This window comes from Peribacillus sp. NPDC076916, from assembly GCF_050269675.1.
GTDB classification, from domain to species: Bacteria; Bacillota; Bacilli; order Bacillales; family DSM-1321; genus Peribacillus; species Peribacillus aracenensis.
Map to the genome: position 1 here is coordinate 331,287 of NZ_JBNNIU010000003.1, position 57,671 is coordinate 388,957.

Here is a 57,671-nt window from a genome sequence, read left to right on the forward strand (position 1 = left end):
GCATTCCATGCATTCCGTTTCAGTACAGTGTCGGACGCAGAAAAATAAGTAAGATCCTAAATCCATAATGGTGATTCAAAGAGAGTGTTAGCTTTTAAAAAACTAGCACTCTCTTTGGATAAATTAAAGGAGAATTTCTTTAGATGGAAAATTCAGATGCTATGATAGTTTTTCCTCCTCTAACTGAAGCCAGGCTCTTTCCATATCTAAGTTTACCTATGATTACTAGTTTTTTGAGGAACAAGGGAATGAGTGTAAGTCAAATTGATTTAAATATTGAATTATGCCATACCCTCTTTAGTGAAGATTGTTTAGGTGAATATGTGAGCATCAATGAAAACGGAAGTAAAGACTTAAAATTGATATATAAAGTCGAAATGGCTAAATACTTATTCAAAGAACAAAAGCAACTTTACAATAATGTATTTATTGAGAAAAGATCTTCTGATTCATTGAAGTATGACGTTCGGTTGGTGAGACAAGGCATAGAACTATTACTAGTGAATTCGTTTTTAAAGCTTGAGATTACCTCATTGGAGGAAATCCTTGAATTGGTAAGGAATTTTAGTTGGAAAAAAAGTGATATTGCAACAAAGGTTTTATACGAAAATATCAAAGAAAAAATTCTTAACGATAAGCCCAAAATCTTCGCGATTTCTATTGCCTATTATAGCCAAATATTACCTTCCCTTTTAATATGCAAGTGGATTAGAGAACTTTCCCCTAATACTCACATTATTCTTGGTGGACAACAAATCATGATTCGTCAATCATCTTTCTTAAGCCTAAATGGATTAAATCAATTTGTGGATTCATTAGGAATATCAGCAGGTGAAGAAACATTATTCATGTTAGACAGGTATTTGAAAAACGATTGCCAAATCGGGATGGTGCCGGATATTGTTTGGCTTAATGAGAAGAATGTTGAAAATATCCCATCTAAGTCTGCATATAGGATCACCGACGCCTTACCACCTGACTTTTCTGATTTACCGTACAAAAACTATTTAGATGAAGAAGTGCATATGTCTTTGATTACATGTGTGGGGTGTTACTGGGGACGATGTACTTTTTGTTCATATGGTAATAGATCCAGAAAAGAAAAAAGTTATCAGCAGAAAACGGCAAGGCAAGTAGCAAACGAGTGCGAGGATATCATTAACAATTACGGGGTTAATAGAATTAATTTCATAGATGAGAATACTAATTTGAGGCTTGTCGTCAATGCAGTCAAGATCCTTAAATCCAGAGGATATGAAATTAAATTCAGTACACGAAACCGTCTTGAGAATGTGTTGTTAGACGCTGAATTTTGTTTTGAGCTAAGTAATTTAGGCTGTATTTTAATGTCTGTTGGCTATGAAACCAATTCTCAAAGGATTTTGGATTCCTTGGATAAGGGAGTGCAATCTAGTAATTATCAACAGATAATAGATAATTTACATAATGCCAACATTACGCTGCGAATGTCTATAATTGGTGGCTTACCTGGTGAAACCGAGGATGAAATTAAATGTTCTGAGGAATTTTTACTTAAAAATCAAGATAAGATTGGCATCGACGTCATGCAAATGCTCGTTTTAGAACCAGGTACCTATATTTATGAAGATACAAATAATCCTGATATCCATATTCAATCAAGCAAGAATCTAAGAGGAAACAAATTACTCAATTATGGGATGGGTAGAATGGGAGCTACATTTCAATACTCTGACGGAAAAACGTTTGAAGAAAAGCTGAATAGATTCTTGCAATTGCACAAAAATGTCAACCCCCAAAAGAATGATGAGCTACCTCCTGATAAATACAAAACGGTAGGACAGGATATCACTTCAAATACCTTATTGATAAACCCATGGACAAAAATCATTAAGCTAGATAGGACGTATATCATGGATTTTGTATGGCAAAGAATTTTCTTAGTGCCAGAATCCATAGAAGTATTCGGAAACACACTGATAATTAGCAAGGCTGACGATAAAAAGTACCTTGAGTATTTTGTCGAAAAAGGTGTGATTAACCTTAAATAAAATAACTTATGGGAGGAATGACAAATGAGCACAGTCTATCAGAAAATAAAATTTCCGAATGTAAAGGAAAAACTGGGGCTTGGTTTAGGCATGGATTTACCTTGGGGGGAAGATATAGGTTTTTCCAGCAAAGGGGACCATGACGACATCACGCCTAAGATGAAAGGTTTTTTTCAGAATTATAAAGACGAGTTTAATTATATTTTCTTTGCTTTTCAACCGAAAAATAGAAGTGTGTTAAAAGCCGAGGACTACTTTGAAGCCTATGATAGATTATTTGAAGCCAATCCACATCTAAAGGCGAGAGCATTCCATCAAACGATTTTAAATATGGGGGCTACCGAATATTACAAAAAAACAGAAATCATAGAATTCACAAATAAGATTATAGAAAGATACGACATAAGATGGATTGTAGAAGATCTTGGCCTGTGGTCAATAAAAGGGAAAACCGTCCCTTTCCCTTTACCACCATATATGACACCAGCAGGATTGGAAGCTTGTATTAAGAACATCAACGAATACCAATCTGAACTGGCTGTTCCAGTTTCAGTTGAATTTCCTGGATTCACTGAAGGTACTAACTTCTTTATTGGGGAAATAAATGGATTTGATTATTTCAGAACATTGGTCGAAGAGACAAACTCCCCTATCACTATAGATATTGGTCATATCCTTAGTTATCAATGGTTGTTAGGGAATACAAATGAAAAGATGTTCAATGGTTTAGAAAAATTGCCTTTTGAGAACTGTTTTGAATTGCATCTTTCAGGTTGCCAAATTATTAAAGGGAAATTCAGAGATTTGCATCATGGAGTTTTAATGGATGAACAAATTCAGCTTTTAGATTACTTGCTTCCTTTATGCCCTAATTTAAAAGCCATTACATATGAAGACCCTAAATATACAGATGAAGGAATATTAATTCCGAAGTCACAGAAAAATTATCAAAGAATGAAGGAGGCAGTTGAAAAATGGCAAATGATTTAAAACCAAAGAATTATTCACTAGACGAGTTACTTTACAATTTATTATATGATTACCAATATAGAAATAACTTTTTAAATGATGAGTTTAATGAACTGAATTTATCAGCTGATAATTTAAATCACATAAAAACAATAGATAAAGAAGAGCTTGTAGCAACGGCTACAACAATTGTAAGAAATTTAATGAGCGGAAATATTGAACATAAAGGTGGTTTAAGAACTTCTTTTCCCGGTGTTTTTCAAGCTTTAGAAACCCTTGAAACCGATATAACGCTGTTAATGCATAAGTTCCTGGCGTCCAAACATTTCGAGTGCTACATGGAATTGCCCTATGCAGGGGAGGGGACTTGTATCGAGGAAGCGTTTTACAATTATTTGTCTGAAAACGAAGAATTTATCCTTGCGGCTGATAATAATCATTTACTATTAAAACACGAATTTTTAAATGCCATTTTATCTATACTAACAGTCAATAAACACCCATTTTTCAGAATAGATAGTGACCTGGTTAAAAATAATGGTCACATTTACTATGCGTACCAAACATACTCCAAAGAAATATCCGAGGCACTAAGTGGAAAAAAAGTAGCTAGTGATTCCGAAAAGGTTATATGGCTATATGCAGCGACCGAAAAAAATTTAATTAGGGGCCCTATTCATCCAAGTGTATTAGAAATGGTAGAAATAGGAGGTTCAAGGGAAATAAACCGCCAACAAAAGTTCAATCAGGACCAGATAGACTGGATTCTAAACTTAGGATTAATCAAGAATGATGGATAAAATATATGTATATGAGGAACATAGTGAAGTATTTTCATATTGGGTCAATGAAATTCCCAGGAATAGTACCTTGGTTTATTTTGATCAACACTTAGATTTAAAGTTCATAGAAAATTCAAAAATGAAAAGAATCAGTCAGTTCATTAAGGACGGTCTGTGTATTGATGAATTGAAAAAAGATATTCCTTGTAGGGAAGATGGAAGATATTCTTATGGGATTGATGACTTTTTGTACGCCGCAATACAAGAGGGCCTTTTTCGGAAAATAATATGGGTATATCCTCGTATGTTAGGAGAAAAAGGGTTTAGTGAATTACTTTGGGAGCTATTATCCCTTGTACCCAACCATGGAAAAGAATTCATATCAAGCTTTAGAAACGGAAAAAATTCTGCTTCTGTACAATTGAATAATATTGAGTTACATGTCACAACGATGGACTATCTAGGAGAATTCATAATTAATGAGCAGGTTATTGTGGATATCGATTTGGATTATTTTTATGATCCCAAGACTAATGATTTATCGAATGATATAGACGAAACCTTACATGTATTGAACAATCTAGGCCTCTTTAATCAAGTGAAAACAATGTCTTATTCTATCAAAAGTGGGTTTCTTCCTGAAAGTTTTAGGTGGATAGGGAAATATATAGCAGGTCAAATGGGGAGGGAGATTGTATATTCCAAGGAAGATAAGCTTTCTCCGAAGGTAACGATGGAGAAAATTTCATCGAATAAAAAATTGAGTCTAGCAGAAATAGACGAATTAAACTTTGAATTGAGACCATTAGGAGCAATAGGTTGGAAATTGAAATCGATTCTCTATACCCAGTCTGGTGAAATTGAACTTGCTAAGAATTGCTATCAAAAAGCTACTAAAAAAGGTGATGATTCATATTGGGCTGCCTATGTTTTAGGCATTCACTTTTTCAAGGATAGGAATTATGAAGAGGCTTTAAATTGGTTTAATAAAACTGGAAATATAGTCGATACCATCGAGGCACATGGCCTAATATTACGTTTAATTTGTTGCCTTCGTTTGGAGCTGTATCAAAAAGGATATGATTTATCAAAAGAGTGCATCGAATTATTACCTATGAGAATAGAGGGTTATATATTGGGTGAAGCATTCGCAGCAAAACTAGGAATGAAATTAATGGATTTTGATGGCAAGATCCATGACGATCCTTCGCAATTAGTAATTAGTCGGGCTGCGAAACATGAACAATGAATATTTAATATCATATGATTCAACCGTTGAAGGGGTTGTTTCACCAAGGTGTGATGATAATGAAAAGAATAAGTTTCTTCAAGAAGAACTAAATCATTGTTTAAAATTCATTGAACGTGATAGCTATGATCACTCAAGATATTGGAAGTCTTTTAAAATTCGTATTGGATTAAGCAGTTATGAATTAAAGTATTCCATCCTTATAAGGATCTTAATAGAGACTTCAACATCTATTATTCCAGTATTATGGCAAACAAGAACTAATAAGTCACCATGTACTGAATTAATGGATCATTTTGATGTTATTTTAGCGGAAGTAGAAGCTGCTTTATATGGTCAGCAACTTGAACGCAAGATTGAAACACAAATTGTGCTTGAACCATGGACTGGATCTCATTATGTACACGAATGTTTTGGGCATACTTTAGAAGCAGATAATTACCTAGAGTATTTAAAGCCAAATGGAATAACGATGGGATACAAATGGTCGGAATATAAAATCAACGTATTCGATGACCCGACCATTCCTGGGCAAAATGGCAGTTATTTATTGGATGCGGAACAGAATGAAACATTTAGGACTCACTTAATAAAGGATGGGATAACCGTAGGTTTGATGCATAACGCAAAAACTTGTAAGCTCCTAGGCTTACAATCTTCATGTAATGCAAGAAGCGTTGGCATATCTTCGCTTGCAATGCCCAGAATGTCAACAACTTATTTGGATTCTGGCAATATGGAAGTACAGGAGATAATTTCAGGAATCGACAACGGTGTATATTGCAGAGGTTCCTGGGGTGGGGGATCACTTGGTTTGAATTTTGTAATCCGGCCATCATATGGTTTGGTCATTAAAAATGGGAAAATAACCAATAAAATACTTAGAAGATTTGATATTAAAGGAAACAAACTTGATTCAGCTAAAGCTATTAGGTCCCTTAGCAATGAACTGCATTTCTTTAATCCGGTTTTCGGCTGTAATAAGAATGGTGAAAATAATCTTAGCGTCACCCAAGGTTCACCTCATATTCATTTTGAAAATCTAACACTTTATCCCGTACTTTGAAAGGATGAGCGAATTGATAGATAAGATACACTATAAACAATTATCACTAACGAATTTTGAAGAAAATTATGCGGGTAAAAAGCCACTGATAATAACAGGATTAGTAGATTTATGGCCTTCTAAGGACTGGGATACAGACTATCTACAGTCTACTTATGGAGAAAGGGAAATCATCATAAGGAAATCAGGATACGATAAAGAAAAAAAATTTTACAAATCAAAACTTGGTAAATTCATCGGTATTTTAAATGATAACCCCGAAAAATTGTATTGTGACTGGCCCTTTTCCATCATGGGAAATGAAGATTTAGAGAGTTATTTTGAAACTCCATCTCTATTCGACCATAATACAATCAGGACCAAAAATAACAAGAAATTAAAATGGATTTTCCTAGGTTCGGTTGGAACAGGAACCCCAATACACCAGGATTTTGAGAAATCACATAATTGGAATGCAGTTGTATTTGGCCAAAAAAAATGGATTTTTTTCAGCCCTGATGATACTGAATATGTGAAAGAATGTAAGCATGATTTATTCGATTTGGATTTAAAGGAGGATCCAAATCTCAAATATTCCAAGCCCTACATTGTGGAACAGTTTTCTGGAGAATTAATGTACACCCCTAAAAATTGGTGGCATGCCGTGCGAAATATCGAAACCTCTTTCTCAGTTAGTGAGAATTTTTGGTATAAAGATGAAAAGGAATAATCCTTTATTCCTTTTAAGTGTACAGGTTAAAAACTCGTATTTACTAAATTTAGCGGCTTACAAACATTCTGTAGATTTTAGTGATGCCGCCGTATCTAATGAAATCGGGAAATCAGCCATAGGGCTGTTTTTCTTTTTACCCTCTGAATCCTTGTTGCCCTTAGTGAGCCTTCGCCAGCTTTTCTTCAAAAAACCTCCATACGAATTTATCAATTCCGTCATTACTTAAGAAAGGACGTTTGCCGGAGAATAGTCAATCTCACTTTGAAAAGATGGATATAAATGATAGAATTAACACTTATTGTTAATTGAAGAGGGTGGTATTTCATGGATCAAGACACAAAAGTGATTCAAGAATTGCAGGAATTGAAGCAAAAAGTCGGTCATCTTGAAGACTTATTAACGCAGCAACAGAATAAAAAGGAAAAAGCAGGACCATTTCGAATCTTTCTGGACGCAGTAGTCTCATTGTTATTTGGATTATTTGTTGTAGGACCGGTTATAGTGATTGTCGTTGGGGTCCTGATGGTGGCGGCATCATGGTTAGGGAGGGAGTTTTAAACGTTTAGGAGAGCCTGCCACGGTTTTTCTTTGATGGGAAAGGGGACCGTATGAAACAAATTTTATTGAACTTATATACGGTTAGGGTATAGTACTTGCATCAACTTTATTCCAATTAGTATTCTACTGATTTCATAGTTCTGGCTCAAGGAGATTTCCCATGATTTGTTTCTTTGAAAATATTATTCTGAGAAAGTTATTGACAAATTTACTTTGAGTCCGTATAGTATTGGATATTATTAAAAATATTCAGATATAATTTAATTTTTGAAACGCAATGATCAGGAGTAGTAAAAGCACATTATTCGGTAAAGAGAGCTGCGGGTTGGTGCAACGCAGTCCAATGATACTTTGAACTTGCCTGGGAGTGGTAAAGTGAAAGAAAGGAATGATTCCATTCTTTTGTTTTAACGATTGACCTTCGTTACAAGGTTTTAAAGCAGGGCTCTAGAAAAGAGCCAATAAGAGTGGTACCGCGGTAAGCTTAAGGCATATCGTCTCTTTCTTCATTTGATTATGAAGGAAGAGACGATATGCTTTTTTTGATTTTTGGGAGGTAAGGATATGGAAACGGACAAACGGAATTTACAGAGGACAATGACTTCAAGGCATATTACGATGATGGCATTAGGCGGTGCCATCGGGGCAGGTTTATTTAAAGGAAGCAGTTCAGCCATTGATATGGCAGGCCCTTCCGTAATCATTGCGTACTTGATAGGTGGCATCATCCTATTATTCATCATGCAAGGTTTAGCTGAAATGGCGGTCCGCAATAGCGGTGCACGAACATTCAGGGATTTGGTCCAATCGATTTTAGGAAAGTATCCTGCCTATTTCCTGGACTGGATCTATTGGAAAATGTGGGTATTGAATATTGCGGCCGAATCAGTGGTTGCGGCGATTTTCCTTCAATATTGGCTGCCTGGATATCCAATCTGGATACTGGCATTAGCTGTTTCGGTTTTAGTAACTGCGGTTAACTTACTGTCGGTAAAGGTTTTTGCTGAAACGGAGTACTGGCTTGCTTTAATTAAAATTACTGTCATCATTGTGTTCATCATGGCTGGATTATTGTTGCTGCTCGTTACTTTTGGTGATCATACAGCCGTCGGTTTTTCTAACTTGACTGAACATGGCGGTTTCTTTCCGAATGGATCGACCGGTTTGATCACGGCGATGCTGGTGGTAATCTATTCATATGGCGGTACGGAAATCATCGGGGTCACATTAGCTGAAACGAAAAATCCTGAAAAAGTGGTACCAAAAGCCGTTCGCAGTACATTAATCAGGATCATTTCCTTCTATATCATTCCCTTTTTCATCATCGTTAGCTTAATTCCTTGGAACGAAGTAAACGGGGTGCAGGAAAGTCCGTTTGTAATGGTCTTTCAAATGATTGGGATTCCTGGTGCCGACCATATTATGAACGCTGTTGTTCTATTAGCGATCATTTCCTCGATGAACTCCGGGTTATATGGTTCATCCCGCGTTCTATATACACAAGCCGTGGATGGTCGCATTCCGAAAATCTTTTCCCGTTTATCCAAGAAGAAAGTACCTGTTCCCGCAATCTTAATGTGTACTTCCGCTTTATATGGCGGTGTACTGATTTCGTTATTTGCTGGAAGCAAGACATTCGAGTTCCTAATGGGTTCGCTAGGATATACCGTATTATTCATCTGGTTGATCATTGCTTTCGCCCATTTGAAATCAAGAAAACAACAGTCCGGAAAAACAAGTGCCTATTCGGTAAAATGGTTCCCGTATACGACTTGGGCTGCGATCATCGCTTTAATAACGATCCTGATCGGAATCATTTTCACGACATCCATAATCGTTACGATCATTACACTTTGCATCTACATCTTCATTTCATTGACGTTTGTATGGAAAAAACGCCATAACAAAATCTAGAGAATGCGGGGATATCGCTTTTGCCTTCTCGCATATAAGTTTCAGTTTCAAGCCATGGTAGCATGCCATGGCTTTCGTTATGTATTCTTGGTCACATCAAAAGTAAGAGATATCCATTTTACTAGTTCATGGGAATCATTAACTTTAGCAATTAAAGAGTTAATCTAGTGAAAAATGTTGTATAATAATCTTTGGAAAAAAACCAATATATTGAAAGCCGGAGCGAGCCATGAAAAACAAATCCATACTATCCTTTCACCCGTTATATTATCTATTACTTTTGGTGATTACTAGTTCCATCTATTCAATCATCAACCAATCTTCAGGTCATGCTGTCGATGTTACGACTATAATAGATGGGGAGATTCCCTTTATTAAAGAATTTGTCGTGCCTTATTTACTTTGGTATCCGTATATTTATGGATTGCTGATTTACTACTGTTTTGTTGACCGAAAGCACTATTTCGTAGGATTAGGCAGTTTAATATCGGGGAAACTTCTCTGTTTTCTTGTATATTGCCTTTGGCAATCGACAGTCCCGCGTCCAGAAGTAGTGGGGAACGATATCTTTGCCCATTTAATGAGAATCGTCTATAGTCATGATCAACCTGTCAACTGTCTTCCCAGCATTCATGTACTGACTACATTCATCATGATGATCGTCGCCCATAAGCGGAAAGAACAGCATAAATGGGAGTATGCCGGTGTCACTGCATTCGGAACACTGATAATCCTCTCCACGCTATTTACGAAACAGCATGCTGTATTGGATGTACTCGCAGGGATACTTCTTGCATGTGGGGTATATGCAGCTGTCCAGTATATGTTCCAAGCCCTATCGGCTTATCAGGCCAATCATTTCGCAGCGAGGCAAATTAAAAAGTGACCACAGGAAATAGCCACTGTAAGAATATTGGCTCCCATGAGCTAATATGTTACAGTGGCTTTTTGTGTATTAAAAATTTGGATATTTATGTTAAATTATATATGATATGATGTTTTTAATCGAATTGAAACAATGGAGGGAGGAAAAGAATGCCTCATTATCTTAATAGAATTACTGAAGACTTGGTTAAAGCGAAGTTGGAAAATTATTGGCCGGGTTTTGAACTTGCTGCTTATGCATTATATGATAAGAAAAATGTTTATCTTTTCAATCATCCCAAATTCAGTAACGATCTACAATGTACATATCATACTTTAAAGTGGGATGTACGGTTTACTGGCGACACAATTATTTTGTATGAAGAATATCCCACTGCAATTGTTAATATGGATTCGTATGAGCATTATGAAGATTTGTATTCAATAGTGGTTCACGAATTATTTCACGGCTATCAATATATTAAAGATGAAAAACGGTTTCCTGATGAAATGATGGGAATCACTTATCCGTTGTCAAAAGAAAATGTGGAATTGCGAAATCGGGAAAGAACAAATCTTTATCATGCGTTGTTGGAAAATAACGTAATGAAGAAGAAACGATACCTTGATGCTTTCATTGCCCTAAGGGAAAAAAGAGCAGCCAGTATTGAAAAGTACCTAATATATGAAAAGTTGATTGAAACCATTGAGGGACCTGCGTGGTATGTCGAATTAAGGGCTTACTCCGAAAAAAGCCCGCTTGATTACCATTCAGTTTTAAAAAAGTATGCACATCCACTAATAAACAAATTTGAATCTACTTCCAGTATTAGAAGAAGTTGTTATAGTTCCGGTTTGTTTATGTGTTTGTTACTTGAGGAGCTTTCACCAGGCTGGATGGAAAGTTTTTTTGATAGAGAAGAAACATTATATGACCTATTAAAACAGCATACCGGTGACTGTATCGAAGATTCAATAGCTGATGTGAAGGTAAGTACTGAAACAGAGGAAGCAGTTAATTTTGCTTTAGAAAAGAGAAAAAATGAATTTGAAGAATTTTATCAACAAGCAGGAATTCATCTATATATTGAAGGGGAAATAACTGCTGAATCCTTTGACCCGATGAATATCATCTCCTTAGAAGATAGACTTTTACATAAAAGCTTTTTAAAAGTAAGAATCAGCAATCAAGACTTTCTTTTTCAACAACCTGTAATTGCCCATGTTGGTAATGGAATTAAATATATAAATAAATTACATCTGATATTAGGCAATAGCCCCATTGAAAACAGTGATTCGCTTACAATTGATGGTGTTGGGGAAATAAAGGGAAAATATAAGAAACAAGAAAATATCAGGCATTTACTTATTGATTAAAATGGACATAAAAAAATAAGTAGCTCTAATAAATCTTCAAAAAAAGAATAAATCCCACTAAAGGGATAATGAGGAATTAAACACTTGCATTACAAGGTAGTGTAAATGTAAAATAAAGTAAATGTTTTTTGAACTAATACCTTGTTATACAAGACAAAGGGGAGGTGATTCAATATCCATGGCATCAACTCAAATGCTTAAAGGGATTTTGGAAGGTTGTCTGTTAGCGATAATTAAAGAGGGGGAGGTTTACGGGTACGAATTAGCCGAAAAGCTTGGGGGATATGGGTTTGATTCTTTAAGTGAAGGTACCATTTATCCATTATTAATACGCATGCAGAAGGAAAAATTAGTAATTACGACTTTAAAGAAATCAACAGCAGGTCCTAGTCGGAAGTATTACTCTTTATCTGAAAAAGGCGAAAGCGAGCTGGAAGTCTTCATTGACCGGTGGAATAAGCTAAGTTCAAATGTAAATAAAATAGTGAAAAACAAAGGGGGAGTTTAAAGGTGCTTGATGTTAACAAAGCGTTATCCAGGGAAAGTCAACTCTTTTTAGAAGACCTCAGATTATACCTTTTTTCAAGTGGAAAGAAAACGGCTGAAATCGAGGATCTCATCGAAGAGTTAGAGGTCCATCTTTTCGAAGCGGAGAGGAATGAAAAAAGTGTAGAGCATATCATAGGCAGAAGTCCAAAAGAGTACATGAAACTTCTTTCTGATGAAATGTCAGTTGATTTTAAGGGATGGCTGAAATATATAGCGATGATTTTAATCGGGGCATTTTCCTATTGGATTATTACAAAAGCTATAAATGGTGGGATTGGATTTTCAATATTGGAAATCATTGGCTATCCTTTGGCGGCAACCCTTTCAATATTCGGTTATATGTTATCTTTTAGGTATATGGCTAGTCATAAATTATCCAAGGTAAAGCAAGGTGCACTCCTATATGGACTAGGCATAATCTCGATTGCATTATTTGCAGGTTTAATTTTGTTTAGTGAGATTTATGGCACAACGTTTATTGAATTTGAAAACACAGGTAATATTATTGCTGTAATTCTAGCCATTTCAATATTCATCCTCATATCCTTATGGAGCAAATCCTGGGTTTCCATCATCATTCCGATCCTCCTTTTTGCACCTGAAGTTTTATTGAAACAGATCCATTACCAAGGGGACGCTAATTTGATACTGAGCAGTTTAATAACGATGCTGGGTATCCTCCTTTATTGTGGATATACGATCAGGAAAACCAAAAGCAGTTGAAGTGTTTTACCTGCAGGTTCCAATGTATAGGCAAATAAAAAAGCATCAGACTTCCCATGACAGGAAGTCCGATGCTTTTTTTATTTTACATTTCAGCTTCTATTTTCAAAGATGATTCTTCGCTGAACTGTTCCTTATCCAGGTCGCCCGTTATTTTACTGGTCAGAATACCGGAAGTCATGCTTCCGCTGACATTCACAGCCGTTCTTCCCATATCGATCAATGGCTCGACGGAAATCAACAGTCCGGCCAAGGCGATTGGCAAGTTCATTGCAGATAATACCAGGATGGCAGCGAAGGTTGCTCCTCCGCCTACACCTGCAACCCCGAAAGAGCTAATGGCCACGATGGCAATCAACATGGCTATAAATGAAGGGTCCAGCGGGTTGATTCCAACCGTTGGAGCGATCATGACCGCTAACATGGCCGGATAGATTCCGGCACAGCCGTTTTGACCGATCGACAAGCCGAAGGATCCGGCAAAGTTGGCAATACCTTCCGACACCCCTAGTTGTTTCTGTGTTTGGATGTTCAAAGGAAGAGCTCCTGCACTTGTTCTAGAAGTGAAGGCAAACGATAATACCGGGAAAGCTTTTCTTAAATATACGATTGGGTTCAATCCTGCAAGCATCAGCAATAGCAGATGGATGAGGAACATGACAATCAGGGCGACATAAGAGGCTCCCACGAATTTCCCCAGTTTCAGGATGGCATCCAAATCACTCGTAGCTACCGTCTTCGTCATGATCGCCAAGATCCCGTAAGGTGTTAATCGCAGGATCAATGTTACGACACGCATGATGATGCTGTGCAATGTATCTACTATTTTAGAAAAAAATTCAGCATGTTCAGGCTGCTTGCGTTTTACTCCTAAATAGGCAATCCCAAGGAATGCAGCAAAAATGACAACGGAAATGGTTGATGTCGGACGTGCTCCCGTTAAATCAAGGAACGGATTGGACGGAATCAATTCAAGGATTTGCTGTGGCATCGTTTTATCCTGAATCGTACCGTAAGTTTCCGAGATTTGATCCCCGCGGCTTAACTCCGCTTCCCCTTGCTCAATTTGCACGGCTTCCAAATTGAATACAGTTGCCGAGGTGATCCCAACAGCTGCTGCAATCGCCGTCGTCCCAAGCAGGATTCCGATGATCAGCACACTGATCTTTCCAATATTGCTAGTCAGTTTCAATCTTGTGAATGCGGATAAGATCGAAATGAAGACAAGCGGCATGACGATCATTTGCAGGAACTTGACATAGCCCGAACCTACGATGTTAAACCAATCGACCGATTTAACGATCGCTTCTGACTGGGGCTCATAGAAATACTGCAAAAGAAGTCCGAATACAATCCCTAAACCAAGTCCAGTAAAGACCCTTTTTGTAAAGGAAACATGCTTCTTATTCATGTAAAATAAAACGCCTAAAAGAACGAGCATTATGGCAAGATTTAAAAACACATAACCAATCATATATATTCCCCCTAATTCCGATTAACCAAATAAGAATAATAAATATCTGATGACTATGATACATCATCCGTTGATTTTTTACCAGAAGAAAATAATTTATTTTTGACTTTTTAACTAATTCATGTATATATCCTTATTCATGGACTGAATAAGAAGTCACAAAAAAGAGGTATACATGAACCTTTCCCAATCTTGGATAAAGGGTTCAGTATACCTCTTGTAGGTGAAATTGTTATTTTTTTAAATCAATCACGATATCATCCAATACCAACTCTTTGGGAGCAATTCCTGGTTTTGTTGGGAAGGATGTTACCTTTTCTTTCCCGTTTTCTGTTATGGTTACTTCCCCATGGTTCTCCGAAGTGAAATTACGTAATGTTAAATGTGGAGTCGCAATCAGATGCGTAGCGTCTGGATCAATTTTTTTGAAGGTTTTACTCCAGCTCATATTATAAGAACCGAAACCCATTCCTCCGTTGCCTTCACCAGCATACACATTTCCTAAGTCATCTTTAATGGTTAACTCAACATAGACATCATCCCACTTGTTTTTAACCAAGTCGGAAACTTCTTGATTGTAATGAACGACAAATGACATCGGTGATATCGCGATTTTTTCAACGGATACCTTAACTCCATATTGATCTACACTTTTATTGATAACCTTCTCGTTACTTTCGGTTGCCTGTAAAGAGAAGGAAAAGTTCCAATTTCCTTTTATCTCTTTATTCATGTCGGTAATACTAATGCTGTTTATATCCCAGTCTATATTTACCTTATCTTCTTTAAGATCTTCTAAGTTACTAGCCGTTAATAAGCCTACATATTTTTTATCAGCTACTTTTGTAATTCCATCTGACCCTGCTTGGGCTTTCATTTCTTTTATATTCGGGCCGGGAATATAGAGTGATCCGTCACCCAAATCTTCTTCGCTTTCAATAGTATAAGTGATGGTTACTGTTTTTCCATCATAAATGGCGTCATTTATCGTGAAAGTAAGGCCATTGCTTTCTTCGGTAAGGCCAATTTCGGTGGAGTAGGCCTTATAATCTCCATAAAGACCCTTTCCACTATTCTTTGTATCTATTTCATCATAGTGACCAGTTTTCCCATTACTTAAGAAGCTAAAAATATCTCCTATCAAAGGTATGCTTTTAGCAGATGCTGTGAACGAGAATCCAATCGTTGCTGTGGATAATCCGAATATAATGGAAGCAGCGAGAACTTTCTTTTGCCAACCTTTCATTTTTTTCTTCTTGCTTATTGATTTCTTGAGAGTTCTTTTGACTTTAGCTTTTTCTAGTTCAGTAACTTCCATTTCCTCAAATTCAGTTTCGTCTATATCTATATCATTTAATATTTCATAAATATCCTTCATACTGCGCTGCCCCCTAACTTAAGATTCGTAGCTTTTTGACTCAGCTTCTTTTTCCCTCTATAAATTCGATTGTCTATCGAAGCTTTGGTCAACCCGAGTTTTATTGATATATCCTCACTTTTTAAACCTAGAAAGTACTTCATGATAAAAATATCCCGATCTACAGGCTCTAAAAGATCGATTAACTGAAGTAGTTCTTTTCTGTCTTCCAAAATAATCAGTTCGTCTTCTGCAGATTTTTCTGAATCTACTTCGGTATAACTTGACGTATGCTCCATTTTCTTCGTAGCTTTTCTGTAGTAATCAATCGATTTAAACTTAGCAATCGCACAAATCCATTTTCTGAAATCCGTTATATCTCCATGGAATTTTTTCGAATGATTCCAGATTGAAAGGAAAATATCATTGATACATTCTTCAATAATTCCGTCGTTCTTAAGGGGGGAGAGAATTTTATATGTGACCCCCTTAATCAATGGCAAATAGTTATCAACTATAAATTCTAATGCTTCTTCTTCTTGTCGCTGCAGGCGTTGTATAAAATTTTCATCAGTAGACTTCATTTAATAATTCCCCTTATTTTTTTGTAAAAGCTTTTACACCTTATACAACGTATGGAAATAGATTTGTTCTCAAATATATTGAGAGTTTTATAGAAAGTTATGAGTAGGAAAGGTCTATGTTTGGAATGATATGGTATTGAGAGTATCAAATTTATTGAGAATGTGACAATGCAGAACGTTACTTTGCTTTTTAGTACCAACATCAGAAATGGATTTCGTACATACAAGTCTATCGCTAATGAAAAAACTGCAAAATGATTAAAATTCAGCAGTTTTTTCGTGTTATTATTGCATCACTATTGTAAAAACGCATCAAAAAATATATAAGAAAGTGTTTTAATAGTGTTTTATCAATAGAAAAAAGTTGGCACGGATTTTGCATTATGTATAATTTTGAAAACGAATAAAGAGGAGGGTGAAAATGAATAAAGGTAAGATAGTTGGGTTTGTTCATAGCGGAATCACTGTAAAAAACTTAGAAAATGCTCTTGATTTTTATGTGGACACATTAGGCTTTGAACTTTTATCAACTCAAGTTGCGAATAGTGACTATATATTTGATATTGTTGAAATTCCTGGATTAAAAGAGATTAAGATTGCTTTCGTTCAAATTCCCGGAGGTCAAGTCATTGAAATTTTAGAATATGTGGGCATTGATACTTATTCAGGCAGTGCACGACCGTGTGATTATGGAACAGGGCATATTTGTTTACGTGTTGAAAATTTGGAAGAGATGTTTGAAGAATTGAAAGCTATAGGGATTAAATTCAAGTCTAAAAAGGTGGCTACAATTACAGCTGGTGCAAACAAAGGCTCAAAGGCTGTTTATATGTTTGATCCAGATAGCTATATCATTGAGTTAATGGAAAAACGCAACTGAGATGTTAGGTCTTATTTGTAAGCGGATACATAAAGGAGGCAAAAGCAATGAAAGAGTTGAACAATAAAAAGGCCATTGTAACGGGCGCAGCACAAGGTTTAGGTTTAGCGATAGCTGAAGGGCTATGTGAATATGGAGGAAAAGTATGTATCTTGGATATTTCACAGAATTTGAATCAAGTGGTAGAAGATTTGAGACAGAAAGGCTATCAAGTAGAAGGGTTACATGTGGATTTATCTAAGCAAAATCAAATTCTTGATGTTTTTAATCAAGCTATTGAAAAGTTAGATGGAGAATTAGATATTTTAGTCAATAATGCCGGTATTCATAAACCAATGCCAGCGACCGACTTATTGGTGGAAGATTTCCAGCGGGTGATGGATGTCAACGTAACGGCTGTCTTCCAACTATGCAAACTGTCAGGTCAGATTATGAAAAAGAAAGGAAAAGGGAAAATCATCAATATAGCATCCGTATTAGCAACACAAGGAGGTTTTAATGCATCTGCTTATTCCACTAGTAAAGGAGCGGTCGCACAAATGACTAAATCCTTATCAAATGAGTGGGCAAAAGAGGGGATTAATGTGAATGCCATTGCACCGGGCTATTACAATACGGAATTAAATAAGTTCATTCTTGAGGATGAAGAAAGACTTGCATCATTAGTAAGTCGTATTCCTGCAGGTAGGTTTGGCAACCCAGAAGAACTTGCAGGAACCGTACAATTTCTTGCTTCAAGTAAATCAGATTATATTAACGGTGTTATCATTCCGGTTGATGGCGGATTTTTAGGTAGATAAAGGAGGTAATTTTGATGAATTTGAAGGTGAAATCAATCTTTCTATCGTTGGTTGCCATTATGTTGATTCTTTCAGGATGTAACGCCCAGGCAGTAGATGGGACAGTCGGTTCTGACGGCGAAAAAGTAGTGATCAGAATGGCGAATTTAGTAGCAGCCGACAATTTTTTGAATATTGGCTATGAAAAATTCAAAGAGGTTGCTGAAGCAGAAAGTAATGGGCAAATTGAAGTTCAAATTTATAACAGTGGCACTTTAACGACTTCAGAAGATATTGAGTATGAAATGCTTCAAACTGGTGTATTGGATATTGTAACAAATGCAGCGTTCGTAGTAGCGAGCAATGCTCAAATACCTGCCTATAATATTTTTGATGTACCATTCTTATTTTCTAATGAAGATGAAATGTATACGTTAGTAGATGGTAAGTATGGGGATATTTTAAAAAGCAGTCTAGAAGAGAATTCAAATGCTTATTATCTGGGTGCTTTTAGTATCGGTTCATTTGCCATTGCAAATGACAATCATAAGGTACGTAAACCTTCAGACTTAAAGGGATTAAAAATCAGAAGTACAACAACGCCACTTCAATCAGGAACGATAGCAGCAATGGGAGCGAACCCTACACCCATTTCATATGGTGAAATCTTCACTTCTTTGCAGCAAGGAACGATTGATGGTGTGCAGACTACCACACCTTTAATTTACGGTGATAAGTTTTATGAAGTGGCGAATCATTTGACCCTAACAAGACATTTCCCATTGCCACATATCATGATGATGAATAAGGAGTTTTACGATGGCTTAACTGATGAAATGAAGGCGGTTGTCAATAAAGCGGCAGAAGAGCAAATTAAATATGCGAGAGAACTGGCTGTGGAAGCTGAAAAGAATGCGATCATCGGGATGCAAGAAGATGGTGTTGAAGTCGTGGAGTTGACGCCAAAAGAGCTGGAAGCATTCAAAGAAGCTGTTCAGCCAGCTATCGATAATAATATTGATAAAGTCGGTATTGAAAACTATGAAATGGCTCGAAATATTTTGGGGAAAAATTAGTTATCAACTATTAGTAGAACTCAATAATAGAAATTTGAGGTGAGATTATGAATGAAGAGAAAGTGGATTATTCGTTAGAGGGATTATTTTGCGTGTTATTACTGGTCATTATGACGGTACTGATGTTTACAGAAGTTGTGGCAAGATACATTTTTGGTTCATCATTTATCTGGATAGAAGAATTAACGAGATATTTATTTATTTGGCTTACATTTATTAGTGCAGCCTATGTAACGGCTACCCAATCTCATATTAAGGTTGAGGTGGCATTATCCATATTTCCTAAAAAGGCACAGCCAACGATTAAAAAAATCGGACTGCTTATTTGGTTAATATTCTCGATTGTGATTACCTATGTAGGTTTTAACTATTCATTTACAATGTTGGATGTTGGTGGAAATTCACCTTCATTGGGATTGGCGAAAGGGATTGTCTATTTAGGTATTCCAATAGGATATTTACTCATGAGCCTAAGGTTAATCATTCAGTTATTTAAAGAGATTACTAATCCAGATGTTCAAGATATTGAACAGTAGAAAGGGGTGGGCTCGATGGGTACAGTAACATTAATGCTATTTGGTATATTGGTGATTCTCGTTTTATTTAATGTGCCAATTGCAATCGCATTAGCGGCTGCAAGTCTTTTGGTCGTATTAATTGAAGGGTCTGTTCCATTATCATTATTTATTCAGACTTCGTTTAGTTCCATGGATTCATTTCCGTTAATCGCCATCCCATTTTTCATTCTAGCGGGTGATATTATGAGCAGGGGAGGCATGGCAAGAAGGTTAGTAGATTTCATTCAAAGTATTGTTGGATCATTAACGGGGAGCTTAGGCATTATTACAATAATCGCTAGTTTTATATTTGCCGCTATTTCTGGATCTGGAGCGGCTACTGTAGCAAGTATTGGTGCCATTCTTATACCTTATATGTTAAAAAGCGGATACGCACCTGGGTATGCAGCATCTATTTCTGCAAGTGCAGGCGCATTGGGACCGATTGTTCCACCTAGTATTGTCTTCATTCTCTATGCAGTCATGTCGAATACCTCAATAAGCGATCTATTTATTTCAGGTATTGTTCCTGGTATTTTAGTTGCGATTGCATTATTAATAGTTAACTATTTTATTTGTAAAAAAGAAGGTTTCGGTTCTTTAAAAGTTGCTTTAGTGGCAAAAGAAAAGGTAGGATTTTGGAAAGCATTAAATGAAGCGAAGTGGGCCCTGCTAGCACCCATTTTAATATTGGGTGGTATTTACGGGGGGATAGTAACGCCTACTGAAGCAGCGGTTGTTGCCGTTGTCTATAGTTTGATTATCTGTATTTTCTTCTATAAAGAAATAAAATTCAATGATTTTATTGGGATATTTTTGAAATCATCTCATACATCGGGTTCCGTTTTAATCTTTGTAAGTGCTGCATCATTTTTTGGCCAAATATTATCGATTGAGAGAATACCGCAATTTTTAGCTGATACATTAGCAAGTTGGACGACGAATCCATTAATCATTTTACTATTAATTAATATTTTCTTACTTATTGTTGGTATGTTTATGGAAACAGTAGCAGCTGTATTAATTTTTGTGCCATTATTACTTCCAATTGTCATTCCTTTAGGTATTGATCCGATTCATTTTGGTATGATTGTATGTTTGAATTTAAGTTTAGGATTAATTACACCACCATTAGGAATTAATTTGTTCATAGGAAGTAATATCGCTAATGTTCCATTTGAAAGAACGTTTAAATATGTAGCACCCATTTTTGGGGCCTTACTCATTGTCTTGCTGATCATTACTTACGTGCCTTCCATTACGTTATTTCTTCCGAATTTATTAGGAGGTTAAAAAAACGAGAATCGTCTTAATGACGATTCTCGTTTTTTTAGGTGCTCAATGAAGAGGGATGCAAACTATTCGGTTTTATCAATCTTATATTTTTGCATTTTTCTTACTAGCGTTGATTGGTCAACTTTCAATGCGGTTGCTGCTTTTCGAATACTTGGGAAACGATTGATGGCGTTTCTAATGATTTCTGTTTCATAGGCTTCTAATCGATCCTTTAATGGCTCCTGATCTTGACTGTCCGAAGTCGACTCAAAAGGTGCAGGATTTACATTGAATTGTAAACCATCATTAAACTGTAATTCTTTTTGTAAATCATCAATAGTTATTTCGGGATTCACACTCATTAAGGCAATTCTCTCGATTAAATTTTGTAATTCACGTACATTTCCTGGCCAGTCATAATTTATGAAGGCATTTAAAGTATCGTTTGAGAATTTGCGGTTTATTCCATACTTATGGTTAATGGTATGTAAGAAATGATAAATTAGTGGAATAATATCTGCTTTTCTTTCTTTCAAAGAAGGTATTTTAATAGGTATAACATTTAACCGATAATATAAATCTTCTCTAAATTGACCATTAGTTATCATTTTGGATAGATCACGATGTGTTGCCGCAATAATTCGAATATCAACAGGGATTGGTTTTGTTCCCCCTACACGTGTGATTTCATGTTCTTGTAAAACTCGTAATAATTTCACCTGTAATAGGAGTGGCATTTCACCTATCTCATCCAAAAAGATAGTTCCGTGATTACCTGCTTCAAATAACCCCGCTTTTCCTTTTTGGTTGGCACCTGTGAAAGAACCAGATTCATAGCCGAACAATTCCGATTCTAATAATGCTTCTGGTAGCGCCCCACAATTAATTTTGATTAGAGGATAATCTTTTCTAAAACTATGGCGATGGATTAATTCAACGACCTTCTCCTTACCTACCCCTGAGGCACCTTGAATAAGAACTCCGGAATCGATATGAGCGACTCTTAATGCTCGATCTAATACATCTTTCATGATATCTGAATGAGCAATAATGGAAAGTTTTGGATCATTTTGTTCTTTTAATAACTCTAATTCTTCGTGAATTTGCTGGTTTTGTTGTTCTAATTGCTGGATTTCAGATTCAAGCGCATTTAGATGGGTTAAGTCTCTTACATTGTTGACGACTTTCTCGATTTCACCTTTATGATTTCGAATCGGCGCCGCCGATACCAGAACGGTGGCTCCTGTACTGATTTTCTGAATAATGGTGGCCTCTTTATCATCTCTTAAAGCTTTTAAAGAAGCAGAAACATCGATGATTCCTTCATCTTCAAGTTCTTTTAAACTTCTACCAATACAATCTTTTGCGGATAAACCTGTAATTTGTTCATAAGAGGGATTTTGATGAATGATGATTCCATCTTTATCGCTTATAACTATCCCATCAAAAGAGGAATTAATAACCTCATTTAATTCATTTCTTAAATCTTGTAAAGATTCTTTTTCCTTTTTTAATCTCACCAACTCATTCATGGGATTAATTAAAACAACCAATTGATTATTGTTTATAAAAGTTGTAATTTCCGCTGGATAATTGATCAAGCAGAAAGATTCAGCACTTTTCAATGTTGATTCGATAATCGTGTCGAAATAGTAGATATATTTTTTTGCTATTGAATTGGAAAATAATATTTCTCCTTGTTTATTTAAAATAAGGACACCAATGATGTTGATTTTAGATAGGATGTTCTCCATAAATCTACCTCCTTGCATCGTTAATAATTTAAATGATGAAATATTGCATCAATTTAATCGATTATACATCATATTTTAATAGAAAAATAGAAATAATAAGAAAAGTAAGCGTTTTAAAAGTTGGCACGTAACTTGCATTAAAAGTAGTGAGAGTACTTTCTTAAAAATCTAGGAGGTAAGTATATGTCTAAATTAATAGAGAAATCTTCTTTTTCACCAGTTAAGTTGAAAACGATGTTATACGACATGATGGTAATAAGAAGTTTTGAAGAAACAGTTGAAAAATTATTTCAACAAGGAAAGATCCATGGAACGATGCATTTATGTATTGGGCAAGAAGCGACAGCGGTGGGTGCATGTGTACCGTTGACAGACGAAGATAAAATCACAAGTACTCACCGTGGTCATGGCCACAGTATTGCAAAAGGAACAAAAGTCAAAGGAATGATGGCTGAATTACTTGGAAAAGAAACAGGCTATTGTAAAGGGAAGGGAGGGTCGATGCACATTGCTGACTTAGATGTAGGTAATTTAGGTGCGAATGGTATTGTTGCAGCAGGTTTACCTTTAGCGACAGGTGCAGCGTTAACCTCAAAAATGAAAGATTTAGGCTATGTGGTCGTGTGTTTTTTTGGAGATGGTTCGACAAATGAAGGAGCGTTCCATGAATCACTTAACCTAGCGTCAATATGGAACCTACCCGTAGTTTTTTTCTGTGAAAACAATTTATACGGGATGTCTGGATCGATTAAAGAAATGACGAATATTGAAAATATTGCAGACCGAGGCACAGCCTATGGAATCCCTAGCGAGACGATTGATGGAAACGATTTATTAGAAGTTGTGAAAGCAACAGAAAAAGCAGTTGAAAGAGCAAGAAAGGGCGAAGGTCCGACGTTAATTGAAGCCCACACTTATAGATGGAGAGGACATTCACGAAGTGATGCAAGGAAATATAGAACAAGGGACGAAGAAAAAGAATGGAAGAAAACAAGAGATCCCATCGCTTTATTTAAAAAGCAGTTAATTGACGAAAAGGTAATGACAGAAGAAGAATTTATCGAGGTGGATAAAAGAGTTCAAGCTGAAATGGATGAAGCGGTTGAATTTGCTGAGAGTAGTAAGGAGCCAGGCTTAGATACGTTAGTAACAGACATTTATGCATAATAGAAAGGTGATGAATAGTGTGAGAGAAATTACTTATTTAGAAGCGATTAGAGAATCAATGAGTCAAGAAATGCGCAAAGATAATGATGTTTTTATTATGGGAGAAGATATCGGGATTTATGGAGGAGCTTTCGGATTGACTAATGGTATGATCGAGGAATTTGGTCCGGAACGGGTAAGAAATACCCCTATTTCTGAGGCTGCCATTAGTGGATGTGCGGTTGGTGCAGCTATGACAGGAATGAGGCCTATTTTAGAACTTCAGTTTTCCGATTTCATTATGATAGCTACTGATAATATTGTTAACCAAGCTGCGAAAACGCGATATATGTTTGGGGGAAAAGCCAAAGTTCCTGTGGTTATTAGGCTCCCAGGGGGCTCTGGTGCGGGATTTGCTGCACAACATTCACAAAGTTTAGAAGCGTGGATGACACATGTTCCCGGCTTAAAGGTTGTTCAGCCTTCAAATGCCTATGATGCAAAAGGGCTAATGAAGGCAGCGATTAAAGATAATAATCCCGTTTTATTCTATGAGCATAAACTTCTTTACAATACCAAAGGAGACGTGCCAGAAGAAAACTATGAAATCCCATTAGGACAAGCGGATATCAAAAAAGAAGGTACAGATATCACAATCGTAGCGACAGCTATCATGGTTAATCGAGCACTTGAAGCAGCTGAAGAACTTGAAAAAGAGGGGATTAACGTAGAAGTGATTGATCCTCGTACTTTAGTGCCGTTAGATACAGAAACCATTTTAAATTCCGTTAAGAAAACAAGTCGCGTCTTAGTTGTATATGAAGCGGTAAAAAGAGGCGGATACGGTGCGGAAATTGCAAGTATGATTGCGGAAAGTGATGCATTTGATTTCTTGGATGCTCCAATTAGACGCTTAGGTGGTGTTGCTACGCCTATTCCATATAATCCAGAATTAGAAAAAGCTGCAGTTCCACAGGTAAATGACATTGTTCAAGAGTGCAGAAAATTAATGAATAAGTAAGGAGGTGTCATGATGGCATCAGAAGTAGTCATGCCTAAACTTGGCGCAACAATGGAAGAAGGAACAATTGTCTCTTGGTTAGTCCAAATTGGGGAAATGATTGAAGAAGGAGATCCCATTGCTGAGATTCAAACGGATAAATTAGTGATGGAGATTGAAGCAGAGACAACGGGTGTTTTGTTGAAAACATTATATGATGCTGGCTCAGTCGTAAAGGTACATGAAATCATTTCATATATAGGTGAAGAAGGAGAAAGTGTAGAGGGATTAGCAAATCTGTCGCCAAATGCTTCTTATGAACCTAGAGAAGAGAAACAATCGCCGCCTGAAAAAGAAATGAGTAAAGTAGGACAGCCGAACCATGATAACAAAATAAGAAGAACACCTGCTGCAAGAAAGCTTGCGATCGAACATCAAGTAAATTTAAAGGACATTGTAGGATCAGGTCAGCTTGGACGTATTCATAAAATGGACGTTGAAAGATTCATAGAGAAGCATGCTAAGAAAATCACACCATTAGCGAAGAAAATCGCCGATGATCAAGGAATTAATTATACCGATATGACTGGATCAGGTTTACATGGAAAAATCCTCAAAGAAGATCTAGTTTCATCAAATGGGGTAAGTGAAAAGGTTGAGATTTCGAATACAAATCTAATCGATAAACGAGTGCCATTTAAAGGCATGCGTAAAGTCATAGCGGATAGAATTTCTGAAAGTGCCTATACATATCCACATGTAACCCTCTTATCAGAAATTGATATGAGTAATAGTGTATCTCTTCGTCAAGACTTATTGCCAGTTATTGAAAAATCGGAAGGTTTAAGAATATCTTTCAATGAAATCTTGATTAAAGCAACAGCATTTGCTCTAAAACAAAATCCAAGCATCAATATATCTTTAGAGGAAAAAGAGATTGTCTACCATTCGCATATAAATATCGGCATGGCTGTGGCAGTTCCAGATGGTTTAGTCGTTCCCGTTCTTAGAGATGTTGATAAAAAAGGACTTGCCACTCTTACAAAAGAAGCTAAAAGTATTGGAAAACAAGCTCGGGAGGGACAACTTTCTCTTGATGATATGCAAGGTAGCACTTTTACAATTAGCAATTTAGGCATGTATGCCGTTGATGGATTCACACCGATTATAAATAGTCCCAATGCAGCTATTCTAGGGGTAGGGCGCATTCAGAAAAAGCCAGTCATCGTGAATGGGGAAATAGCCATTCGATCAATGATGAGCTTAAGCTTATCTTTTGACCACCGAATTATTGATGGTGCTCCTGCAGCAGCATTCTTGACTGATTTAAAAGATGTACTAGAAAATCCATTCAAATTAATGATATAAGGTGGTGTCAGAATGACTTCTTACGATGTAGTAATTGTTGGTGGTGGTCCAGGCGGATACGTTGCCGCAATTAGAGCTGCCAAAAAGGGTAAACGGACAGCACTTGTGGAAGCCGGTCATTTAGGTGGTACGTGTTTGAATAGGGGGTGTATTCCTTCAAAGACTTTATTAAAACATGCACAGATTATAGAAGAAATTGAAAAAGCAAAAAACTGGGGAATTAAAACGGAAAATGTAAGCTTTTCATTGAAAGAAATGTTTGCGCGTAAAGATCAGGTGATTACAACCCTGAGAAGTGGAATCGAACATTTATTAAGAATGGGGAAAATCGATGTATACAACGGATATGGGACCATTCACGCTGAAAAAAAAGTAACGATTCAAACAGAAAATGAAACGAAACAAATTACTGGGGAAAAAATCATTATTGCGACAGGTAGCCATCCTTTCGTACCGCCAATTGATGGCCTTCACTCCGTTGATTTTCACACAACAGATACTATTTTTAATGTTACAGAGATCCCACAATCCATTGTGATTGTAGGTGGAGGCGTCATAGGGGTTGAGTTTGCTAATATCTTTGCTAGTTTGAAAACGAAGGTCACGATTGTTGAACTAGGTGAAAGGATCATATCAACAGAAGATGAAGATGCTGCAAAAACTTTACATAAAAGTTTAAAGAAGAAAGGCATTAAAGTTTTAACGAAATATCAAGTGATATCCATTAAAGAAAGTAATAATCAAAAGACAATATCCATTGTCTCACAACAAGGTAAAACAGAGACCCTCATAGCAGATGAAATACTTCTAGCAGTTGGCCGTAAACCTAATCTTTCAAGTGTTTCTGAACTGAATCTTACAATGAATGGTGGGCATATCGCCGTAGATGATTATATGGAAACGAGTAAAAAAGGTTATTTTGCTGTAGGAGATGTTATCGGAGGCCTTCAATTAGCGCATGTAGCGAGTGCTGAAGGAATAACGGCTGTTGAAAATTTAGATGAAGAAAAAGTAAAGATGAATGATAAAGTGATGCCTCGTTGTATCTATACAAACCCGCAAGTAGCTAGTGTTGGAATAAGTGAAGTTGAACTTAAAGAAAAAAATATCCCGTATAAGGTAAATAAATATTCCTTTTCAGGAAATGGAAAGGCTCTCACAATGGGTGAAACAGAAGGATTTTCCAAAGTGATGATTGATGAGAAATATGGGGAAATAGTAGGCGTTGTTATGGTAGGCGCTCATGTCACTGAAATGATTAGCCAATCATCAGCTTTTATGTATTTAGAAGGAACAGTGGATGAACTTGCACAAATGGTACAACCGCATCCCTCTCTCTCAGAGGTATTAATGGAATCTGCAAATATACTAATTGGAAAAGGAATTCATTCTTAATGGGAAGGTGAGCATATGTTTGATTTAAAGGGTAAAAAAGCCATTATAACTGGTGGGGCTCAAGGCTTAGGATTTTCAATGGTAGAAGCTTTTCACAATGCGGGTGTAGAAATTGCAGTAATAGATATTTCTGATGAGCTATCTCTTATTTCTAGCAAATTAGAAGCCAATGAAGGTCAGATCCATGCTATTAAAGGGAATTTATTAGACTTGGAAAGTTTAAGAGAGTCGTTTAAAGAAGCCTTAGAGAAATTAGGCGGAACAGTTGATATTTTAATTAACAGTGCTGGATTAATTGAAAGAAAACCCGCTTTTGAGTTTTCGCTCGAAAGTTGGAATAGAATTCTGGGTCTGAATGTAACGGCCGTTTTTGAATTATCTAGATTAGCTGCATTAGAAATGAAGAAGCAGGGTTCAGGAAAAATCGTTAATATGGGATCCATTCTTTCTGTAATAGGTGGTTTTAATGCGGCTGCGTATTCTACTAGCAAGGGTGCCGTTTTACAATTAACAAAGTCCCTATCAAACGAGTGGGCTGAGTATGGGATTCAAGTGAATGCAATCGCACCTGGCTATATGTTAACTACGATGAATACGGATTTAATGAATGATCCAGTGAGGGGAGCACAAGTAGAAGCAAGAATTCCTGCTAAAAGATGGGGAACACCTGAGGATGTTGCTGGTGTAGCCTTATTTTTAGCGGCTCCTGCTTCTGATTATGTGACAGGCACATTAATTCCTGTAGACGGTGGGGTTTTAGGAAGGTAAGTGAAAAAGAGAAGGAGTGTGAGCTGGATTGAAAAAGAAACTATTTATCAATGGTGAATGGATCGAATCTGAACAATATGCAGATTTGGTTTCTCCTTATTCACAGGAGAAAATTGCCGAGATCCCTCAAGCATCAGAAAAAGAAGTGGATGCAGCTATCGATGCTGCTTATAAAAATCGAGAAGTGATGGCAAAGTTAACAGCTTATGAAAAAGCTGACATACTAGAAAAATTAGTTGGCTTGTTAACGGAAAATAGATTAAAGGCCGCTCAAATCATTTCCTTGGAATCTTCAAAACCATTAAAATTCTCTTTAGGAGAAGTAGACAGAACGATTGAAACGTATAAATTCGCAGCAGAAGAAGCCAAACGCATTCATGGTGAAATGATTCCTTTGGATGCTGCTAGAAATGGTGCAAACAGACTGGGATATACATTAAGGGAGCCTATCGGTGTCGTCGCTGCCATTACACCATTTAATTTTCCGATGAATTTAGTTGCTCATAAAGTGGGCCCTGCCATTGCAGCTGGTAATACCATTGTATTAAAGCCAGCATCTCAAACGCCGTTGTCAGCTTATTTTCTTGCTGAGTTATTGGAAGAAGCGGGCATACCAAAGGGTTCCTTTAATGTGGTGAGTGGCAGTGGAAGTTTAGTTGGAGAGAGATTAGTAACGAGTGATAAGGTCAATATGGTTACTTTTACTGGTAGTCCAGAAGTGGGAATTGGTATCAGGACTAAGGCTGGTTTAAAGAAGGTGGCATTAGAACTGGGCTCTAATGCCGGTCTTATAATCGATGATAGAGTGAATCTGGATAAAATAATTCCCAGATGCGTAATAGGAGCTTTCTCTAACCAAGGACAAATTTGTATATCCCTTCAAAGGATTTATATTCACGAAAATTCATTTGTGGCATTCACGGAAAAATTCAAAGCGGCGACAGAGAAACTTGTATTGGGAGATCCGTTAGATGAAAACACAGATTTATCATCTCTCATTTCTAGAAAAGAACAAGAACGAGCAAAAACTTGGATTGATGAAGCGGTTAGTGATGGTGGACAGATCATTTCGGGTGGTCGGATTGAGAATAATGTTTTGTTACCGACTGCCATTGTTGGTGTAGCATCCGATTCAAAAGTATCCTGCCAAGAAGTGTTTGCACCGATTGTCACGATTAATCCTATTAAAAATGTATCTGAAGGAATCGACTACATTAATGATTCAAGATTTGGACTACAGGCGGGAATTTTTACAAAGGATATCCATACGGCCATGCAGGCTTCTAAGCGACTTGAAGTAGGTGGGGTTATGATTAATGATATTCCAACTTATCGAGTAGATCAAATGCCCTATGGGGGAGTGAAAGAAAGCGGTAATGCCCGCGAAGGGTTAAAATATACGATTGAAGAAATGACGGAAATGAAATTGGTTGTTTGGAATCAAGAAGAATTTTAAGGAACGATTACTTTGATTGCGAGGGATATAAATGAAGGAATTATTTGGAATAATAGGAAATCCAATAGCGCACTCTTTGTCACCCTTAATTCAAAATGAAGCTTATGCATTACATGAAATCAATGCGCATTTTCAAGCTTTTCACGTAGAGCATGAAGATATAGAGACCGCTATTAAAGGCATGAAAGCGATTGGCATCAAAGGGTTTATGGTAACAGTACCCTTTAAAGCAAAAGTTATCCCTTTTCTCGATGAAGTTGACCCGATAGCCGAAAAAAAGAAGGCAGTCAATGTTGTACAACTCATAGATGGAAAATATGTTGGGTTTAACTTTGATGGAGAAGCCTGTCTTAAAGCTTTATTAGAAGACATGAACAGACCAAGCTTACAGAAGGAACATATACTTATTTTAGGCGCAGGCGGCGCTGCCCAATCCATTTATTATACGCTATCCCAATTTGAAGATGTACATATAGATCTTGCTAATAGGACGCTTGAGAAGGCTGAGGCACTAAAAGAGTTAGGTGCAAATCATAGACATACAAAAGTTATCTCTCTTGATGAAGCAGAAAATAACCAGGATCAGTACGATATCATTATTCAAACAACCTCTATTGGGATGTGGCCGGACGTAGGTCAATCACCTATTAACATCACCCAATTAAAAAAAGGTGCATTTGTTTCGGATATCATTTATAACCCTGCAGAAACGCAAATCTTAAAACAAGCTCGCAGAAATGGAGCGAATACACAAAACGGTATAAAAATGCTTGCCTCTCAAAATGCCCTTTCAATTGAAAAATGGACGGGTCAGAAAGTAAATTATCAAAAAATGATAGAGTCACTTACAGAGGCTTTAAGATAAGCGTTTCCTATTTAAAAGTGGATAACATTAAAGGAAAAGGACTGTCCTGTTTATGGGATCCTTTTCCTTTTTTATATATGATCAAGAAGGATAAATCCGTTAGTTTCTTGAATGAGGTATAGAAGTTATCAAACATTGCAAGTATGTGTTAGGTGTTTCAGAAAAAGGCGGTGATTTTACTTATGGAAATATTTATTAATAAGCTAAAAGAACAAGATGCGGAAGAGTTATTTAAATTTGAATGCAATAACAGAACATTTTTTGAACAAACGGTCCCAAGTCGCGGAGACGATTATTATATCTTCGAAACGTTTAAAAATAGACATAGGGAATTATTAAAAGAACAAGCAGAAAATATCTCATATTTTTATCTAATTAAGAATGGCTCAGGCTCAATTGTCGGAAGAATTAACCTTGTTGCTATTGATAATACCAATGGCGTGGCATATGTTGGTTATAGAATTGGAGAGAAGTATACGCAAAGGGGAATAGCGAATAAAGCGTTAAAGCAATTGCTTAACACAGCGTCAGAGTCGAGAGTAAACCATATACAGGCGAAAACGACAAGTAATAATATTGCCTCTCAAAAAGTTTTAGAGAAAAACGGGTTTACACGAATTTGTATTAATGAGGAAAAAAATGACCTCAGTGGTCAAAAGGAAACGTTTATCCATTATAGTAGGTCACTTTAATATAATCATGTTCTTATATCATCCACATATTTTGGTATTACCTTATTAATGTTGTATTTATCTGTATGGTAAATTTTATTAAGTTCATAAATATGCTGCTACAGTGCCCCCGTGCTATTTGCCGGTGGTAAGTGTATGGAAAGAATATCAAGAACTTGAATTCAGAGATTTTGCTAAGAAATGGTTAAATAGTATGATGCCGGCATGAATGTTTCGCAAGAATAGTAAAAGCTTTCATTACCTAGAATGAGAAAGGAGAATATAATATGATAGAAGGTTTATATGAAGCCCATCTACCCGTCAAGGACCTGGCCATCTCTATGGATTTTTATAAGAAAATAGGCTTGAAACTAGCCTGGAGGGATGAAGATACTGCCTTCTTTTGGATAGAGGAAAACAAAAGCTGGGTCGGATTATGGGAAGGGAAAGAATATCAAACTCCATACCACCCTTCACTAAGGCATATCGCATTTCGGGTATCTTATGAAAATATGAAAAATGCATTAACTTGGCTCCAATCCCTGAAAATTGAAGTCGTCCCTTTTGGAAAAAGGAAATCGATTGAACCTTTTGTGCGCCCGCACCAAGGTAACGCTTCCGTCTATTTCAATGACCCAGATGGAAATAGCCTCGAACTCATGTGTTCGATAAAAGTCCCTGATGCATATAAGCATATGACCGAAAAACTTTCACTTGAAGAATGGGAAGAACTAAATTCTATAGAAGAAAACAAAAAAATCAACTAGCATGAAACGATTGGTTGTATTTAATAGAAGGAAGTGTAAGGATTGTTTAATCAATTAACGAATCACGATAGTATTCTTAACCATTTACGTGCAGACTGTGAGAATTGTTTTGGTTTGTGCTGTGTAGCTTTGCCTTATGCAAAATCTGCTGATTTTGCATTTGATAAAGATGGGGGTACACCATGTTCAAACCTTCAATCGGATTATCGTTGCGGCATCCATGAAAATCTCAGAGCAAAAGGTTTTAGGGGCTGTACGGTATATGAATGCTTCGGTGCGGGGCAAAAGGTATCTCAACTCACATATGGTGGAAACGATTGGAGAGACAACCCAGCGTCAGCAAAGGAAATGTTCGATGTGTTTCCTATTATGCAACATCTTCATGAAATGCTTTGTTACTTAAATGAAGCGCTGAATTTAGAAGATGCGAAACCTCTTTATCAAGATTTGCAGGCTGCTTTCGAAGAAACGGAATATCTCACTAAGCAAAGTCCAAAGTCTATCATGGACCTGAATGTACCAGCTCATAGAGTGATCGTTAATGATTTGCTTCTGCGCACAAGTGAACTCGTACGTGCAAAGGCATCATTTAATAAAAATAAAAATCAGAAAAAACAGAACAAAATAGGTAGGGGAAGTGACCTTATCGGTGCAAAGTTGAGAGGCGCTGACCTTAGGGGAGCGAACTTAAGAGGAGCTTTACTTATCGCATCCGACCTCAGAGAAGCTGACATGAGAGTGACGGATCTTATCGGTGCAGACTTTAGGGACGCTGATTTAAGCGGTGCCGATCTCACCGGGAGTTTCTTCATCACACAAGCACAGATTAACTCGGCTAAAGGCGATACAAAGACAAAATTGCCGCGCACATTAAGCATTCCCGATCATTGGAGATAGAAGGAAAGCCAAGATCAGAGCTAACTTTCATGCAGAGTATACGTTCCATGAATGAAAATTGATTTAGCTTTAATCCTCAGCTTTTACATAGAGTGAATTCTACTAACATGCGATTCTTCATTGGGAAGGATCGTCTTTTGTAATTGGGCGGAAAATTTTCATTTTTCCATTTGACTCTGACGTTGCGTAATACCTTAAAGTAAATGATATCGAAAGGAGGTAAGAAGCAGTGGCAATGAAAGTGAAAGAGCTGGCCGATTTAGTTGGCATTAGTGTGCGGACACTGCATTATTATGATGAAATTGGGTTATTATCGCCAGAGGAAATAACCGAATCAGGTTATCGCCTTTATTCGAATGATAATCTTGAGATGTTGCAGCAAATCCTGTTTTTCAGGGAACTTGGCATGCCGTTAAAGGAAATAAAACAAATGATAAGCAGCTCTTCGTTTGATAAACAAGATGCGTTAATGAAACATCAAAAAATGTTACTGGAGAAACGCAGTCAGCTCGATAAATTAATTAAGACGGTCGAAAAATCGATTAAGCATATGAAAGGGGAAATTCAAATGACGAATAAAGAAAAATTTGAAGGGTTTGATTTCAGTCAGAATCCATATGAAGAAGAAGCCCGCAAGCTTTGGGGGGATAAAGCTGTCGATGAGTCGAAGGCTAAAGTGGCGGGCATGTCCAAAGATGCACAGAAAATTGTATCGGAAATCTATATCAAACTTGCGTCAATCCGAAATGACTCGCCCAAGTCGGAGGAGGTACAAGAGGCAATTAAAGAATGGTATGATTGTTTGAACAATAACTTCGGCACATACTCACTGGATGCTTTCAAGGGATTAGGTCAAATGTACGTGAATGATCAACGTTTCACTAAAAATATCGACAAATACGGTGATGGTTTAGCAAAATTCATGTGTGATGCGATGGGTCATTTTGCTGACGCCAACAAAAATTGATTCCCAGATTAGATGGAAGGTTGCTCCGGCAACCTTTTTATTTTATAGCTAAAGGGACGGTCAGTTTAAGAAGCTGTATACTATAGTTGTGTTAATATTTTTAATATTCCGATTTATGGAGAATAGGGGGAAACTTATGGAATTTAGGAATGCCGCCTTTAACCTCGGGGAAATTAATGATGTTGATGGAAGTAAAGTGGCTGTTTTTAATGGAAAGGGCATTTATATAAGCATCGTCACTAAACTTCGGGCCGCAGGTTGTGTTTACGCCGAGGAAGAGGCCCGGTTGCTCATCAGCGCGGCAGGGACAACGGCCGAATTGGCCGGGATGGTGGATAGACGGATAGCGGGTTTGCCCCTTGAACACGTCATCGGCTGGGCGGAATTCTGCGGTATCCGGATAGAAGTTGACCCCGGAGTCTTCGTACCCCGCAGACGGACCGAGTTTTTAGTCCGCCAAGCGGCAGCACTTGCTATGCCAGGAGCAGTCGTGGTGGACTTGTGCTGCGGTACGGGCGCGGTGGGCTCCGCTGTGGGCGATGTTCTCGAAGATATTGAATTGTACGCCGTCGACATTGACCCGGCCGCGGTGCGGTGCGCGCGTCGTAACGTCACTTCAGTCAATGGTCAGGTATACGAAGGGGACCTCTATGAACCGCTTCCATCCAATTTACGGGGACGTGTTGACGTACTGGTCGCAAACGCACCATACGTCCCTACTGAGGGAATCGGTCTACTACCCCATGAAGCGCGCATGCATGAGGCGAGGGTGGCATTAGACGGCGGGGCGGACGGGCTTGATGTCCAGCGAAGGGTGGCAGCTTCGGCAACACTTTGGCTGGCACCGGGCTCCCATTTGTTAGTCGAGACCAGTGAGCGGCAAGCGATGCAGACCGTGGAAATCTTTGCTGGATACGGGGTGATGCCACGGGTGGTAAAATGTGTTGAACGGGACGCCACTGTCGTAATTGGAACCAGCCCCGCACTGTAAAGAAATGTTTTTAATGGCGCTTTTTCTTATAACGATTGGAACGCTGGCTGTTCGGTGCTTGCTTTTGACGGCACTATTTATTTGGTTTTGGGACTCGGTCTTTTTATAAAAAAAGAGGTCTGCATCATAAAAGGGACCAAAGAAGCGGTCCCTTACCGACATTATTTCTTTAGCATGTTTACGATTTCCTTAGCTTTTTCTAATATAACTCCTTCAATGATACTGTTGTTTTTTCGAACAGCCGTACCGAAATGATAGTGACCGGTATGCAATTCGGAATGGATAGCAAGGATATTATCCTTATTTAAGCCGCTTCCAACCAGTATCGCTATGTCGCCGCAGACTCTTTTCATTTGTTGAATCGTTTTCATGCGGCTGGGGAAATCCCCATGCCCACCTGACGTCAATATCGTTGTGATTTCTCGATATTGTGCCAGTGTTTCAGCTGAAATGACTGGGTCGTTTGTTTCATCTATGGCTCGGTGGAATGTAATCTCCAAACCTTCACATACCGTCAATAATTCTTCGAGGTAAGGTCGATTGATTTCGTTTTTTTCATTTAATACACCCAAAACGACCCCGTTCGCTCCAAGTGAACGAATGATTTGGATATCTTTTTTCATGATTTCCAAATCTTTTTGCGTATAACAAAACGACTGGCTATGGGGCCTCACCATCACGTTGACTGGTATCTTTACTGAATGAACGACAGCTTCTATCAGGGCGTGGCTTGGAGTTAATCCCCCCTCGGCCAAAGAACTGACAAGCTCGATTCGGTCTGCGCCCGATTCTTCGATTATAATGGCATCTTCTATCGTTGTGGCAATGAATTCAATGTACATTGGATTTTCCTTTCCTGCATGCAGTTGTTTATAAGAATAGCTTGTATAAGATTATTAAATCCATTAAGAATAGTAAAGTCAATTCATTAATAGATCCCATGTCCTCTCATAATACCTCCATTAGTTTTCCTCAAATGGAATTTATTTATTTCTCATATTTATGAAACGAAATGAACATTCGAACGTATAAAAAAAGAATCTATTACTATTTGAAAGTGGAATGTCTGGCGGGGTAATTAAATGAAAATCATCATGACGGAGGTTATTTAATTGGATAAAGAAGGTAAGGAAGTAAAGAAATCGAGGTTTTACAAAGTAGGGATGGGATTTCTGATCATTTCCCTTCTCACTTGGATCATTCCTGTCGTAGCTCCTTTTACGCCATTTTCGACTGCGGCTAAAGCAGGGGTCATAACAGGTGCAATCGTCTTTGCGGAAGTCATGTTTTGGGCAGGCGCGCTTTTGGTCGGGAAAGAAGTGGCTGCTAAATATAAAGGTTATTTAAACCCGAAAAATTGGCGAAAAGAAAAAGGATGAAGCAATGGGAGTGAAGCTCCATGGAAACTGAGTTGCTGAAAGTTTTCGATTCAAATCGCATTCAAACAGGCGTAGCTTCACGTGAGGAAGTACATAGATTGGGACATTGGCATGAGGTTTTCCATTGCTGGTTCGCAAGTTCGGAAGCGGGCGTGGATTACCTATATCTTCAGCATCGTTGTGCGATGAAAAAAGATTATCCGAATCTATTGGATATTACCGCTGCAGGCCATTTACTGGCTCATGAAACGGTATACGACGGAGTCAGGGAGATTAAAGAAGAAATAGGCATTGACGTTTCCTTTGACGAGTTGGTTCCATTAGGGATCATTGAATACCATCAAACGAAAGTAGATTTCAACGACAAAGAACTGGCAAACGTCTTTCTATATGAAAGTGCACATAGCTTCGATGATTTCACCCTGCAGCCAGAAGAGGTTTCCGGAATGTTGAAAGTTGTGCTGAATGACTTCGAAAAGCTTTGGACCGGAGCGGAGGACAAAGTGAATATTAAGGGATTTGAAATGAATCACGAAGGCCGTAGGGTGAAGATCGATCGCTTTGTCGGACGGGATGAGTTCGTTCCGCATGATCTTTCCTATTATGAAAGCATCATTAGATTGATCAGGGAAAACCTTACTAAATGAAAATGAAGCCCCGACAAAACGATTCGAGTTTTGTCGAGGCTTTTCTTTTTTCTGAAAAACATTAAGTACAACGGCCTGTGTCTTTCCCGGTCAACGGCAGCCTATTGGCTCGTTTTGTCTCAACGCGACATTCATATGTCCTTAGATGTTCCCGTATTTGTCCTGAATGGCTCATAGGCATAATGACTTTGTCCTCTGGTGATTGGGTTGATGAAGCGAAGCATACCAGACTGTAATAGTGATGGGAGGCTGCCAGTTAAAGGCGGGGATGCGGTTTTTCATGAACTAGGGAATTTATCACTTGTAAGAATATGTCAAAATTGTAATATGAACAGTGTACAAATCTTGTTAAGGGGATGAGTGAAATAATGAAGAAAATGGTTTTATGTATTTCATTTTTTGTAGCTTCTTTAGTCCTTTTTGGCTCCCTTGATCTTTTTGCAAGCAATGCATCAGCAGAAACACACACCTATGATGGAAAAAGTCCTTACTATAACAATTGTGCGGACAGTGCAGTAACGAAGAAGAATGTGAAAATTAATTTAAACGGTGCTTCTGCAAATTTAGAGTTGAAATTCAGTACAACTTGCAAAACAGCTTGGGCAAAGCTCACTCTAAGCAGACCGGCTAAAGCAGATGGGGAGGCGACGGCATTGGTTGTCCGAAATACTGATAATAAACAATTTAGCTGTGCATCTCCTGGAGGAAATGGTGAAATAAATAAAGGTCAAACGTCATGCTATACACCAATGGTATATGATTTAGATCCGCGAAAAGCTCAAGCGGTTGCATACTGGCCATATACGGCAGGCGAAACTGGCTGGTATTAATCATAAAGTGAAATCCTTCATCTACTTTTATGCAAAGAAAGGACGAATGACTTGAATAATAAGCTGAAAATGATAGGTTTATCCATGGTGATGACACTGTCGATGTTTCTTGTCGACTTTGGATTTGGAAAAAATCAGGCTCTGGCTGAAACACATACTTATGATGGAAAAAGTCCATTCTATAATAGTTGTGCAAGTTCGGCGGTGACGAAGGATAAAAAATGGATCGATTCAAATTCGTACGTAGAATTGAAATTCAGCACTGTCTGTAAAACCGCCTGGGCAAAAGTGACCGTGACACGGCCCGCCGTATACAACCATGAAGCGGACGCCAGAATCGTCCGAAGTACAGATGGTAAGGCCTATACATGTGCCAGCTCCGGGGGTAATGGTGTCGTGAATATCGGGCAGACCTCGTGCTATACACCAATGGTATATGATTATGACCCGCGCAAGGCACAGGCCCAAGGGATACATGCAATACCTAATAGTGATGCATATAATAAAGCTGTGACCATTTGGTACTAAAAAACTAAGGCAATAAAAGCATCCGTATGGTCGGATGCTTTTTTTTCGGTCAGATTGTGCTCATACCTTCATTTCCGCTTCCAAATGTAGTAGATATTGTTTCATCTCCGTACCTCCACGGTAACCGGTAATGTTCCCGTTTTTTCTGATAACCCGATGACATGGCACCGTGATCAGAACAGGATTGGCACCAATGGCCGTACCGACCGCCCGAACAGCTGCTGGTCTTTGGATGATTTGGGCAATATCGGAATAGGAACAGGTTTTTCCGTAAGGTATTTGATCCAGCGCTGCCCAAATTTCTTGTTGAAAGGGCGTGCCTTTTACATCTGTCGGAAGTGAGAAGGTCTGCCTGGTTCCTCCGAAATATTCTTGGAGTTCTCTTAGATAGGGTTTTAATGCTTTTTCATTTTCAATAAGTCTCGCATTTGGAAAGCGTTTTTGTAGCCAAGACTTCAGTTCTTCATATGTTTGACCAGGAGAGCCTACATAGCAAAGCCCTTTTTCCGTTTTGGCCACATATAACTGCCATCTATCATAATGCAATATGGCCCAATCGATGGTTTGTTCTTTATCATTCTTCATTTTCTTCACGCTCCAAAACTTGAGTTTTGAGATAAGCTTTCCGATATCCTGAAGGGGTAATCCCCATTTTCCTTTTGAATAGCGTCATGAAATAGGGTGTACTAGAGAACCCGACAGCCAGGCCTATTTCAGTTATCGGCTGTTCGGACTTTTCCAGCAGCCACGTTGCTTTTTCAAGGCGTAGCCGTTGAATGTATTCAGTGGGCGAGATTCCCTTCACACGCTTGAATGATCGTTGTAAATGATAGGGACTCCCGTGGGAAATATCCGCCAATTTGTTCAATGTGAGGGGTTCGCTGTAATGGTTGTCGATCCATTCGGCTATTTGTTCAACCCATTCTTCTATCGGCAAATTCAATCCTTCCGGCTTACATCGTTTACAAGGCCGGAAATCTTCTTTCAAAGCCATCATGGCATTTTTGAAAACCTTCACGTTTTCCTTATTCGGCACCCTGGATTTACAGGAGGGCCTGCAAAAGATGCCCGTCGTAATTACTCCGTATAAAAAATGATCATCATATGCTGCATCACAATCTATAATAGCTTTCCAATATTCATTCGGGAAATCTGCCTTTTTTGGATTCAACACATTCACCTCTGCTTTTAGTATACAAGAAAGGGTTGATATACAAACATATTGATAATATAAAAGCAAGATAACGTAATGTTAAAATAAGGGAGTTGAATGAAAGCGCAAGATAACGAATCCATTTTTCATTAGTATAAAGAGAATGGGACAAAGGAGGACATATCAATGGATGAAGGCATGATCGAATTGAGGATTCATGTACCAAGGGAGTTTAGTTTTTCGGAAAATCTTACATACTTATCAAGATCGGCCAATGAATGTCTGTTCGACATTGTTGATCAAAAAATTTATCGAGCACTTGTTATCGAGAACGAGACACTCTTAGTGGAAATCAGTGCGATGGATGAAAAGGAGCTGACCGTTCGGTTTCCAGGACGAACTGCAGTGATGGATAATCAGGTAAAGGATGCTGTTTCCCAATACGTTCGTCATTGGTTCGATCTTGAGACAAACCTGCTTCCTTTTTATGAGATGGCCCAAAATGACCCTTTATTGCACAAGCCGGTAAGCCAATTCTTCGGTCTGAGAAATATGGGCATCCCGGATTTATTCGAAGCGATTGCCTGGGGAATACTTGGACAGCAGATTAACTTGACCTATGCCTATACCTTGAAACGGAGGCTTGTGGAGGGATTTGGTAATTTTGTTGAATTCGAAGGAAAGCAATATTGGCTGTTTCCAAAGCCTGATGTGATCGCGAAATTAACGGTCGAAGATTTTGCCGATTTGAGGATGACGGTGAAGAAGTGTGAATATTTAATAGGCGTTGCTCAACTGATTGCAGGAGGGGAACTTACTAAAGAAAAGCTATTGAATGTAAAGGATGTAAAAGAGGCCGAAAAAATGCTGACAAAAATACGGGGAATCGGTCCGTGGACAGCGAACTATGTCTTGATGCGCTGTTTGCGTTTTCCAGCAGCCTTTCCCATCGATGACGTCGGGCTGCATAATTCCATGAAACTGGTCATGGAAACGGAAGCAAAACCAACGAAAGCGGAAATCCTGAAACTATCGGCAGCGTGGGCCGATTGGGAATCCTATGCGACCTTCTATTTATGGAGATTGCTATATTGACTTCGTGTATATTTCAAATTCGGAGATAAAACAGTAGAATTCGTCGATATATCCCTGAATTCGGAGATAAAACAGTAGAATGCGTCGATATATCTTTAAATTCGGAGATAAACTGCATATCCAGCCCAAACATCTTTAGTCCATATAACATACATTATTCCATTCAATCATATAGAGGTGAATGACCATGTATATGTACCCGACGTATCATTATGAAGATCAAGTTTTTCTTGAACGGCAGTTTCCCGGTCTATCCGGCTTTCCAGGTATCCCTGGATCACCAGGCTTTCCGGGCATCCCTGAATCACCAGGCTTTCCAGGGCAGCCAGGCTTTCCAGGCCAACCCGGTTTTCCCGGTGCAGGGCCACCGCCGGGTTCGCAAGCACCAACAGCTCCCCCGCCAGCGTTTATCCCTCAACAGCAATCGGCTTCAACATTTGCCATAGATCCAGGTGCCATTTCGTTTTGTCTGTTTAGGAATACTTTTATATGGCTAAATAATGGTGCGAGTTTCTGGTATTATCCTGTTTTTGTCGGTCCGCGATCTGTTGCCGGCTTCAGGTGGAATGGCAGGTTCTGGACGATTTTTGGCATTGATACAAGACAAATCAATTCTTTTACCTGTTTTTGAAAATGCTCAAAGGAGATGTTTCCTTTGAGCATTTTTAGGTTTCATGCTGTTTTGCTTTCTTCCAGTAAGAAAAGATAGGGTAGCAAGAAAGAAGCAGCACTATCCAAAGAAAGACATCATTAAAGGATATGCCTATCGTTGATCGTTCCCCTAAAGCGGTCAACAATCCGACTAGGGAAAGGAGATACAGGGTGTAAAAAACAATTGCGCCTTGATCCTCATTTCATGATCGGCGTGACCATCTTTCTTAAATAGGAAACTGAGAAATAAAACAATCATAATCCCAAGAAATACCTCGGATGAAACGAAATGAGATAGTAAACTGACTGGAAAAAAATCATAAATAAGCAAAAGGGTGATGATGATCATATAAGTCATTTGAAACATTTTTGAATGTCGTGAAATAAACGGCCAACAATGTTCAATATTTAATAGAAATGGTAAAATCATTATGCTCCTATAAAATTAGTGAATGAAAATGAAAATAGAGGATGCTGCTGAATATGAGGAAAGTATCGCTAGAAACCAAGATTCTTGGGTTAGTCTTATCGTTGAGCCTGTTTTTGATACTCTTATTGACGACTTCTTTTTCCTATATGGAAGGAAGGCAAATAGCGAAGGATAAAGGTCAATTGGCGTTGGAACTTTCAAAGACGATTAGCTTCATGCCTACCGTCACAGAGGCCTTTGAAACGGATGATCCCGCAGGCATAATTCAGCCGATTGCCGAAAAGATCCGCAGGGAAACGGGAGCTGAGTTCATCGTTGTCGGGAATAAAGAGGGCATTCGCTATTCCCATCCGCTGGCTTCCGAAATTGGGAAGCGGATGGAAGGCGGGGATAATGCCAGGGCCATTAAGGAAGGCGAATATTATGTCTCCGAAGCGGCAGGGTCGCTCGGTCTTTCCATTCGGGGGAAGTCACCGGTATTCGATGCGAATGGAAAAATAATTGGAATCGTCTCCGTCGGTTTTTTAGTGGACGATGTCCGCGCCCAAATATTCAAGGATTTGTCCAAAGAGATGATTGTATCTTTAGTGGCCATCATGATATCGATCATTGGCAGTTATATGCTGGCAAGGAGCATACGTAAAGATACATTGGGGCTGGAACCATTTGAAATCGCCAATTTATATAAAGAAAAAAATGCAGTGCTTCAATCGGTGAAAGAAGGGATTCTGGCCATTGACCAAAATGGGTTGATTACTTCGATGAATCAGCCGGCAAAAAAATTGCTCGATATTAAAGAGTCCGTTCGCCATTTGAATGTGGATGGCCTATTCCCTTCGAAATATTTATTCGAAGTGCTGAAGTCCGGTGAACCGCAGGTGGATAAGGAGATTTCATGGAAAGACAAATCCGTTATCGTCAATTGTACACCAATCTTCGATAGTGAAGGGGTAAGTGGTGTTGTCGCTTCGTTCCGTGATCGAACGGAAATTGAGGAAATGGTTAACACATTATCGGAAGTGAAGATGCATTCAGAGGATTTAAGGGCCCAGACCCATGAGTTCACCAATAAACTATACGTCCTTTCAGGTTTGATACAATTAGGTGAATATGATGAAGCAATAGATATGATTCAAAGCGAAACATCCGAATTGCATTCCCTGAACCGTGTCGTGTTCGAACAGATCAAGGATACAAAGGTACAAGCCCTTTTACTTGGAAAGATAGGGAAGGCATCGGAGAAGAAGATCATCTTTGAAATAGATGCCCAAAGTTACCTAGAGAAACTGCCGGATCATATAAAATTGTCACAACTAACATTGATTCTGGGCAACATTATCGATAATGCACTTGAAGCGGTTTCAAGCATGGAAGAGCCGCTCGTGAAATTTTTCGCCACAGATATCGGAAATGATATGGTATTTGAAGTGAGTGATAACGGAAAAGGAATACCTGAGGATGCTGTCGCCCATATTTTCGATCGGGGTTTCACTTCGAAAAACAACGGAAGTCCGAGTGGTTATGGACTTGCGAATGCTGATCATGTCGTCAAAGAGCTGGGCGGCATCATCGAAGTTCACAGCGAGGATGGAAACACTATATTCACCGTGTATCTTCCTAAAGAACAGTGAGGAGGGAAAGAATGCTGAAGATAAGAGCAGTCATCGCAGAAGATGATTTTCGTGTAGCGGATATCCATGAAAAATTCTTAAAAAACTTTGATGAAATAGAAGTGGTCGGAAAAGCTGTCAACGCAAAAAAAACGCTTCGGATCTTGGAGCAAAAAAGCCCGGATTTGCTTTTGCTTGATGTTTATATGCCGGATCAACTTGGTACAGACCTTCTTCCGGACATACGGAAAAGGTTCCCGAATGTGGATATCATCATGATCACCGCGGCAACGGATAAAGACCAACTTGAAAAGGCGCTTCACTATGGTGTTGAGAATTATTTAATTAAACCAGTGGAAATGAAGCGTTTCAACCAAGTTATCGAAGAGTATCTGAAGAAGGTCCATCTGATGAAGTCCAAACAAGAGATAGATCAGGATTTTGTTGATCTCATTTTGAATAAGGGATCTGCGGTTTCGGAAACGAACGATGGGCCGGCCTTACCGAAAGGGGTCGACGAAATCACTTTGGCGAAAGTCATCGAGGTACTCAAAGCAAGCGATATCGGTTTGTCGGCTGAGCAAGTGAGCGGACAGATCGGCGCTTCCAGGACAACAGCGAGACGCTATCTTGAATATTTGATATCCGTAAAGAAATGTAAAGCGGAAGTCGTATACGGGGTAGTGGGAAGACCTGAGCGAAGATATTATAAAATTCAATAGAATGAAGTGTGAAACACCTTCAAGATTGGAGGTGTTTTTTTTATGCGATTTTAAAAAAGCAATATATGTCAAAAAAAACGATGTTTTAATTGTTATCTTATTCTTAAGGAGATTCGGAAATGAGATACATGCGCAGCAGCGTGTCTTTGCAAAAACATAGTCAAAGTTTTCTTAATAATTGCAATCATCCGCTTAAAGAACCCGCCATTCAACCCGTGGAGTGGCGCCGGTTCAGCCTCGAAAAATCGCTTCCGTGAACACAATGAACAAAATTAACAAAATAGTTTTAAAACACAATAAATTGAGAACGCTTACAAATGAAGCGGTTTCATATACAATTTACCTTATTAGAAGATAAGGAGTGATTGATATGCTCGCTTTATTAGGATACTTGATGATAGTAGCGTTTATGATTTTAATTATGACAAGGCGACTTTCAGCCATGATAGCTTTGATTGCAGTGCCAAGTGCCTTTGCACTTATTGGCGGGTTTGGCGGTAAAATGGGTGAGATGGCGCTGGAAGGGATCAAAGGCGTTGCGCCGACGGGAATCATGATTTTATTTGCGATCCTTTTCTTTGGCATTTTGATCGATGCTGGCGTTTTTGATCCGATCATCAATACGATACTTAAGGTTGTAAAAGGAGATCCAGTGAAAATCGCCATCGGCACGGCCGTCCTGGCTTTGCTGATTTCCTTGGATGGAGATGGTACAACCACATATATGATAACGATTTCAGCCATGCTTCCGCTATATAAACGGATTGGCATGAGGCCGCTTGTATTGGCCGGCATTGCCGTTTCGTCATCTGGAGTCATGAACCTTCTTCCTTGGGGAGGCCCTACAGCACGGGTGATGACCGCTTTGAAACTTGAAATGTCCGATGTTTTCACTCCTGTCATCCCAGCGATGATCGGCGGGGTCCTGTTCGTCCTTTTCATGGCATATTGCCTGGGTAAAAAAGAAAGAAAAAGAATCGGGATCATAGAAGTAGATTATCGTGTTATGGCACAGCAAGCGGCTGCAACGGAAGATGCTTATCTTAAGCGTCCTAAATTGATAATATTCAATTACGCATTGACTCTTACATTGCTGGTGGCGCTGATCATGGAACTTATGCCTTCAGCGGTTCTGTTCATGATAGGTTTCGCGATTGCCATTACGGTCAATTATCCGAAACTCAGTGATCAAAAAGAGCGTGTGGCAAACTATGCGGACAATGCTTTATCTGTAATTTCGATGATTTTTGCAGCAGGTGTCTTCACTGGAATCCTTGCCGGAACGGAAATGGTCGATGCCATGGCAAACTCATTGATTCAGCATATTCCAGATCAAATGGGCACACATTTTGCTGTCATTACAGCCGTCATCTCAGCACCTTTTACGTTCTTCATGTCTAATGATGCATTTTATTATGGTGTGCTCCCATTGCTTGCTAAAGCGGGAGCTGCTTATGGAATTGACCCTGCCATGATCGGCAGAGCTTCACTATTAGGGTTGCCCGTCCATCTATTAAGCCCGCTTGTTCCATCTACCTATCTATTGGTTGGAATGGTAGGCGAAGATTTCGGTGCATTGCAGCGTACCTTCCTGAAATGGGCATGCGGATCGACGCTTGTCATGATAGTGGTATGTGTTCTATTGGGAATCATCCCACTATAAAGCTCTAAAGAGTCCCGTTCGTCAAGATGCGAACGGGACTTTTTTCTGTCTGCATCAAGCGCTGAATAAATCTAGAAAAAGTGAGATACATTATGTTTGTCTTCTCTTTCGCGACAAAGTTAGCTTTTACTTTTATTGAATGAGGAAGGTACGTACCTTAAGATTAAAGGAAACTATATTAATTATGAAGGGGAGAGAGCAAAATGGCTCACTTTAATATAAAAGTTGCAGTTCAAAAGTTCGGTAACTTTCTAAGTTCAATGGTCATGCCGAATATATCAGCTTTCATAGCATGGGGGCTAATCACTGCCTTATTCATCCCATCTGGTTTCCTGCCAAATGAAAGCCTTGCCAAAATGGTTACACCGATGGTTACGTTTTTGCTGCCGCTTTTAATTGGGTATACAGGTGGTAAGTTAATCCATGACCACCGTGGCGGCGTAGTCGGTGCCATTGCGACAATGGGTGTCATCGTCGGATCTGATATCCCGATGTTCCTTGGCGCCATGATAATGGGACCGTTCGGCGGTTATGTCATCAAGAAATTCGATCAATTGATTGAAGGGAAAATAAAAGCCGGTTTTGAAATGCTTGTTAATAATTTCTCAGCGGGGATAATTGGCGGCTTATTGTCCATTCTATCCTTCTTGGCCATTGGGCCTGCTGTAGACGTATTTACAGGCTGGCTAGTAGCTGGAGTCGATTGGCTTGTCGGTACAGGTTTACTGCCGTTGACAAGTATCCTGATCGAGCCTGCCAAGGTATTGTTCTTGAACAATGCCATCAATCATGGTGTACTATCACCAATCGGTGTAGAGCAAGTTAAACAAACAGGGGCTTCCATCCTGTTCCTTTTGGAATCGAATCCTGGACCGGGTATCGGCGTATTGCTTGCCTACTGCTTTTTCGGAAAGGGAACGGCGAAGAAATCGGCTCCAGGAGCGGCCATCATTCATTTCTTCGGCGGGATCCATGAAATATATTTCCCTTATATCCTAATGAAGCCGATGTTATTCTTAGCCGTCATTCTTGGAGGCATGAGTGGAGTATTCACATTGGTCCTACTGGGCGGAGGGTTGTTCGCTCCTGCTTCTCCAGGCAGCATACTTGCCATTACAGCAGTAACTCCGCATAATGCAGGCGCATATATTGCTAACTTTGCAGGCGTGATCGTAGCAGCCCTTGTTTCATTCATCGTCGGTGCATTCATCCTGAAAACAGGAAAGCAATCTGAAGAGAATATTGAAGATGCCGCGAAAAAAATGCAAGAAATGAAAGGTAAGAAAAGCTCTGTTGCCGATGTATTCGCTTCAAATCCGGGAACGATGCCATCAGGCGTCAGCAAAATAATATTTGCCTGCGATGCTGGGATGGGGTCAAGTGCGATGGGAGCTTCGCTGCTTCGCAAGAAGGTGAAGGAAGCCGGTTTGAATATCACCGTGACCAATACGGCGATCTCGAACATTCCTGCTGATGCACAAATCGTCATAACACAGGAAGAGTTAACTCCAAGGGCACAGAATAAAGTGCCGAATGCTTATCATGTATCGGTGGATAATTTCCTATCGAGCCCTGAATACGATTCATTGCTTGCACGGCTTCAGGACGATGGCACCGATGAGCTGCATGAAATCGTCGAAGATGCTGAAGAGAAGGTTCCTGGTGTTCGTGCACATTCAATTGAGCCTGGCATCAATGATGATGAGCAGGATGATAATGAATTGCTTCGCGAAGAAAACGTCTTCCTTAATCAACAATTCGCCAATAAGGAAGAAGCGATCCGCTTTGCAGGAAGAGCTTTAGTCAATGCAGGTTACGTTAAGGAAAGCTATATTGAAGCAATGATTGCCCGTGATGAATTGACTTCAACCTATATGGGGAATGATGTAGCCATTCCGCACGGAACCGAAGAAGCTAAGAAAGATGTCCTTAAATCCGGATTTACCGTTCTGCAAATTCCTGATGGTGTCGACTTTGACGGCCAAAAGGCACGATTGATATTCGGCATCGCCGGCAAGGACGGGACACATCTTGAAATTCTATCCGGCATTGCAGTTACCTGCTCCGAGATGGAGAATATCGAAAAGATGGTTAAAGCCACATCAGCCAGGGAATTGATGGATATTATAAATGTCGGAAATAATTAAATACACTTAACCAAGAATAGAAAAGCGTTTGACGCTTTTCTATTCAGTATTTTCTCGTGTTACTCCACCAGAAATGAGTTGGTAGCATGTATATTACTTCAAGGGAAAAATCAATCATAGAATTGATCATAAAAACGTCTGGAAAACATACAGCCTTATCCATTGCGACACAATTGAATGTTAGTGTCCGGACTGTTCAACGTGATCTGAAGTCCATAGAAAAAATCCTGCAATCATTTGAGTTGCATTTAACACGCAATACACATGAGGGACTGACCATCGACGGGAAGAATGAACAAGTCTTTCGGCTTGTACAGCACCTGATGGGCAATCATCCAATCGATCAAACACCTCAAGAAAGAAAGTTGCATCTCCTTTTAGCTTTACTGCAAGAAGAATCATATAAAACTCAAGTTCTTGCGGGGGATCTCGGTATAAGCATAACGACTCTTACAACCTATTTGGACGAACTGACTGAATGGTTAAAGAATTTTAATATCGTGATTACGAGAAAAAGGGGAGTCGGAATAGAGCTTGCCGGCACTGAAGAAAATAAACGGAAAGCCCAGGCCGCCTATTTCCTGCACTTTTTTAATGAAGAGCTGATTGAAAGTTTATTTTTGTTGCAAGAAGGGAAATTCCCAGAGGCGAAAATCCTCGACTATTTCGATCCCGAATATCTTCTGGCAATCGACGGGGTGCTGAACTCAACGTTTAACAGTGTCCATTCCCGTTTGGCGGATAGCGGGTATATAGGGTTAATTGTACATATTTATGTAACCCTGCAAAGGAATGAAAGCCAATTTTTTTTGGAGAAGGACTTCAAGAAAATAAGCGAACTTTCCGATGAGAATAATCTCATGAATAAAATAGGCAAGGAACTAAGCGCCATGCTGGAAGTCTCTTTTACCATCGATGATATAAGCTACCTGGCTGCCATCCTGAAAGGTTCCAAGCTTCATGCAGCGGATGCCGTTCCATATGACAGTGTGTTGCTTGGCCAACTGATAAGAAGCCTGATAAAAGATGTTTCGGCACAATTGCAAATCGATTTGACCAAGGATTTCCCCTTGTATCAAGGGCTCCTTGCCCATATGGAACCATCGCTTTTCCGGATCAAACAGGAAATGGGATTGTACAATCCCTTAACCGAAGACATTAAAAGAAAGTATCCGGTTCTCTTTTTGGCAGTAAAGACCAGTCTGGAAAAGGGATTCAAAGAAATAAAAGAATTTCCTGAAGATGAAATAGCCTTCATCGTCCTGCATTTCGGATCTGCATTAGTGCTGCGGGAGGAAGAAATATCAATAAGGGCACTCATCGTTTGCCCGACAGGTATCGGCACGTCGAAAATGCTTGCAAGCCGGATCAAAAAAGAAATCATCGAAATCGAGACTGTAGAAATCAAGACGATCAAAGACATCCAGCAGCAGGGCAGCCTGAAAAACTATGATGTGATCATTTCTACCGTCCGGCTTCCGTATATCGATAGTGATTATATTCTTGTATCCCCTCTTTTGAGTGAAGAGAATATATTGAACATCAGGAATTATTTAAGGAAGAATATTGAAAACTTCACGAAGAATAAGCGTTATGGCAGTCATTCAGCCCATAAGGAAACCTTGGCCAAAAAAGAGGATGGCGAATTGAAAGAAGTGCTGCAGGAATTGAAAGATGCCCAGCAGAGCATCGAGTCGATCATGGATAATTTCCGGTTTTATCGGCTGCCGCATCTGAAAGGGCATCCGGAAATCATCGAAGAAATGGTCAGGATGGCTGAAAATGAATCACTGCTAATCGGTGCGGATGATGTGGTCGGATCCTTGAACGAACGGGAAAAAAAAGGTGGTTTAGGCATTCCTGGCACTGGAATGGGCCTTTTCCATACGAGACACAAGAATGTGAAAAAACTGATATTCCAAGTGGCCCACCTGGAGGAATATCATCTGGTCAAAGGTATGGATGGAAATGACGTCCATATGAAAAATTTGCTGCTGATGCTGGCACCTGAGGAATTGAGTGTGAAGCAGCAGGAAATCGTCAGCTTAATAAGCTCAAGCTTAATTGAAAGCAATGAATCCATCATGATTTTTTCATCTTCGGACGAGGAAATGATTAACAGAAGGCTGGAAGCCATATTTTTGGACTATTTATATACTAACTTGATAAAGGGATGATTGTAATGAAACAAGCAGTACATTTCGGTGCAGGAAACATTGGAAGAGGATTTATCGGCGCACTCTTTTCACAGTCTGGATATCATGTGACTTTTGTGGACATAGCCGATCAAATCATCGATCAATTAAATGATAAAAAGCAATATCAAGTCAAACTGGCTACTGATCAACAAGAATCCGTAACCGTAGAAAATGTTTCGGGTTTAAACAGCTTAAAGCAGGAAGAGGAAATCATTAAAGCAATTTCCGAAGCAACCTACCTCACCACTGCTATCGGTCCCAATATTTTACCTCATATCGCTCCTTTAATTGCAAAAGGATTAGCCTCAAGGGTGAAGGAAACCGATGAAAAACTATATGTGATCGCTTGTGAAAACCAAATATCGGCAACAGACCTTTTAGAAGGCTACATTCTAGAAAACTTGGATCAAGATACAAAAGAAAAACTAGCCGGAAAAGTATACTTCTTTAACTCAGCAGTCGATCGCATCGTTCCTATCCAAAATAACGAAGGATCACTCGATGTTTTGGTGGAACCTTATTATGAATGGGTCGTTGAAACGAATGAAAGCATTCCTGCCGTTGAAGGGATGACCATTGTAAAAGAACTCGCCCCGTTCATTGAGAGAAAACTATTCACCGTTAATACAGGACATGCCGTCATAGCTTACCTCGGTTATCTCAAAAATAAAAAATCGACGATTGACCAATCATTGGAGGACGCAGGCATTGTAGAGCAAGTCAAGAATACCCTAGGGGAAACGGGCGCCTATTTAATAAAGCAATACGGTTTGGATGCAGATGAGCATCAGCAGTATATCGAAAAAATAATTAATCGATTTAAAAACTCCTACCTGAATGACTCGGTGAATAGAGTCGGTCGGTCACCGCTGCGCAAGCTCGGACCAAACGACCGCCTCGTCCGCCCTGCCGTAGAAGCTAAAAAAGCCGGACTTTCCTATACTAATCTGGCGAAAGCGATAGCCGCCGCTTTACTCTTTGATTTTAACGAAGATGAAGAAGCCCTTAAACTGCAATCGATGATCAAAGAACACGGTATAGCTACCGCACTTAAAGAAGTTAGCGGATTGGACGAAAATAGCGAAATAACCAAAGAGGTCATCAACCACTACAACAACTTGAAATAAAAGCCGAAGAACTCCTGAAAAATTTTTTCAGGAGTTTTTCTTAATCAAAAATCGGATTATATATCCGCTGAAACTTAAAAAAACCTTGTAAACAGTAATCATTCCGTTTTATAATGAGAGGCAGTTTAAAGTATAAATCGTAATCATTTTGATTTATTCGAAAGGAGCTTTTTAATGAGATTAGGTTTTACAAAATGTGGATTGGTGCAGTAAATCAAGAGTTAGGGGCAATTACTTAAGATTTTGCGGCTATTGCACGAGGTTTAGAGCCGTTACTCACGGGTTTAGAGCAATACTCGTGAAATTGGCGCAATTACTTGGAGTGATTACTCGTGAAATTGGTACAAATACTCGAGTTCGGAGCAAATACTCGGGAGTTTGGGTCATTTACTCGTGAATTTGGCACAAATAATCGTGAGTTTGGAGTGATTACTCGTGAAATTGGTACAAATATTCGAGTTCGGAGTAAATAATCGTGAGTTTGGAGCAAATACTCGTGAGTTCGGAGTAAATAATCGTGAGTTTGGAGCAAATACTCGTGAGTTCGGAGTAAATAATCGTGAGTTTGGAGCAAATACTCGGGAGTTTGGCACAAATAATCGTGAGTTTGGAGTGATTACTCGTGAAATTGGCGCAATTACTTGGAGTGATTACTCGTGAAATTGGTACAAATATTCGAGTTCGGAGTAAATACTCGTGAGTTTGGGTCATTTACTCGTGAATTTGGCACAAATAATCGTGAGTTTGGAGCAAATACTCGGGAGTTTGGCACAAATAATCGTGAGTTTGGAGTGATTACTCGTGAAATTGGTACAAATATTCGAGTTCGGAGTAAATACTCGTGAGTTTGGAGCAAATACTCGTGAGTTTGGAGCAAATACTCGTGAATTCGGAGCATTTACTCGTGAGTTTGGAGTAAATACTCGTGAATTCGGAGCAAATACTCGTGAATTCGAAGCAAATACTCGTGAATTTGGAGCAAATACTCGTGAATTCGGAGCATTTACTCGTGAATTTGGAGTAAATACTCGTGAATTAAGTTTATTCTCGAGGCATTACATAGTTTGATTTCGGATAAGCATTCGGCAATGCGTTGCCTGATTTGTCATGATAGTAAAGCAAAGCTGCAATATAAATCGTAATCAATACGATTTTGTGGCAGCCGATAAAAATAGTTGAGGTAATGGAGGAATTCTATCGTGTTCAGAAAAAGTAAATTGATTCTTATAGTATGTTTATCAGTTTTTCTTTTGGCTGCTTGTTCCACAGAGTCTGCGAATGATGAAGTGGAAGGGAAGAAGGAAGTGAACTTGCTTTTTAATTTTGCGACTAGCTCGCTTGATCCGAATGTTGATACTAGTTATGTGTCACTAAGGGCTGGAATCACTGAGACATTGGTGCATCTCAATGATGAGGATTTGACCATCGAACCTTGGCTGGCGAAAAGCTGGGATAGCAAGGATGGTCAGTTATGGAATTTTGAGTTAAGGGAGGGTGTGACTTTTCAGAATGGAAAGAAAATGGATGGCAAAACGGTGAAGGCTTCCTTGGAGAGGGCGATGAAGGATAGTCCGGCGATCAAGAATGCTTTGCGGATTGAATCGATTGAAGCGGACGGGAATGCGCTGACCATCATGACGGAGGTTCCCTTTCCTGAGTTTCCTTCTGAATTGGTCCATCCTAATACATCGATTATTGACGTGAAGGAAAGTGACTATATAAACAAGCCGATAGGAACAGGGCCATTTGCCGTTTCGAAATTCATGCCTGGTACGGCTGTTGATTTAATACGGTATGAGTCTTACTGGGATGGAGCCGCAAAGCTTGAGAGAGCCAGGTTTTCGTTTAATGAAGATGCCAATGCACGGTCCCTCGCCCTTGAATCGGGAGATGCCGATATTGTTTTCCGTCCTGAAGTGGAAAGCCTGGAAAATTTAGAGGCGATAGATGGTGTGAAGGTTGAATCGACATCCACTTTCCGCGTACATCAAATGACGATGAATTTGGAACGTGAAGCACTGCAGGACATACACGTCCGAAAGGCGATAGATGCCTTGATCGACCGTTCTTCCATTGCTGATACGATTTTACAAGGACATGCAGAAGTGGCAACAGGACCATTTCCGTCCACTTTCTCTTTTGCTCCGAACTATCCGAAAAAAGAGAATGGAATGGAAGCTGCTAAAGGGTTCCTTGATCAGGCGGGATATAAAAAAGTGGATGGGGTCATGCAAAAAGACGGCAAACCGTTAACGTTTACACTTCTTACATACAGTTCACGTGCCGACCTGCCGTTAATTGCCCAAGTTTTTCAATCGGATGCGGGCCAGTTGGGGATTGATGTGAAAATCAAGCAAATAGAAATCCCTGAAGAGTATATGGCGGCCAATCGCGATTGGGATTTAACGACCTACAGCAATTTAACGGCTCCGCGCGGGGATGCCGGCTATTATTTAAATGCTACTTATCATCCAAAGGGAGCCTTGAACTTCAGTGGAACCGATGATGATCACCTGACGTCCCTGATTGATAAGCTGAATGTAACGGTCGAGCAGGATAAGCGTTCGGATTTAGCTGAGGATATTGCGATGTATGTGGATGGACAGGTGTATAATTCTTTCATTTTACATCCGAATACACTTGTTGCTTATGATGACGATAGAGTTAAAAACTGGATCACCTCGAGAAGCGAATACTACATGCTGACGAATGAACTGGATGTGAAGTGAATGTTCAGCATCTTAGTCCGTCGATTCATCGAGGCCGTGATTTTTGTCCTTGTGATTACATTCAACTCTTTCCTTTTTGTTCGGCTTGCTCCAGGGGACCCGGTCCTCTCGATACTTCAAGTGGATGATGTGTCGATCACAAACGAGCAAGTCAATGAGCTTCGCGAAGAATTGGGGTTCAATGATCCGCTGTTAGTGCAGTATGGCGATTGGTTTGCGGATTTTATCCAATTGGATTTCGGTAATTCCTATCTGACGAATCAGCCTGTGATGGAGATGATCATGAGCGGTCTGCCTGCAACACTTGAACTGGCGGTCGGCGCATTGCTTGTGACGTTTGGTATAGCCATTCCATTAGGTTCGCTTGCTGCCTTGTACAGGGGAAGCTGGATTGATCAGATTAGCCGCGCCGTTTCTTTGTTGGGCGCAGCCATTCCTAGCTTTTGGCTGGGGCTGCTCTTGATGGATTTATTTGCGGTACGATGGGGGGCCCTTCCAACAATGGGCAGGGACGGATTTCGTTCTTTGATTCTGCCGTCAGTCACGTTGGGGCTTGCCATCACAAGTGTGTACGTCCGTTTGCTGCGTTCGAGTTTGATAGATTCCCTCAGTCATGATTTCATCAGGGCTGCCCGATCAAGGGGGATTTCAGAAATGCGGATATTCTTTGCCCATGCATTTCGTTATAGCCTGCCCCCGGTCATTACCGTATTCGGTGTCAGCCTTGGCAGCCTGATCGGCGGTGTAGTAGTGATCGAAGTGATTTTTGCCTATCCAGGCATAGGTAAGATGGTCGTGGACTCGATTCGGTCACGGGATTATCCAGTCATTCAAGGGTACTTGTTGGTCATGGCCATCATTGTATTCATCGTTAATAGTGCCGTGGATTTATCTTATCGCTATTTAAATCCGGAGCTAAGGCTGAAGGAAAGGAAGCATGGAAAATGGAGTTAGTTATCAAAAAAAGATCCAAAAGGCGCTGGAGAATGACCGTCCTTTTTACGGTGATGGCTACAGTCCTTGCCGTTGCGGCATACACCTTTCTTGTTCTGAAACATGATCCGGCACTGGTCAATCTGGGAGAAAGGCTATGGCCGGCGAGCGTGGAACATCCGCTAGGGACGGATCATCTAGGTCGTGATGTATTGACACGTCTTCTGCTTGGCGCACGGCTGACGGTTGGCTGCGGTCTTTTATCTCTGTTTGCCGCTGTTATCATCGGCGTCCCGTTCGGGGTGGTTGCCGGTTTTAAAGGAGGTCTGATCGATCGGATCTTCATGCGCATTGCAGACGCATTTCTCGCATTCCCTGATACGATCGTTGCCATTGTGCTTAGTGGCTTATTAGGACCAGGAATCGAAAATCTCCTGTTGGCGATCGTTCTAGTGAAATGGGTGAATTATGCCAGGCTTGTGCGAAGTACGGTGATCACCGAACGTCGGAAGGATTATGTCACGGCTGCTACAATCAATGGATTAAGTCCATTTGGGATTATGCGGAAGCATTTATTTCCGCACATTATCGGGAACGTGCTTGTATTGGCTAACCTTGATTTAGGAAAAATCATTTTGCTCATATCTTCCTTATCGTATATCGGGCTCGGTGCGCAGCCGCCGGCACCAGAGTGGGGAGCCATGCTGAATGATGCCCGTCCATACTTTCAGTCCAATATGATGCTGATGATTTACCCGGGGCTCGCCATCGTATTTGTCGTCCTTCTATCCAACATACTCGGTGATTATTTACGCGATGCATTCGATGTGAAAAAGGAGGTGGAATCATGAGCATTTTATCCTTGAGGAAGCTAAATATCTTGGGAAAGCAACATCATATCGTCAAGGATCTTTCGTTAGATGTGCAGGAAGGTGAGTGGTCCGCACTTGTCGGACAAAGCGGGAGCGGCAAAAGCATGACGGCCATGGCCATATGTCAGCTGCTTGCACCCAATCTCCAAGCGAAGGGGGAAATATGGTACGGGGAAAAAAATCTTTTAACGCTATCTTCCTCTGAAATCAGGAAGATTCGCGGAAAGCGCCTGGCTTATATTTTTCAAGATTACCAGGGCTCATTCACACCGTTCTTCACTATCGGCCAACATTTCGACGAATATCAGCGAACACATTTGAACCTTTCCAAAAAGGCAAGGAGACAGCAAGCGGTAAAGGCGCTCATATCGGTGGGCTTGAATGAAGATATCTACGGCAGATACCCTTTTCAATTAAGCGGTGGGCAGCTTCAGCGTGTATCCATTTCGATAGCCTTGCTGCTTGAACCGGATATTTTGATAGCGGATGAACCGACCACAGCCTTGGACAGTGTATCTTCCTTTAAGGTCTTACAGCTGTTATCAAGGCTCCAAAAAGAAACCGGATGTGCGGTCTTGTTCATCACCCATGATTTACGTCATGTCAAGAAGTATGCGGATCGCATTGCGGTCATGAAAGACGGGGCCATCATTGAGACCGGTGATAAAAATCAGGTATTGAATCATCCGCAGCATGCATATACGAATAAACTGATTCAATCATCTCCATCATTGAGCAGAATTCCATTTTAGCTTGAAGGAGTGTCAGGATGACGTTATTAGAAGTGCGAAATGTCCATAAAAGCTATGATAACGGAGTGGAAATACTAAGGAACGTGAATTTCAGCATCGAAAGGAAGGAATGCCTCGGGTTAGTGGGCGAGAGCGGCTGCGGAAAAAGCACACTGGCAAGGCTCATCCTTCAGATTGAATCCTTTGGCCAGGGCAGCATCCTATTTGAAGGAACCGCGCTGCAAAACAAAAGCGAACGCAGTTTAAAACCGTATCGCAAGTACATCCAAGCCGTTTTGCAAAATCCTGCATCGGCCTTGAATCCAAAACTAAGGATAAAAGATTCACTGATGGATCCATATCTTCAATTTGGCAGCCAGGTCAATATGAAACATTTTACGTATATAAGTGAAGCGAACTATATCGGACAGCTACTGGAAACCGTGGAGCTCCCAAAGAGTCTTGCTGAACGTTATCCGCATGAGCTAAGCGGCGGACAAAAGCAGCGGGTGACCATTGCACGCGCGATTAGCATTGAACCGGCCCTCATTATATTGGATGAACCGACTTCAAGTCTGGACGTTCTGTCACAAGCAGCGGTGCTGAAATTGTTAAGGGGGCTGCAGGATACTTTGGACATTTCCTACCTTTTCATTTCTCATGATCTTTCGGCTGTACAGGAGATGAGCCAACGGATCATGGTGATGAAAGGGGGTGCTATTGTGGATTCTTTCGAAAACGAACAGCTTTTTTGCAGCGATCGCCATTCATACACAAAAGAACTGATTTCGATGTTTGAATAATGAGGTTTCGGGATTTAAATCGTAATGGTTTCGATTAAAGTGAAGTTTGACTCTTAAGGAGGAAGTAAGGTGAACCATCGATCATATTTGGCCATGGCCATTCCACTGACCATATCGACGATAACGACGCCATTGAGCGGTGCTGTGGACACCGCTGTTGTGGGTCAGTTGCCAACCCCCGCTTATTTGGGAGGCGTAGCCATAGGTACGGTCATTTTCAATACCTTATATTGGCTGTTTGGTTTTTTGCGGGTGAGCACTTCAGGGTTCGCTGCACAAGCACTCGGGGCAAACGATGGGAAGCAAGGCATTTTAGCCTTTTTAAGGCCGTTTATACTGGCGATTGTTGCAGGGGTAGGTTTCATCCTGCTTCAGGGGCCAATTGAACATGTTTCCTTAACATTGATGAATCCCGATGCTGACGTCCGAGGATATGCGGCTGAATACTTCAACATTCGAATATGGGGAATCCCATTCACTTTGATGAATTATGTCATATTGGGATGGCTGATGGGGATGTCCAAGATCAAGGTTTCGCTAGTTTTACAGGTGCTCATGAACCTGATGAACATTGCCCTGGATTTGCTATTTGTTCATGGATTC

58 protein-coding genes and 1 other annotated feature (1 of these 59 only partly in view) are annotated in these 57,671 nt (G+C 39.5%); of the genes, 51 read left to right on the plus strand and 7 right to left on the minus strand.

Going from position 1 to position 57,671, the window contains the following annotated elements:
- Positions 1-143: 143 nt before the first annotated feature.
- The 12 genes from ACQKFG_RS11160 to ACQKFG_RS11215 all read left to right on the plus strand — a co-directional run bounded on the left by ACQKFG_RS11160 (position 144) and on the right by ACQKFG_RS11215 (position 12,793).
- The gene (locus ACQKFG_RS11160) at positions 144-2,030 is read left to right on the plus strand and encodes a B12-binding domain-containing radical SAM protein (protein WP_427558847.1); all 1,887 of its coding nucleotides are present in this window, start codon (positions 144-146) and stop codon (positions 2,028-2,030) included.
- Between the two features lie 24 nt (positions 2,031-2,054).
- Positions 2,055-3,020 carry a multinuclear nonheme iron-dependent oxidase gene (locus tag ACQKFG_RS11165; protein WP_192206255.1) on the plus strand — a complete coding sequence of 322 codons (966 nt, stop codon included), beginning with the start codon at positions 2,055-2,057 and terminating at the stop codon, positions 3,018-3,020.
- Positions 3,005-3,799 (plus strand): hypothetical protein, encoded by a 795-nt coding sequence (locus ACQKFG_RS11170; RefSeq protein WP_192206254.1) that lies wholly within the window; start codon positions 3,005-3,007, stop codon positions 3,797-3,799. The genes ACQKFG_RS11165 and ACQKFG_RS11170 overlap by 16 nt, the downstream gene beginning before the upstream one ends.
- Positions 3,789-5,030, plus strand: coding sequence for a UPF0489 family protein (locus ACQKFG_RS11175; RefSeq protein ID WP_427558852.1), 1,242 nt, complete (start codon positions 3,789-3,791; stop codon positions 5,028-5,030). The genes ACQKFG_RS11170 and ACQKFG_RS11175 overlap by 11 nt, the downstream gene beginning before the upstream one ends.
- Positions 5,020-6,096 (plus strand): metallopeptidase TldD-related protein, encoded by a 1,077-nt coding sequence (locus ACQKFG_RS11180; RefSeq protein ID WP_427558855.1) that lies wholly within the window; start codon positions 5,020-5,022, stop codon positions 6,094-6,096. The genes ACQKFG_RS11175 and ACQKFG_RS11180 overlap by 11 nt, the downstream gene beginning before the upstream one ends.
- A gap of 13 nt (positions 6,097-6,109) precedes the next feature.
- Positions 6,110-6,805, plus strand: a complete 696-nt coding sequence (locus ACQKFG_RS11185; RefSeq protein ID WP_427558858.1) for a cupin-like domain-containing protein — start codon at positions 6,110-6,112, stop codon at positions 6,803-6,805.
- A 327-nt stretch (positions 6,806-7,132) separates the two neighbouring features.
- Positions 7,133-7,366, plus strand: a complete 234-nt coding sequence (locus ACQKFG_RS11190; RefSeq protein ID WP_427558861.1) for a hypothetical protein — start codon at positions 7,133-7,135, stop codon at positions 7,364-7,366.
- Positions 7,367-7,634: 268 nt separating this feature from the next.
- Positions 7,635-7,871, plus strand: a binding site (T-box leader).
- 59 nt (positions 7,872-7,930) lie between these two features.
- Positions 7,931-9,280: an amino acid permease gene (locus ACQKFG_RS11195; protein ID WP_192206248.1), complete on the plus strand. Its 1,350-nt coding sequence runs from the start codon at positions 7,931-7,933 to the stop codon at positions 9,278-9,280.
- Positions 9,281-9,509: 229 nt separating this feature from the next.
- Positions 9,510-10,166: a phosphatase PAP2 family protein gene (locus ACQKFG_RS11200; RefSeq protein WP_427558863.1), complete on the plus strand. Its 657-nt coding sequence runs from the start codon at positions 9,510-9,512 to the stop codon at positions 10,164-10,166.
- A 149-nt stretch (positions 10,167-10,315) separates the two neighbouring features.
- Complete coding sequence (locus ACQKFG_RS11205; RefSeq protein WP_427558866.1) at positions 10,316-11,521, plus strand: hypothetical protein; 1,206 nt, start codon at positions 10,316-10,318, stop codon at positions 11,519-11,521.
- A 178-nt stretch (positions 11,522-11,699) separates the two neighbouring features.
- Positions 11,700-12,029, plus strand: coding sequence for a PadR family transcriptional regulator (locus ACQKFG_RS11210; protein WP_349727703.1), 330 nt, complete (start codon positions 11,700-11,702; stop codon positions 12,027-12,029).
- Positions 12,030-12,031: 2 nt separating this feature from the next.
- Entirely contained in the window at positions 12,032-12,793 is a 762-nt protein-coding gene (locus tag ACQKFG_RS11215) for an HAAS domain-containing protein (RefSeq protein ID WP_427558869.1), read from the plus strand.
- Between the two features lie 85 nt (positions 12,794-12,878).
- On the opposite strand, the gene ACQKFG_RS11220 is transcribed toward ACQKFG_RS11215, so the two are convergent.
- From ACQKFG_RS11220 to ACQKFG_RS11230, 3 genes are all read right to left on the minus strand, one after another.
- On the minus strand, positions 12,879-14,267 hold the full coding sequence (locus ACQKFG_RS11220) for an L-cystine transporter (protein ID WP_427558872.1): 1,389 nt from the start codon (positions 14,265-14,267) through the stop codon (positions 12,879-12,881).
- 232 nt (positions 14,268-14,499) lie between these two features.
- Complete coding sequence (locus tag ACQKFG_RS11225) at positions 14,500-15,645, minus strand: DUF4179 domain-containing protein (RefSeq protein ID WP_427558875.1); 1,146 nt, start codon at positions 15,643-15,645, stop codon at positions 14,500-14,502.
- The gene (locus ACQKFG_RS11230; RefSeq protein ID WP_427558878.1) at positions 15,642-16,208 is read right to left on the minus strand and encodes a sigma-70 family RNA polymerase sigma factor; all 567 of its coding nucleotides are present in this window, start codon (positions 16,206-16,208) and stop codon (positions 15,642-15,644) included. Before ACQKFG_RS11230 ends, ACQKFG_RS11225 begins: the two co-directional genes overlap by 4 nt.
- 421 nt (positions 16,209-16,629) lie before the next feature.
- On the opposite strand from ACQKFG_RS11230, the gene ACQKFG_RS11235 reads away from it, so the two are divergent.
- Genes ACQKFG_RS11235 through ACQKFG_RS11255 form a run of 5 tightly spaced genes read left to right on the plus strand, consistent with a single transcriptional unit; the run spans position 16,630 to position 20,793 of the window.
- The gene (locus tag ACQKFG_RS11235; RefSeq protein WP_427558880.1) at positions 16,630-17,088 is read left to right on the plus strand and encodes a VOC family protein; all 459 of its coding nucleotides are present in this window, start codon (positions 16,630-16,632) and stop codon (positions 17,086-17,088) included.
- Between the two features lie 47 nt (positions 17,089-17,135).
- Positions 17,136-17,888, plus strand: coding sequence for an SDR family NAD(P)-dependent oxidoreductase (locus ACQKFG_RS11240; RefSeq protein WP_427558883.1), 753 nt, complete (start codon positions 17,136-17,138; stop codon positions 17,886-17,888).
- Between the two features lie 14 nt (positions 17,889-17,902).
- The gene (locus tag ACQKFG_RS11245; RefSeq protein WP_427558886.1) at positions 17,903-18,943 is read left to right on the plus strand and encodes a TRAP transporter substrate-binding protein; all 1,041 of its coding nucleotides are present in this window, start codon (positions 17,903-17,905) and stop codon (positions 18,941-18,943) included.
- A 47-nt stretch (positions 18,944-18,990) separates the two neighbouring features.
- On the plus strand, positions 18,991-19,479 hold the full coding sequence (locus ACQKFG_RS11250; protein ID WP_427558888.1) for a TRAP transporter small permease: 489 nt from the start codon (positions 18,991-18,993) through the stop codon (positions 19,477-19,479).
- A 15-nt stretch (positions 19,480-19,494) separates the two neighbouring features.
- Positions 19,495-20,793, plus strand: coding sequence for a TRAP transporter large permease (locus tag ACQKFG_RS11255; protein ID WP_427558891.1), 1,299 nt, complete (start codon positions 19,495-19,497; stop codon positions 20,791-20,793).
- Positions 20,794-20,858: 65 nt separating this feature from the next.
- Here ACQKFG_RS11255 and ACQKFG_RS11260 read toward each other — a convergent pair whose 3' ends face one another.
- Positions 20,859-22,529, minus strand: coding sequence for a sigma-54 interaction domain-containing protein (locus ACQKFG_RS11260; protein ID WP_427558894.1), 1,671 nt, complete (start codon positions 22,527-22,529; stop codon positions 20,859-20,861).
- Between the two features lie 183 nt (positions 22,530-22,712).
- On the opposite strand from ACQKFG_RS11260, the gene ACQKFG_RS11265 reads away from it, so the two are divergent.
- The 12 genes from ACQKFG_RS11265 to ACQKFG_RS11320 all read left to right on the plus strand — a co-directional run bounded on the left by ACQKFG_RS11265 (position 22,713) and on the right by ACQKFG_RS11320 (position 34,820).
- Positions 22,713-23,696, plus strand: coding sequence for a thiamine pyrophosphate-dependent dehydrogenase E1 component subunit alpha (locus ACQKFG_RS11265; protein ID WP_427558897.1), 984 nt, complete (start codon positions 22,713-22,715; stop codon positions 23,694-23,696).
- Positions 23,697-23,715: 19 nt separating this feature from the next.
- Positions 23,716-24,696, plus strand: coding sequence for an alpha-ketoacid dehydrogenase subunit beta (locus ACQKFG_RS11270; RefSeq protein ID WP_427558900.1), 981 nt, complete (start codon positions 23,716-23,718; stop codon positions 24,694-24,696).
- 12 nt (positions 24,697-24,708) lie between these two features.
- Complete coding sequence (locus tag ACQKFG_RS11275; protein WP_427558903.1) at positions 24,709-26,043, plus strand: dihydrolipoamide acetyltransferase family protein; 1,335 nt, start codon at positions 24,709-24,711, stop codon at positions 26,041-26,043.
- Positions 26,044-26,055: 12 nt separating this feature from the next.
- Positions 26,056-27,438 (plus strand): dihydrolipoyl dehydrogenase, encoded by a 1,383-nt coding sequence (lpdA, locus tag ACQKFG_RS11280; RefSeq protein ID WP_427558906.1) that lies wholly within the window; start codon positions 26,056-26,058, stop codon positions 27,436-27,438.
- Positions 27,439-27,453: 15 nt separating this feature from the next.
- Positions 27,454-28,206, plus strand: coding sequence for an SDR family NAD(P)-dependent oxidoreductase (locus ACQKFG_RS11285; protein ID WP_427558909.1), 753 nt, complete (start codon positions 27,454-27,456; stop codon positions 28,204-28,206).
- Positions 28,207-28,234: 28 nt separating this feature from the next.
- Entirely contained in the window at positions 28,235-29,662 is a 1,428-nt protein-coding gene (locus tag ACQKFG_RS11290) for an aldehyde dehydrogenase family protein (RefSeq protein ID WP_427558912.1), read from the plus strand.
- Between the two features lie 31 nt (positions 29,663-29,693).
- The gene (aroE, locus tag ACQKFG_RS11295) at positions 29,694-30,527 is read left to right on the plus strand and encodes a shikimate dehydrogenase (protein WP_427558915.1); all 834 of its coding nucleotides are present in this window, start codon (positions 29,694-29,696) and stop codon (positions 30,525-30,527) included.
- A gap of 182 nt (positions 30,528-30,709) precedes the next feature.
- Positions 30,710-31,219 carry a GNAT family N-acetyltransferase gene (locus ACQKFG_RS11300; RefSeq protein ID WP_427558918.1) on the plus strand — a complete coding sequence of 170 codons (510 nt, stop codon included), beginning with the start codon at positions 30,710-30,712 and terminating at the stop codon, positions 31,217-31,219.
- 266 nt (positions 31,220-31,485) lie between these two features.
- A complete protein-coding gene (locus ACQKFG_RS11305; RefSeq protein ID WP_192206241.1) occupies positions 31,486-31,965 on the plus strand; it encodes a VOC family protein in 480 nt (159 codons plus the stop codon).
- 42 nt (positions 31,966-32,007) lie between these two features.
- On the plus strand, positions 32,008-32,862 hold the full coding sequence (locus ACQKFG_RS11310) for a pentapeptide repeat-containing protein (RefSeq protein ID WP_427558921.1): 855 nt from the start codon (positions 32,008-32,010) through the stop codon (positions 32,860-32,862).
- Between the two features lie 229 nt (positions 32,863-33,091).
- Positions 33,092-33,829, plus strand: a complete 738-nt coding sequence (locus ACQKFG_RS11315; protein WP_342614371.1) for a MerR family transcriptional regulator — start codon at positions 33,092-33,094, stop codon at positions 33,827-33,829.
- Between the two features lie 136 nt (positions 33,830-33,965).
- Positions 33,966-34,820 (plus strand): putative protein N(5)-glutamine methyltransferase, encoded by an 855-nt coding sequence (locus tag ACQKFG_RS11320; RefSeq protein WP_427558924.1) that lies wholly within the window; start codon positions 33,966-33,968, stop codon positions 34,818-34,820.
- A gap of 161 nt (positions 34,821-34,981) precedes the next feature.
- Here the strand turns inward: ACQKFG_RS11320 and ACQKFG_RS11325 are convergent, their stop codons facing one another.
- On the minus strand, positions 34,982-35,662 hold the full coding sequence (locus ACQKFG_RS11325) for a copper homeostasis protein CutC (protein WP_192206238.1): 681 nt from the start codon (positions 35,660-35,662) through the stop codon (positions 34,982-34,984).
- A 270-nt stretch (positions 35,663-35,932) separates the two neighbouring features.
- On the opposite strand from ACQKFG_RS11325, the gene ACQKFG_RS11330 reads away from it, so the two are divergent.
- From ACQKFG_RS11330 to ACQKFG_RS11345, 4 genes are all read left to right on the plus strand, one after another.
- Positions 35,933-36,199 carry a transporter suffix domain-containing protein gene (locus tag ACQKFG_RS11330; protein WP_342614369.1) on the plus strand — a complete coding sequence of 89 codons (267 nt, stop codon included), beginning with the start codon at positions 35,933-35,935 and terminating at the stop codon, positions 36,197-36,199.
- A gap of 20 nt (positions 36,200-36,219) precedes the next feature.
- The gene (locus ACQKFG_RS11335) at positions 36,220-36,846 is read left to right on the plus strand and encodes an NUDIX hydrolase (RefSeq protein WP_427558928.1); all 627 of its coding nucleotides are present in this window, start codon (positions 36,220-36,222) and stop codon (positions 36,844-36,846) included.
- Positions 36,847-37,214: 368 nt separating this feature from the next.
- On the plus strand, positions 37,215-37,676 hold the full coding sequence (locus ACQKFG_RS11340) for a DUF2690 domain-containing protein (RefSeq protein WP_192206236.1): 462 nt from the start codon (positions 37,215-37,217) through the stop codon (positions 37,674-37,676).
- Positions 37,677-37,760: 84 nt separating this feature from the next.
- Positions 37,761-38,204, plus strand: coding sequence for a DUF2690 domain-containing protein (locus ACQKFG_RS11345; protein WP_283918415.1), 444 nt, complete (start codon positions 37,761-37,763; stop codon positions 38,202-38,204).
- Positions 38,205-38,264: 60 nt separating this feature from the next.
- Here ACQKFG_RS11345 and ACQKFG_RS11350 read toward each other — a convergent pair whose 3' ends face one another.
- Entirely contained in the window at positions 38,265-38,789 is a 525-nt protein-coding gene (locus ACQKFG_RS11350; protein WP_427558931.1) for a methylated-DNA--[protein]-cysteine S-methyltransferase, read from the minus strand.
- Positions 38,779-39,375, minus strand: a complete 597-nt coding sequence (locus ACQKFG_RS11355; RefSeq protein ID WP_427558934.1) for a bifunctional transcriptional activator/DNA repair enzyme AdaA — start codon at positions 39,373-39,375, stop codon at positions 38,779-38,781. The genes ACQKFG_RS11350 and ACQKFG_RS11355 overlap by 11 nt, the downstream gene beginning before the upstream one ends.
- A gap of 168 nt (positions 39,376-39,543) precedes the next feature.
- On the opposite strand from ACQKFG_RS11355, the gene ACQKFG_RS11360 reads away from it, so the two are divergent.
- The 18 genes from ACQKFG_RS11360 to ACQKFG_RS11445 form a co-directional block, all read left to right on the plus strand.
- Positions 39,544-40,452, plus strand: a complete 909-nt coding sequence (locus tag ACQKFG_RS11360) for a DNA-3-methyladenine glycosylase family protein (protein WP_427558937.1) — start codon at positions 39,544-39,546, stop codon at positions 40,450-40,452.
- A 181-nt stretch (positions 40,453-40,633) separates the two neighbouring features.
- Positions 40,634-41,083 (plus strand): collagen-like triple helix repeat-containing protein, encoded by a 450-nt coding sequence (locus tag ACQKFG_RS11365; protein WP_427558940.1) that lies wholly within the window; start codon positions 40,634-40,636, stop codon positions 41,081-41,083.
- 503 nt (positions 41,084-41,586) lie between these two features.
- A complete protein-coding gene (locus ACQKFG_RS11370; protein ID WP_349727717.1) occupies positions 41,587-43,164 on the plus strand; it encodes a sensor histidine kinase in 1,578 nt (525 codons plus the stop codon).
- Between the two features lie 11 nt (positions 43,165-43,175).
- On the plus strand, positions 43,176-43,865 hold the full coding sequence (locus tag ACQKFG_RS11375; RefSeq protein WP_427558944.1) for a response regulator: 690 nt from the start codon (positions 43,176-43,178) through the stop codon (positions 43,863-43,865).
- Between the two features lie 370 nt (positions 43,866-44,235).
- Positions 44,236-45,528, plus strand: a complete 1,293-nt coding sequence (locus ACQKFG_RS11380; protein ID WP_192206229.1) for a CitMHS family transporter — start codon at positions 44,236-44,238, stop codon at positions 45,526-45,528.
- A 203-nt stretch (positions 45,529-45,731) separates the two neighbouring features.
- Positions 45,732-47,675: a PTS mannitol transporter subunit IICBA gene (locus tag ACQKFG_RS11385; protein ID WP_427558947.1), complete on the plus strand. Its 1,944-nt coding sequence runs from the start codon at positions 45,732-45,734 to the stop codon at positions 47,673-47,675.
- A gap of 86 nt (positions 47,676-47,761) precedes the next feature.
- The gene (locus ACQKFG_RS11390) at positions 47,762-49,852 is read left to right on the plus strand and encodes a BglG family transcription antiterminator (RefSeq protein ID WP_427558950.1); all 2,091 of its coding nucleotides are present in this window, start codon (positions 47,762-47,764) and stop codon (positions 49,850-49,852) included.
- A gap of 5 nt (positions 49,853-49,857) precedes the next feature.
- Positions 49,858-51,000, plus strand: a complete 1,143-nt coding sequence (locus tag ACQKFG_RS11395; protein ID WP_427558953.1) for a mannitol-1-phosphate 5-dehydrogenase — start codon at positions 49,858-49,860, stop codon at positions 50,998-51,000.
- A 332-nt stretch (positions 51,001-51,332) separates the two neighbouring features.
- Positions 51,333-51,473, plus strand: a complete 141-nt coding sequence (locus ACQKFG_RS11400) for a hypothetical protein (RefSeq protein WP_427558956.1) — start codon at positions 51,333-51,335, stop codon at positions 51,471-51,473.
- A complete protein-coding gene (locus ACQKFG_RS11405) occupies positions 51,436-51,660 on the plus strand; it encodes a hypothetical protein (protein WP_427558959.1) in 225 nt (74 codons plus the stop codon). Before ACQKFG_RS11400 ends, ACQKFG_RS11405 begins: the two co-directional genes overlap by 38 nt.
- On the plus strand, positions 51,657-51,845 hold the full coding sequence (locus ACQKFG_RS11410; RefSeq protein ID WP_427558962.1) for a hypothetical protein: 189 nt from the start codon (positions 51,657-51,659) through the stop codon (positions 51,843-51,845). Before ACQKFG_RS11405 ends, ACQKFG_RS11410 begins: the two co-directional genes overlap by 4 nt.
- Complete coding sequence (locus ACQKFG_RS11415; RefSeq protein ID WP_427558965.1) at positions 51,802-52,068, plus strand: hypothetical protein; 267 nt, start codon at positions 51,802-51,804, stop codon at positions 52,066-52,068. The genes ACQKFG_RS11410 and ACQKFG_RS11415 overlap by 44 nt, the downstream gene beginning before the upstream one ends.
- 131 nt (positions 52,069-52,199) lie before the next feature.
- Complete coding sequence (gene nikA / locus ACQKFG_RS11420) at positions 52,200-53,729, plus strand: nickel ABC transporter substrate-binding protein (protein WP_427558968.1); 1,530 nt, start codon at positions 52,200-52,202, stop codon at positions 53,727-53,729.
- Positions 53,730-54,683 carry a nickel ABC transporter permease gene (nikB, locus tag ACQKFG_RS11425; protein ID WP_427558971.1) on the plus strand — a complete coding sequence of 318 codons (954 nt, stop codon included), beginning with the start codon at positions 53,730-53,732 and terminating at the stop codon, positions 54,681-54,683.
- Complete coding sequence (nikC, locus tag ACQKFG_RS11430; protein ID WP_427558974.1) at positions 54,674-55,513, plus strand: nickel transporter permease; 840 nt, start codon at positions 54,674-54,676, stop codon at positions 55,511-55,513. Before nikB ends, nikC begins: the two co-directional genes overlap by 10 nt.
- Positions 55,510-56,286 (plus strand): ABC transporter ATP-binding protein, encoded by a 777-nt coding sequence (locus tag ACQKFG_RS11435; RefSeq protein ID WP_427558977.1) that lies wholly within the window; start codon positions 55,510-55,512, stop codon positions 56,284-56,286. Before nikC ends, ACQKFG_RS11435 begins: the two co-directional genes overlap by 4 nt.
- 17 nt (positions 56,287-56,303) lie before the next feature.
- Positions 56,304-57,068 carry an ABC transporter ATP-binding protein gene (locus tag ACQKFG_RS11440; RefSeq protein ID WP_427558980.1) on the plus strand — a complete coding sequence of 255 codons (765 nt, stop codon included), beginning with the start codon at positions 56,304-56,306 and terminating at the stop codon, positions 57,066-57,068.
- A gap of 69 nt (positions 57,069-57,137) precedes the next feature.
- Positions 57,138-57,671: the start of an MATE family efflux transporter gene (locus tag ACQKFG_RS11445; RefSeq protein ID WP_427558983.1), read on the plus strand. It continues 804 nt past the right edge of the window; only the first 534 of its 1,338 coding nucleotides appear in the window; its start codon is at positions 57,138-57,140; its stop codon lies beyond the right edge, outside the window.

Excerpts from the sequence above, each read along its gene's own strand:
- ACQKFG_RS11160 (WP_427558847.1), top strand. The coding sequence starts at position 144 with ATGGAAAATTCAGATGCTATGATAGTTTTTCCTCCTCTAACTGAAGCC.
- ACQKFG_RS11165 (WP_192206255.1), top strand. The coding sequence starts at position 2,055 with ATGAGCACAGTCTATCAGAAAATAAAATTTCCGAATGTAAAGGAAAAA.
- ACQKFG_RS11170 (WP_192206254.1), top strand. The coding sequence starts at position 3,005 with ATGGCAAATGATTTAAAACCAAAGAATTATTCACTAGACGAGTTACTT.
- ACQKFG_RS11175 (WP_427558852.1), top strand. The coding sequence starts at position 3,789 with ATGATGGATAAAATATATGTATATGAGGAACATAGTGAAGTATTTTCA.
- ACQKFG_RS11180 (WP_427558855.1), top strand. The coding sequence starts at position 5,020 with ATGAACAATGAATATTTAATATCATATGATTCAACCGTTGAAGGGGTT.
- ACQKFG_RS11190 (WP_427558861.1), top strand. The coding sequence starts at position 7,133 with ATGGATCAAGACACAAAAGTGATTCAAGAATTGCAGGAATTGAAGCAA.
- ACQKFG_RS11195 (WP_192206248.1), top strand. The coding sequence starts at position 7,931 with ATGGAAACGGACAAACGGAATTTACAGAGGACAATGACTTCAAGGCAT.
- ACQKFG_RS11200 (WP_427558863.1), top strand. The coding sequence starts at position 9,510 with ATGAAAAACAAATCCATACTATCCTTTCACCCGTTATATTATCTATTA.
- ACQKFG_RS11205 (WP_427558866.1), top strand. The coding sequence starts at position 10,316 with ATGCCTCATTATCTTAATAGAATTACTGAAGACTTGGTTAAAGCGAAG.
- ACQKFG_RS11210 (WP_349727703.1), top strand. The coding sequence starts at position 11,700 with ATGGCATCAACTCAAATGCTTAAAGGGATTTTGGAAGGTTGTCTGTTA.
- ACQKFG_RS11220 (WP_427558872.1), bottom strand. The coding sequence starts at position 14,267 with ATGATTGGTTATGTGTTTTTAAATCTTGCCATAATGCTCGTTCTTTTA.
- ACQKFG_RS11225 (WP_427558875.1), bottom strand. The coding sequence starts at position 15,645 with ATGAAGGATATTTATGAAATATTAAATGATATAGATATAGACGAAACT.
- ACQKFG_RS11230 (WP_427558878.1), bottom strand. The coding sequence starts at position 16,208 with ATGAAGTCTACTGATGAAAATTTTATACAACGCCTGCAGCGACAAGAA.
- ACQKFG_RS11235 (WP_427558880.1), top strand. The coding sequence starts at position 16,630 with ATGAATAAAGGTAAGATAGTTGGGTTTGTTCATAGCGGAATCACTGTA.
- ACQKFG_RS11240 (WP_427558883.1), top strand. The coding sequence starts at position 17,136 with ATGAAAGAGTTGAACAATAAAAAGGCCATTGTAACGGGCGCAGCACAA.
- ACQKFG_RS11245 (WP_427558886.1), top strand. The coding sequence starts at position 17,903 with ATGAATTTGAAGGTGAAATCAATCTTTCTATCGTTGGTTGCCATTATG.
- ACQKFG_RS11250 (WP_427558888.1), top strand. The coding sequence starts at position 18,991 with ATGAATGAAGAGAAAGTGGATTATTCGTTAGAGGGATTATTTTGCGTG.
- ACQKFG_RS11255 (WP_427558891.1), top strand. The coding sequence starts at position 19,495 with ATGGGTACAGTAACATTAATGCTATTTGGTATATTGGTGATTCTCGTT.
- ACQKFG_RS11260 (WP_427558894.1), bottom strand. The coding sequence starts at position 22,529 with ATGGAGAACATCCTATCTAAAATCAACATCATTGGTGTCCTTATTTTA.
- ACQKFG_RS11265 (WP_427558897.1), top strand. The coding sequence starts at position 22,713 with ATGTCTAAATTAATAGAGAAATCTTCTTTTTCACCAGTTAAGTTGAAA.
- ACQKFG_RS11275 (WP_427558903.1), top strand. The coding sequence starts at position 24,709 with ATGGCATCAGAAGTAGTCATGCCTAAACTTGGCGCAACAATGGAAGAA.
- lpdA (WP_427558906.1), top strand. The coding sequence starts at position 26,056 with ATGACTTCTTACGATGTAGTAATTGTTGGTGGTGGTCCAGGCGGATAC.
- ACQKFG_RS11285 (WP_427558909.1), top strand. The coding sequence starts at position 27,454 with ATGTTTGATTTAAAGGGTAAAAAAGCCATTATAACTGGTGGGGCTCAA.
- aroE (WP_427558915.1), top strand. The coding sequence starts at position 29,694 with ATGAAGGAATTATTTGGAATAATAGGAAATCCAATAGCGCACTCTTTG.
- ACQKFG_RS11300 (WP_427558918.1), top strand. The coding sequence starts at position 30,710 with ATGGAAATATTTATTAATAAGCTAAAAGAACAAGATGCGGAAGAGTTA.
- ACQKFG_RS11305 (WP_192206241.1), top strand. The coding sequence starts at position 31,486 with ATGATAGAAGGTTTATATGAAGCCCATCTACCCGTCAAGGACCTGGCC.
- ACQKFG_RS11320 (WP_427558924.1), top strand. The coding sequence starts at position 33,966 with ATGGAATTTAGGAATGCCGCCTTTAACCTCGGGGAAATTAATGATGTT.
- ACQKFG_RS11325 (WP_192206238.1), bottom strand. The coding sequence starts at position 35,662 with ATGTACATTGAATTCATTGCCACAACGATAGAAGATGCCATTATAATC.
- ACQKFG_RS11335 (WP_427558928.1), top strand. The coding sequence starts at position 36,220 with ATGGAAACTGAGTTGCTGAAAGTTTTCGATTCAAATCGCATTCAAACA.
- ACQKFG_RS11340 (WP_192206236.1), top strand. The coding sequence starts at position 37,215 with ATGAAGAAAATGGTTTTATGTATTTCATTTTTTGTAGCTTCTTTAGTC.
- ACQKFG_RS11345 (WP_283918415.1), top strand. The coding sequence starts at position 37,761 with ATGGTGATGACACTGTCGATGTTTCTTGTCGACTTTGGATTTGGAAAA.
- ACQKFG_RS11350 (WP_427558931.1), bottom strand. The coding sequence starts at position 38,789 with ATGAAGAATGATAAAGAACAAACCATCGATTGGGCCATATTGCATTAT.
- ACQKFG_RS11360 (WP_427558937.1), top strand. The coding sequence starts at position 39,544 with ATGGATGAAGGCATGATCGAATTGAGGATTCATGTACCAAGGGAGTTT.
- ACQKFG_RS11365 (WP_427558940.1), top strand. The coding sequence starts at position 40,634 with ATGACCATGTATATGTACCCGACGTATCATTATGAAGATCAAGTTTTT.
- ACQKFG_RS11370 (WP_349727717.1), top strand. The coding sequence starts at position 41,587 with ATGAGGAAAGTATCGCTAGAAACCAAGATTCTTGGGTTAGTCTTATCG.
- ACQKFG_RS11375 (WP_427558944.1), top strand. The coding sequence starts at position 43,176 with ATGCTGAAGATAAGAGCAGTCATCGCAGAAGATGATTTTCGTGTAGCG.
- ACQKFG_RS11380 (WP_192206229.1), top strand. The coding sequence starts at position 44,236 with ATGCTCGCTTTATTAGGATACTTGATGATAGTAGCGTTTATGATTTTA.
- ACQKFG_RS11385 (WP_427558947.1), top strand. The coding sequence starts at position 45,732 with ATGGCTCACTTTAATATAAAAGTTGCAGTTCAAAAGTTCGGTAACTTT.
- ACQKFG_RS11390 (WP_427558950.1), top strand. The coding sequence starts at position 47,762 with ATGTATATTACTTCAAGGGAAAAATCAATCATAGAATTGATCATAAAA.
- ACQKFG_RS11395 (WP_427558953.1), top strand. The coding sequence starts at position 49,858 with ATGAAACAAGCAGTACATTTCGGTGCAGGAAACATTGGAAGAGGATTT.
- nikB (WP_427558971.1), top strand. The coding sequence starts at position 53,730 with ATGTTCAGCATCTTAGTCCGTCGATTCATCGAGGCCGTGATTTTTGTC.
- nikC (WP_427558974.1), top strand. The coding sequence starts at position 54,674 with ATGGAGTTAGTTATCAAAAAAAGATCCAAAAGGCGCTGGAGAATGACC.
- ACQKFG_RS11435 (WP_427558977.1), top strand. The coding sequence starts at position 55,510 with ATGAGCATTTTATCCTTGAGGAAGCTAAATATCTTGGGAAAGCAACAT.
- ACQKFG_RS11440 (WP_427558980.1), top strand. The coding sequence starts at position 56,304 with ATGACGTTATTAGAAGTGCGAAATGTCCATAAAAGCTATGATAACGGA.